This is a genomic window from Kribbella sp. NPDC004536, assembly GCF_042873835.1.
In the GTDB taxonomy this organism is placed as follows: Bacteria; Actinomycetota; Actinomycetes; order Propionibacteriales; family Kribbellaceae; genus Kribbella.
Genome location: NZ_JBIALY010000002.1, coordinates 1,011,043 through 1,066,506 on the forward strand (window position 1 = coordinate 1,011,043; position 55,464 = coordinate 1,066,506).

Sequence of the window (55,464 nt, forward strand, 5' to 3'; positions counted from 1 at the left end):
TCGAGTCCGAGGCGATGAACCTGTGGAGCCTCGGCATCGGCGAGCCGTTCCCGGTGTCGGCGATGCACGGCCGCGGCACCGGCGACATGCTGGACGCCGTACTGGCCGCTCTCCCGGAGGCGCCCGCGGAGCGCGACGGCGAGCTGGGCGGGCCGCGCCGGATCGCGATCGTCGGCAAGCCGAACGTGGGCAAGTCGTCGCTGCTGAACAAGGTCGCCAAGGAGGACCGTGTCGTCGTCAGCGACGTCGCCGGTACGACGGTCGACCCGGTCGACGAGCTGATCACGCTGAGCGGCAAGGAGTACCGGTTCATCGACACCGCCGGGATCCGGCGCAAGGTCAAGAACGCCTCCGGGCACGAGTACTACGCGTCCCTGCGGACCAACGCCGCGATCGAGCGGGCCGAGGTCGTGGTGGTGGTGATCGACTCGTCGGAGTCGATCACCGAGCAGGACCTGCGGATCATGAACGCGGTCGAGGAAGCCGGCAAGGCGCTGGTGATCGCGTACAACAAGTGGGACCTGATGGACGACGAGCGTCGCTACTACCTGGAGCGCGAGATCGACCGCGACCTGGTCCAGTTCCGCTGGGCGCCGCGGGTGAACATCAGCGCGCTCACCGGCTGGCACATGGACAAGCTCGTACCGGCCATCGAAGCCGCGCTCGAGGGCTGGCAGACCCGCGTCCCGACCGGCCAGCTGAACGCCTTCCTCGGCCGCCTGGTCGCCGCCCACCCGCACCCGGTCCGCTCCGGCAAGCAACCGAAGATCCTGTTCGGCACCCAGGCCACCACGATGCCGCCCACCTTCGCGATCTTCACCTCCGGCCAGATCGAACCCTCCTACCAACGCTTCATCGAACGCCGCCTCCGCGAAGACTTCGGCTTCGTAGGCAGCCCCGTCCACGTCCAAATCCGAGCCCGCCAAAAGAACAAGAAACGCTGACCGAACCCTGGTCGGTCGGGCTCTCCGGATGAGGTAAGGTAGTCCCGGGTTCGCTTACAGAGCGAGCTGGCGGGCTGTGGCCTAGCTTGGTTAAGGCGCCGGTCTGGGGGACCGGAGAGCCCGAGTTCAAATCTCGGCAGCCCGACCGCAAAGAGGGGCACCGATTTCTGTCGGTGCCCCTCTTTAGGTTTGTCCTCATGAATGCAATCGGAGATCGACGAGGCTGGAACGACGACGACCTGCGGCAGGCGGTGCAGAGCAGCGCGTCCTGGCGTGCGGTTGCCCGCGCTCTGGGCTTGAAGGACACCTCTGCGGCGACGCCTCGCCGGCATGCAGCCCGGCTGGAGTTGGACACATCACACTTCACTGGGCAGCGTCGCTGGTCCGATCAACAGTTGAGTGAAGCCGTAGCGGCGTCGAGTTGCTGGGCGGACGTCATTGCCGTGCTCGGCATTGTCGACAACGGAGCCGAACGACTTCGGATCAAGGGTCACGCCGTCAGACTGGGCTTGGACTGCAGCCATCTGCGGTCGCCGCACGCCAAGTCGACCCCGGACGAGGTGTTCGACGAGCCCGTCCGGCCGGAGATGCTCCGCTACTCCGCCGCTGCGATGGCGATGGCATGGTTCACCTTGCGCGGATGTGCGGTCGCGTTGCCGATCGAGCCGCAGGAGTACGACCTGTTGGTGACAACGTCCCAGGGCATTCAGCGGGTGCAGGTGAAGTCCTGCGCAGCTCGTACCGCGAAGGGGTATTGGCACGTCGGCATCGGTCGGCGGCCGTACGTGCTCGACAAGTCCGCGAGCAAGATGCCGTACGACCCCGACTCGATCGACCTGTTCTTCATCGTGCTCGGCGACGGCAGCATCTATGTCATTCCCAGTTCGGTCCTGGCCGGCCGGGTCGGCATCTCCGCCGAGAACTACAACGAGTACCGCGTGGGGGACGCGTCGAGTCTGTTGGGTGGAGCGCCAGCTGGTGCTGACGCCCCGCGGCGGGTGTCAAAGTACGCCAGTGAGTTCGTCGGTTCGGGGTTTCTCGGGGACCCGAAGATTTTCGCCTTCGATGTCTACGCGGGGGGTCAGGCGGTCTAGCCACTTCGGGAACCACCAGGCTCGGTTGCCGAGGAGGCTCAGGATGGCGGGGACGAGGGTCATGCGGACGACGAAGGCGTCGATCAGGACGCCGATGGTGAGGCCGAAGCCGATGGCCTTGATGATCGGGTCGTGGACGAGGATGAAGCCGGCGAAGACCGAGGCCATGATCAGGGCGGCGGCGGTGACGACGCGGGCGCCGTGACCGAGGCCCTGGACGGTGGCGTCGTTCGCTTGCTTTCCGTGCACGAACTCCTCGCGGACCCGCGACACGATGAACACCTCGTAGTCCATCGCCAGCCCGAACAGGATGCCCATCATGATGATCGGCAGGAAGCTGACCAGCGGGCCGGGGGAGTCGACCCCGACGAGCTTCGCCAGGTGCCCCTGCTGGAACACCGCGACCGTGATCCCGAACGTCGCACCGATCGTCAGTACGAAGCCGAGCGTCGCCTTCAACGGTACGAGCACGGACCGGAACGCCAGCAGGAGCAGCAGGAACGACAACCCGATGACGACGAACAGGTACGTCGGCAACGCGTCGGACAGCTTGTTCGACACGTCGACGCCGACGGCGGTGTTCCCGGTCACGGAGATCTCGGTGCCGCCGGTGGCGAGCGGCTTGATCGCGGACCGGAGGTTCTTGACCAGCTCAGCGGTCTGCTCGCTCGCCGGCCCGCTGCGCGGGATGACCTGCACCAACCGGGTCGTACCGTCCTGACTGGCCGCGGCCGGCTGTGCCGCCACCACGTCGGTCAGCCCCTGCGTCTTGCCCAGTACCTGCTGCGCCACGCCGTTGGCCGTCGCCGCATCGTTGCTCTTCACAACGACCACGAGCGGCCCGTTCGCGCCCGGCCCGAACGCGGCGGCGGTCAGGTCGTACGCGACCCGCTGGTTCGTACCGGCGGCCGCCGAGGCGCCGTCCGGCAGCGCCAGCTGCATGTCCTTCGCCGGAATCGCCAGCAGTCCGAGCCCGATGATGCCGACAGCAACGATCGGTACGCGCAGCCGGGTCACCAACCGGCCCCACCGGAAACCGAACCCTTCGACCGGTACGACAGCGGTCGGTGCCTTGCGCAACTTCCGCGGCAGCACCCGGTTCCCGACGAACCCGAGCAGCGCCGGCAGCAACGTCAACGCGACCAGTACGGCCGTAAGTACCGTTGCCGCCGCGGCCAGCCCCATCGCGGTCAGGAACGGTACGCCGACCACCGACAGGCCGGCCAGTGCGATCACCACGGTCGCTCCGGCGAACAACACGGCCGACCCGGCCGTCGCCGTAGCTCGTGCGACCGACTCCTCGGGATCCATCCCTTCGCCCAGCTGCGTCCGGTGTCGTGAACTGATGAACAGCGAATAGTCGATCCCGACCGCGAGCCCCAGCATCAACGCGAGGATCGGCGCCGTCGACGACACATCGGTGAACGCGGTCACGATGAACAACCCGGCCATGCCCGCGAGTACGCCGAGCAGCGCCGTCACCAGCGTCATCCCGGCCGCGACCAGCGACCCGAACGTGACCACCAGCACGACGGCCGCGACGGCGACCCCGATCACCTCGGTCGGACCGATCTCCGGGACGCCGGCCTTGATCTGCCCGCCCGGGACCACTTCGAGGTCGCCGTTGCTCAGCGCGCTGAGTCCGTCGTACCCGTTGCTGCTCGCGTGCGACAGTTCGTCGGCGGGCTTGTCGAACTGGACGCTGATCAGCCCGGTCCGGCCGTCCGGGCTGATCGCCTTGCTCATGAACGGGTCGATCGCCGCGATCACCTCGGGTACCTTCGCGACCTTGGCGACAGTGACGCCGACGGCGGCCTTCACCGTCGGGTCGGCGAGCGTCTTGCCTTCCGGCGCCTGTACGACGACCGTCGCGGAGGCGCCGCTGGCGGCCGGAAGCTCCTGCTTGAGAGCGTCGAGCGCGCGCTGCGACTCGGTACCCGGGATCGAGAACGTGTTCGCGGTCTTGCCGCCCAGCGTCAGCGCGCCGACCCCCAGCACCACGAGGAACAGCGCCCACAGCGCGGCGACGAGACGCCTGCGCTGGTAGGAGAACCGGCCGAGCCGGTAGAGCAGATTGGTCATCGGGAAGTGCTTCCGTTTCGGGTCGGTACGGGGTACGGGCAGAAGTGATCGCCCCGCGGCCGCGGGGTGGTCCGTGGTGTTGGTCAGGTGGGGAGCAGGAGTCTGCGCAGAGCGGTGTCGCAGAGTCTTCGGAGTTCGTCGTCGGTGCGATCGCCGGGGTAGCGGCACTCGCCGAGCAGACCGTTCACGGCGAACTTGGCGAGATCCTTCTCGAAGGTGTCGTCGGAGCCGGCCAGATAGCCGGTGAGCTGGATGCCGTCGGCCACCAGCCCACCGATCTCCGGCATGCTGTCGATCACGGGGATGACGTCCTGGATCACGTCCATCACCCCGCGATGCAGGACAGCCAGATCGGTGAACCGCCGGATCGCGACCTCCTGCGCCTCATGGCGTGGCAGCGCCGCCAGTTGCGCGACGAGTTCGGCCACATCGGCAGCGGCGGGTTCGAGGACAGCAGCGAGTACGGCCGGCTTGCCGCTGAAGTGGTAGAGCACCGTCGCCTTCGAGCAACCGGCCGCGGTCGCGATGTCCTGCAGCGACGTCGCGTTGTAGCCGGCTGTCTGGAACAGGTCCATCGCCTGGCGGACGATCTCGCGCCTGGTCCGCTCCCGGGCGGGGGTGGTGACTGCCATGACAGCATCTTGACTGACCGATCGGCCAGTTTTCAACCGATCGGTCAGGTTTGTGGTCCGCTTCACGTTGAATTTGCAGGGTAATCTTGTAATTCAGGAGGCGAGGCCGATGCCCGACGACGATGTACTGGACGCTTACTCCCGGGTCGTGTCGGGGGTGGCCGAACACCTGATCCCGCGGGTCGCGAGCCTGCGGATCCACAGCCGGCGCGGCGACTCGTCCGGTTCTGCGGTCGTCCTGACCGGCGATGGCCACCTGCTGACCAACGCCCACGTGGTCGGCGACGGCACCGAGGCGTCGGCGGAGTTCGCGGACGGTACGACCGCGCAAGCGCGGGTCGTCGGCGTCGACCGGCTGTCCGATCTCGCGGTCCTGCGGGCCGACCGGGCGATCCCCGATCCGCCGGAGTACGGGGACGCCGACCACCTCAAGGTGGGGAACCTGGTCGTTGCGGTGGGCAACCCGCTCGGCCTGGCCGGGAGCGTGACCGCGGGCGTGGTGAGCGCGCTCGGGCGATCGCTGCCGGTACGCAGCGGCTCGGGCAACCGGATCATCGAGGACGTGATCCAGACCGACGCCGCGCTGAACCCGGGCAACTCCGGCGGTGCGCTTGCCGACGGCAACGGGCGGGTGATCGGCATCAACACCGCGGTCGCCGGGATCGGGCTCGGCCTGGCGGTTCCGGTGAACCCGACGACCCGCCGGATCATCTACTCGCTGCTGCACGACGGCCGGGTGCGCCGCGCGTACCTGGGTCTGGTCAGCACACCCGCACCACTGCATCCGGCGCTGGCGGAGCGCTTCGGCCAACGTACGGCGCTGCGGGTGGTGGAGGTGATCCCGGCGAGCCCGGCCGCCGCCGCAGGACTCCGGCACGGCGACCTGGTGCTCGCAGTCGACGGCGTACCGCTGCGCGACGCGCAGTCGCTGCAGCGGCAACTGTTCGAGGACGCAATCGCCCGCCGCACCGAGATCACCGCAATCCGAAACAACGCCCTAGTCGACGTCATCGCCTACCCGGCCGAACTCACCGACTGAGGGGAGCCCGGAGGAGTACGCAAGTGCCGGGCTTGAGGGGAGCGTTGGGGAAGGTGAAGTTGCGGGTGATCTCGGTGAAACCGAACCTCTGGTGGAGGTCGAGGGTTGCGCCGTTCTGGAGGTTGGCGAAGTAGTAGACCTCGTCCGCGCGCTCGGCGACCCAGCGCATCCGCTCGATCGTCAGCAGGTCCCCGATCCCGTGCCGCCGCCACGCCGGCGCGACGATCAGCCCGATCAGGTAGTACCCGTCCGGCGCGGTGCCGGGCGGGTCGGTGGGGGAGATCTGATGCCCGAGTACGAGCGCGTACCCGGCGATCTCCCCGCCGGCCTCCGCGACCACCGTGTACTTGTCCGGATCCCGCAGATCCGCCTCGAGCCGAGCCCGCCGCGCCTCCACCGCCCCACCCGTCCGCGTCACGATCAACTCCGCACAGGTGGTGAGGTCGGCCACCACAGCAGGCCGTACGAGTACGTCGGCCTGCTGCCGGGCAACCCCGGGCTCGTACTCGGCGAAGCCTGTCACCAGCCGCGCTCGCGCCACTCGGGGAGGTGGGGGCGTTCGGTGCCGAGGGTGGTGTCGGAGCCGTGGCCGGGGTAGACCCAGGTTTCGTCGGGGAGCTCGCCGAAGAGCTTGGTCTCGACGTCGTTGATGAGCGACGTGAAGCGTTCCTGGTCGCCCTGGGTGTTGCCGACGCCGCCGGGGAAGAGCGAGTCGCCGGTGAACAGGTGCGGCGGGCCGTCCGGGTCGTCGTACACCAGTGCGATCGAACCGGGCGTGTGGCCGACCAGGTGGACGACGCGCAGGCTGGACCGGCCGACCGCGATGTGGTCGCCGTCGTCGGCGAGCTGGTCGGTCGGGACCGGGATGCCCTCGGCGTCGTACCGCCCGGCGACCGTGGTGGCACCGGTCCGGGCGACCACCTCGGCCAGCGCCTCCCAGTGGTCCTGGTGGCGGTGCGTGGTGATGACCCGGGCGAGACCGGCGTCGCCGATCAGGCGGAGCAGCGTGTCCGCCTCGTTCGCGGCGTCGATCAGCACCTGCTCGTCGGTCTGCCGGCAGCGCAGCAGGTACGCGTTGTTGTCCATCGGCCCGACCGCGACCTTGGTGATCATCAGCTGGGCCAGCTCGTGGGTCTGCGCCGGTCCGCCGACCTTGACGTTCCCGTGGTACTCCGGCATGCGCCTTCTCCCTGGATCTCGGTGACACAGCGATCCTTGCACTGTTCGCGGCGGGGTGCGCGGGCCACCCTCGGCGATCGAATATACTTTCGAAATGCTCGCCGGTTCCGGCGGCGGAAGTTTTTGTCGGTGGGCCTCGTTAGCATGACGGGGCATGCCCCGGATACCCCTCGAGAACGGCTGAGAGTGAGCTTGTGTCTGACCGTCTGATCGTGCGCGGAGCGCGTGAACACAACCTGAAGGACGTCTCGGTCGACCTGCCACGGGACGCCATGATCGTCTTCACCGGCCTGAGCGGGTCCGGCAAGTCCAGCCTGGCCTTCGACACGATCTTCGCCGAGGGCCAGCGGCGCTACGTCGAGTCGCTGTCGGCGTACGCGCGGCAGTTCCTCGGCCAGATGGACAAACCCGACGTCGACTTCATCGAGGGCCTGTCACCGGCGGTCTCGATCGACCAGAAGTCCACCTCGCGGAACCCGCGCTCCACGGTCGGCACGATCACCGAGGTGTACGACTACCTCCGGCTGCTGTTCGCTCGGGCCGGTCGCCCGCACTGTCCCGAGTGTGGCGAGCCGATCGCGCGACAGACCCCGCAGCAGATCGTCGACCGGGTGCTGGAGCTCGAGGAGGGCACCCGGTTCCAGGTGCTCGCCCCGGTGGTCCGCGGCCGCAAGGGTGAGTACGTCGACCTCTTCCGGCAGCTGACCGGTCAGGGTTTCTCGCGGGCCCGGGTGGACGGCGAGACGATCCAGCTGACCGAGCCGCCGAAGCTGGACAAGCAGAAGAAGCACAGCATCGACGTGGTGGTCGACCGGCTCGCGGTCAAGGGTTCGGCGAAGCAGCGGCTGACCGACTCGGTCGAGACCGCGCTCGGCCTGGCCAGCGGCCTGGTCGTGCTCGACTTCGTCGACCTGCCGGAGAACGACCCGCACCGCGAGCGCCGGTTCTCCGAGAAGCTCGCCTGCCCGAACGACCACCCGCTCGCGATCGACGAGCTCGAACCGCGCTCGTTCTCGTTCAACTCGCCGTACGGCGCCTGCCCGGTCTGCACCGGCCTGGGCACCCGGATGGAGGTCGACCCCGAGCTGCTGGTCCCGGACCCGTCGAAGTCGCTCGACGAGGGCGCGATCCAGCCCTGGTCCGGACAGAACGTCACGCAGTACTTCGAGCGCCTGCTCGAGGCGCTGGCGAGGGACCTGAAGTTCAAGACCAGCACCCCGTTCGGGGAGCTGCCCGCGAAGGCGAAGAAGGCGCTGCTCACCGGCCACGACAAGCAGGTCCACGTCTCGTACCAGAACCGCTACGGCCGCGAGCGGTCGTACTACACCAGCTTCGAGGGCGTGATCCCGTACGTCGAGCGCCGGCACGCGGAGGCGTCCAGCGACACCGGACGGGAGCGCTTCGAGGAGTACATGCGCGAGGTCCCGTGCCTGGCCTGCAACGGCGCGCGGCTGAAGCCGATCTCGCTCGCGGTCACCCTCGGCGGGAAGAACATCGCCGAGATCAGCGCGATGTCGATCGACGAGGTGCACGACTTCCTCGTCCAGATGGAGCTCACCCCGCGCGAGAAGCAGATCGCCGAGCGGGTGGTGAAGGAGATCGGCGAGCGGCTGCGGTTCCTGCTCGACGTCGGTCTGGACTACCTCGCGCTCAGCCGGCCGGCGGGATCGCTGTCCGGGGGGGAGGCGCAGCGGATCCGGCTCGCGACCCAGATCGGTTCCGGCCTGGTCGGCGTGCTGTACGTGCTGGACGAGCCGTCGATCGGCCTGCACCAGCGGGACAACCGGCGGCTCATCGACACCCTGGTCCGGCTCAAGGAGCTGGGCAACACGCTGATCGTCGTCGAGCACGACGAGGACACCATCGACCACGCGGACTGGGTCGTCGACATCGGCCCGGGCGCGGGCGAGCACGGTGGCCAGGTGGTCGTGTCGGGCACGGTCGAGGACCTGCGCAACCACCCGGACTCGATCACCGGTGCGTACGTGTCGGGCCGCAAGGAGATCCCGATCCCGGCGGTGCGCCGGCCGCTGACCGAGGGCCGCGAGCTGACCGTGTACGGAGCGCGTCAGAACAACCTCAAGGACCTCGACGTGACCATCCCGCTCGGGGTGTTCGTCGCGGTCACCGGAGTGTCCGGGTCGGGCAAGTCGACGCTGGTCAACGACATCCTTTACACCTCGCTGGCGCGGCAGATCTACGGCGCCCGCGCGGTGCCGGGGCGGCACACGAAGATCTCCGGCATGGAGCTGGTCGACAAGGTCATCCACGTCGACCAGTCGCCGATCGGCCGCACCCCGCGGTCCAACCCGGCGACGTACACCGGGGTCTGGGACCACGTCCGCAAGCTGTTCGCGGAGACCCCGGAGGCGAAGGTCCGTGGGTACCAGCAGGGTCGCTTCTCGTTCAACGTGAAGGGTGGGCGCTGCGAGGCCTGCTCGGGTGACGGCACGCTGAAGATCGAGATGAACTTCCTGCCGGACGTGTACGTCCCGTGCGAGGTGTGCCACGGAGCGCGGTACAACCGCGAGACGCTCGAGGTGCACTACAAGGGCAAGACCGTCGCGGACGTACTGGACATGCCGATCGAGGAGGCGGCGGAGTTCTTCCAGGCGATTCCGGCGATCTCGCGGCACCTGACGACGCTGGTCGAGGTCGGCCTCGGGTACGTACGGCTCGGTCAGCCGGCGCCGACGTTGTCGGGTGGTGAGGCGCAGCGGGTGAAGCTGGCGTCCGAGCTGCAGCGGCGTTCGACCGGCCGGACGGTGTACGTGCTGGACGAGCCGACGACGGGGCTGCACTTCGAGGACATCAGCAAGCTGCTCGGGGTGCTCAGTGGGTTGGTGGACAAGGGCAACTCGGTGCTGGTGATCGAGCACAACCTCGACGTGATCAAGACCGCCGACTGGCTGATCGACCTCGGTCCGGACGGTGGTCGCCGCGGCGGCACCCTCGTCGCCGAGGGCACCCCGGAGGAGGTCGCCGCCAACCCGGCCTCCTACACCGGCCAGTTCCTCGCCGAGATCCTCAAAGGCCGAGCCGCCAAGCCAAGCGCGAGAAAGTCAGCCACCAAGGCACTACCTCCGGCAAAGAAGGCCGCCGCGAAGACAACGGCCGCCAAGAAGACGGTGGCTAAGAAGGCAGTCGCGAAGAAGGCAGCCCCCGCAAAGAAGACGACAACCCGCAAACGGGTCGCCGGCTGACGGAGCGGGCGGGCGACGGCTCCTGCTGGGCGGGAAACGCTGCTGGGTGGGAGTCGGCTGCCGGGGTGCCGAACTGGTGGGATCGGGTTAGCGGCGGAAGAGTTGTTGCCAGAGGTGGCGGAGCCAGGTGCGGCGGGGGGTTGGTAGGAGGGCTGCTGGGAGGACTACGGCTGGGGGAGTGGCCAGGGTGATGGGGACCTGGACCATGCGGTCGCCCTGCAGCCAGTAGAGGTCGGGACTGCACTGGTCGGACGCATCCTTGTACTCGGCAGCCACGTACGCGGCCAGCCGATCCGCGACCTCCTGGCCGGCGTCGGCGGCGCTGAAGGCGACGGTGCTCAGCCGCGGTACGCCGACCAGTACGCCCATCCCGACGGACGCCTGCGGCAGGAGCTTCTCCCGGTCGACGATCGCCATCGACACCAGCGGATCGTCCGCGCGCGAAAGCACCGAGAACCCGTCGTGCTCGACCGGCCGCAGATCGGCGATCTGGTCGAGCGTCAACTGCACCGGCGACGGTACGTCGGGATCACCGAGCCCGAGCATCGACCGCCGTACCACGGTCAGCCGGCGGCAGTCGTTCCCCGTACCGATGAACACGACCACCTCGAAGTGGTCACCGAACGGGATCAGCGCGTCCGCGACCGGACCGGCCGTCCGCGCGGACCAACCACGCTGCAACAACATCGCCCGCTGCCGATCCGCGACGTCCCCGAAGCGGTGTTCCTCGGTGGCGAGCTCGCCCTCCGCGACGACCGCCCGCAGCCAGGCCTCGATCTGGTCGGCCCACAACTGCTGCGGCAACTGCAGGCAGCGGTCGATGATCTCGCCGAGCCCGACGACCGCGGACATCTGCAGCGCGCCACGTCCCCAGCCGACCTCGACGGTCCGCTCGGCGGTGTCGACGACACAGCCCGGCATCCACAGCGGCGCGAGGTCCGCGATCGCCTTCAGGACGGTCGAGTCGTTCGTCGTACCAGTCATCTCATGCCTCTCCCACCACCACAGTGTGCCGGGCCGGGTTCGCGGCGGGCCGGTCAGCGGGAGCAACCTTAGTTGCCGGCCGGTCGATCCGGGGCGGCGGCTCCCAGCCGATTCACAGCAAACCTTCAAACTGCGGTTCAAGGAGATTGTGGTGAACCGATCCGGTGACCGCGCCGTTTGAGTAGGTGGATAGCGTTCAACCACTTCGATCAGCAGGCTCTTGGAGGTCCAGTTTCATGAGCGATGACACGACGGCATCGGCCACCACTTCGGCTGCAGTCAGCAAGGCGGCAGCGGACGGCGGTCTGCGCGACCGCAGGACGGTGCTGCGTTGCGCCGCGATGGTCGCCCTGGCGGGTGCCGGCGCGCCGCTCCTCGCGGCCTGTGGCGGCAGCGACAACGCCAGCGGTGGTAGCACCGGGAGCACCGGCAGCGGTACGTCGCCTTCCGCGACCGCTTCGAGTTCCGCGCCGGCTTCCTCGGGCACACCGTCGGCCGGCGGTGGCGGCGGTGGCGGCGGTACCGTCATCGGCCCGGTGTCGGACGTACCGGTCGGTGGCGGGAAGGTGTTCGCCGACGCGAAGGTGGTCGTGACCCAGCCGACCGCTGGTACGTACAAGGGGTTCTCCGCGGTCTGCACGCACCAGGGGAACCCGATCGGCTCGGTAGAGGGCGGCCAGATCGTCTGCCCGTTCCACAACAGCCACTTCAGCATCAAGGACGGCAGCGTCGTCAGCGGACCGGCCCCGACCGCGCTCCCCGCGGTGAACGTGAAGGTCGTGGGCGGCAACATCGTCGAGTCCGCCTGACGCCTGGACCGGAGCGACCAGAGCGACCGGAGCGACCGGAGCAAGGAGAAGGCCCGGCCACGGGGTGGTGGCCGGGTCTTCGATCAGGATTTCAGGACTGGTCGGGAGCTCCGACGTACAGCAACTTGTTCGGCGAGCCGGTGCCCGGGTCGCCGACCTTGTCCGCGGTCGAGTTGCCGACCAGCGCCTTCGCGACGTCGGCCGGGGTGGCGTCCGGGTGGTCGGCGAGGTAGAGCGCGATCCCGCCCGCGACATGCGGTGTCGCCATCGACGTACCGCTCATCTTGGCGGTCGCGTCCGGGCCGGTGATGCCGACCGAGGTGATGTCGACGCCCGGCGCGAACAGGTCGACGCACTTGCCGTAGTTGGAGAACTCGGCGCGCTGGTCCTGGTCGTCGGTCGCGCCGACCGTGATCGCCGACGGCTCCTTGGCCGGCGAGCTCTGGCAGGCGTCCGCATTGTCGTTGCCGGCAGCAACGGCGTACGTGACGCCGGAGTCCACCGATGCCTTCACCGCGGCGTCGAGGGCGTCGTCGGCCCCGCCGCCGAGGCTCATGTTCGCGACCGCCGGCTTCTTCGCGTTCTTGGTCACCCATTCGATACCGGCCACCACGGACTCGGTCGACCCGGAGCCCTTGCAGTCCAGCACCCGGACCGCGATCAGCTTCGCCGCCTTGGCCAGGCCGTACGTCGTACCGCCGATGGTGCCGGCCACGTGGCTGCCGTGGCCCATGCAGTCGACGCCGTTCTGGCCGTCGCCGACGGTGTCGGTACCGACCGAGGCGCGGTCACCGAAGTCCTGGTGTTTGGCGTAGATGCCGGTGTCGATGATGTAGACGTTGACGTTCTTCGCGTCCGTCGACGGCTCGTACTTCTTGTCCAGCGGCAGGGCGCGCTGGTCGGCACGGTCCAGGCCCCAAGGCGGGTTGTCCTGGGTCGCGGTGATCTTCTGGTTCTGCTGGACGTACGCGACCCGCGAGTCGGTGGCGAGCTTCTTCGCCTGGTCCTCGGACATGTTCGCCGAGAAGCCCTTGATCGACGCGTCGTACTGGTCCTTGACCTTCACGTCGTAGCTCGCGGCGAGGCTCTGGGTGGCGACCCGGGTCTGGGCCTGCGAGCGCTGGCCGGCCAGGACGACGATGTAGCTGCCGGGGATCGCGTTCGGGTTGCCGGCGCCGCGGATCGTCACCGCCGCGGGTTCTCCGGAGGCGGCGTTGCTGCCGGCCGCGGTGGCGACGATTCCCGTCGCGGCCAGCGCGGCCGCGGCGACCGCACCGAACACGGCGCGTGGTCTGCTGAAGGAAGGGGACATGGGCGGAACTCCCTCGAGTAAGCGCAAGGCCTTGTTGCCTCACGCAAAGGACCTGCGCATCTACCCTTGTCCACAAGTAAGACAGCTCGCCCATCCCAGCCGGGGATAAATCTCGACTTATGAGCGAACCCGCAACAGGAACGCAATCTTCACCGTGTTTGCCTGGCTTCGTGGTTGGCGTACTTGCGGGCCGCGAACCGGTACGCCTCGTCGATCAACGGGAGCAGCTGGTCCAGGCCGGTCGGCTCGACGATCGCGACCCAGTACTGCGAGGCGTAGAACGGATGCGGCATCAGTACGTCGCGGGCGGCGTAGTCGTGGCCAGAGTCGAGCACCCAGTCGGCGTCGCGTCCGGTCGGCACCGGGCCGAGAAGTTCGCCGTACGTCGCCTTGGTCAGGCCGAGGTTCAGCCGCCAGGCGCCGGGCCGGTCGAGGTTCGACACGTTCTCGTAGTGGTCGCCGGTGACAATGGTGGCGAACGGCTGCTGCCGTTCCGGTGGCAGGTCGCCGGCGGGGTCGTACAGGTAGAAGAGATCGTCCTGGGCCTCGAGCACCCGGACGCCGTCGTAGGTACGGATCGTTCGATCGACTTCTTCGAATCTCATGCCTTCAAGTCTGTCATTGAAGTAGCAGTAGAGACTTTGTGCCGATTCCGGGTTTGTCGGTGGACCGAACTAGGGTGGTTGGGTGGCTGATCCGTCCTCCTACCGTCCCGCTCCGGGATCGATCCCCGACTCACCCGGCGTCTACCGCTTCAGCGACTCCGCCGGACGGGTGATCTATGTCGGCAAGGCGAAGAACCTCCGGGCCCGGTTGTCGTCGTACTTCCAGGACCTGGTGAACCTGCATCCGCGGACGCAGGCGATGGTGACGACGGCCTCGAAGGTCGAGTGGACCGTGGTCGCCACCGAGGTCGAGTCGCTGCAGCTGGAGTACTCCTGGATCAAGGAGTACGACCCGCGTTTCAACGTGAAGTACCGCGACGACAAGTCGTATCCGTGGCTCGCCATCACCCTCAACGAGGACTACCCGCGGGTGATGGTCGGCCGGGGGCAGAAGAAGAAGGGCGTGAAGTACTTCGGTCCGTACAGTCACGCCTGGGCGATCCGTGAGACCGTCGACCTGCTGCTCCGGGTGTTCCCGATGCGCTCGTGCAGCAAGGGCGTCTTCAACCGGCACCGCCAGATCGGCCGGCCCTGCCTGCTCGGCTACATCGGCAAGTGCGCCGCGCCCTGCACCGGCCAGGTGTCGCAGGACGAGCACCGCAAGATCGTCGAGGACTTCGCCGCGTTCCTGTCCGGCCAGACCGCGACGTACGTCCGCCGTCTGCAGAAGGAGATGCAGGCCGCGGCCGCCGAGCTGGAGTACGAGCGGGCCGCCAAGATCCGCGACGACCTGGCCGCACTGGAGAAGGCGCTGGCCAAGAATGCGGTGGTCCTCGGTGACGGCACCGACACTGACGTGATCGCGCTCAGCGAGGACCCGCTCGAGGTCGCGGTGCAGATCTTCTATGTCCGCGGCGGCCGGATCCGCGGTGAACGCGGCTGGATCGCCGACAAGGCGGACGGGACGGCAACGACCGCCGACCTGGTCTCGCAGTTCATCCAGCAGACGTACGCCGGCGACTCGGGCGACTCGATCCCGCGGGAGATCCTGGTCCCGACGATGCCCGAGGACGCGGACGCGCTGACCCAGTGGCTCGAGGAGTTGCGCGGTGCGCGGGTGTCGATCCGGGTGCCGCAGCGCGGCGACAAGAAGGCGCTGATGGAGACCGTCGAGCGGAACGCGCTGCAGACGCTGACCATGCACAAGACCAAGCGGGCCAGCGACCTGACCACGCGCAACCAGGCGCTGGAGGAGATCCAGGCCGCGCTCGACCTGCCCGAGGCGCCGCTGCGGCTGGAGTGCTACGACATCTCGAACCTGCAGGGCACCGAGGTGGTCGCGTCGATGGTCGTCTTCGAGGACGGCCTGCCGCGCAAGAGCGAGTACCGGCGGTTCGTGATCAGGGGCGTCGAGGGGCAGAACGACGTCGCCTCGATCGCCGAGGTCCTCACCCGCCGCTTCAAACGCCTCCTCGACGAACGCGCCGGCCAGACAGAAGAGGAAGACCCAACGGCCGCTCTCATCGATCCCGAGACTGGGAGAGCGAAGAAGTTCGCCTATGCGCCAGGACTCGTGGTCGTCGATGGTGGACCGCCTCAAGTAGCGGCAGCCCGCCAGGCGATGGATGAACTCGGCGTCGGCGACATCCCGGTGGTCGGCCTGGCCAAGCGGCTCGAAGAGGTGTGGGTGCCCGACGAGGAAGACCCGGTGATCTTCTCGCGGACCTCCGAAGGGCTCTACCTGCTCCAGCGTCTCCGCGACGAGGCGCACCGGTTCGCGATCACGCACCACCGGAACAGGCGGTCGAAGTCGATGGTCGAGAGCACCCTTGACGAGGTCCCAGGACTGGGTGAGGTGCGGCGTAAGACGTTGCTGCGGCACTTCGGCTCGCTCAAGAAGCTGCGCGGCGCCACGATCGACGAGGTGGCCGAGTTGCCAGGTTTCGGGCCGCGGCTGGCGGAGTCCGTCGTACTGGCGGTTAACGCTGCGGCAACGAAGGCGGAAACCGGCCGGGCTCCGTCGGTCAACACCGCGACAGGCGAGATACTGGGCGACGACGTCCCCGCGACTGCTGGGGCGCCCGACGGGGACCCAGGGAGAACAGAGAACTGATGGACGACACGGGCGGCAACCTGATCATCGTGTCCGGGATGTCCGGCGCGGGCCGCAGCTCGGTCGCGGACGTGCTGGAGGACCTCGGCTGGTTCGTGGTGGACAACCTGCCGCCGATGTTCCTGACCACGATCGTCGAGCAGGTGGTCGGTACGGGTGCGGCGCCGCGGCTCGCGGTCGTCGTCGACGTCCGGACCGGCCTGTTCTTCAGTGAGCTGAGCTCGGCGATCCACGACCTGCGGCTGAAGGGATACCGGCCGCTGACGCTGTTCCTGGAGGCGTCCGACGACGTGATCGTGCGCCGGCAGGAGGGCGTCCGCCGGCCGCATCCGCTGCAGGGCGAGGGCCGGCTGCTGGACGGCATCCAGCGCGAACGCGAACTGCTCGGCGACATCCGGGCCGGCGCCGACCTCGTGATCGACACCTCCAGCCTGAACATCCACCAGCTCGCCGCGAAGATCGTGAACGCGTTCGGCGACGAGGAGAACGCCGAGCTGCGCGCGACCGTGGTGTCGTTCGGGTTCAAGTACGGCATCCCGGTGGACGCCGACGTGGTCGCCGACATGCGCTTCATCCCGAACCCGTACTGGCAGCCGGACCTGCGCCCGATGACCGGGCAGGACAAGCCTGTGTCAGACTTCGTGCTCGGCCATCCGCTGGCCCAGCAGTTCCTCGAGAACTACGTGGACGTACTGGACACCCTGCGGACCGGCTACCTGAACGAGGGCAAGCGCTTCGTCACTGTCGCGATCGGCTGCACCGGGGGCAAGCACCGCAGCGTCGCGATGGCCGAGGAGATCGCCCGGAGGCTGCGCGAGAAGGGCTCACCGACGTTGGTAGTGCACCGGGATCTGGGGCGTGAGTGACGAGGGCTCCACGGGTCGTTGCGTTAGGTGGGGGACACGGTCTGGCCGCGTCCCTGTCCGCGTTGCGTCATGTCACCGATCAGCTGACGGCGGTCGTCACGGTCGCCGACAACGGCGGCTCGTCCGGCCGGCTGCGGCAGGAGCTCGGCGTACTGCCACCGGGCGATCTCCGGATGGCGCTGGCGGCGTTGTGCCGCGACGACGAGTGGGGCCGGACGTGGGCCGACGTACTGCAGCATCGCTTCCGCAGCAACGGTGAGCTGCACGACCACGCGGTCGGCAACCTGCTGATCGTGGCGTTGTGGGAGCTGCTCGGTGAGGCCGTCGACGGGCTCGACTGGGTCGCCCGGCTGCTCGGCGCGCAGGGCCGGGTGCTGCCGATGTCGGCCGTACCGCTGGACATCACCGCTCGGGTGCTCGGGCTCGATCCGGCTCGGCCGGAGGCGATCACCGAGATCCGCGGCCAGGCCGAGGTGGCGTCGACCGAAGGACATGTGGTCGACGTGGCGCTCGATCCGGCCGATCCGCCGGCGTGCCCGGAGGCGCTGGTGGCGGTCGCGGAAGCGGACTGGGTCGTCGTCGGTCCGGGTTCCTGGTTCACGTCGGTGATCCCCAACCTGCTCGTGCCGGAGCTGTGTCGCGGCCTCGAGCAGACCAGCGCCCGCCGGCTCCTGACGCTGAACCTGGGTGAGCAGAAGGGGGAGACCGACGGGTTCTCGCCCGAGACCCACCTGGAGGTGCTGGCCGGCCACGCCCCGGACCTGCGCATCGACGTCGTGCTCGCCGACGTAGGTCACGTGCCCGACCCCGAGTCACTCCGCCGGACCGCGGAGTCCCTCGGAGCCGAGCTCGTGATCGCCGACGTCGCCGACGACGATCGCGACCTGCACCACGCTCCGGACAAACTCGCCAAGGTCTACCGGGAGATCTTCAGCCGGCCGGCAGTCTGAGCTGCCGCTGCAGCACAAGCCGGCCTGCGTCGTCGTACCCGCGTACCGACGCGGCCGGTGCGGTCGTGTCGAAGCCTCCCCGGCCGAAGGCGAAGAATCCGTCTCGCCCGACCAGGCCGAGGCGCAGGTACTTGCCGTCAGGCGTGTCCGCGACTACCCGGGCGAGGTCCGCCGGGCCGCGGCCCTGGTTCGTCCAGAGCGGCAGTGGTTCCGTGCCGTTGCGGTTGTCGAGGTCGTGGCGCATCAGGGAGACGTGGCCGCCGCCTTCCTGCTCACAGCCGATGCCGACAGTACGGTCCGGTGACAGGAGAACGGCGTAGAAGCGCTCGCCCTGACCTGTCTTGAGCGGGACGCTCCAGGTGATGTCGATCGGTCCGGCCTTGTCCCATGACGCCGGCGGCTGGTCGACGCGTGCGCAGCGCTGGAGGATGTCGTCGTCCGTGAGCGGGCTGACCGGCGGCGCGGGCTGAATGATCCTGCCGGTCGTCGCGTCGATGGTCTGTACGGAGCCGGGAGTGCGCGCGGCTGGGGCCGGGTCGGCCCGGTGGACGGGCCATGCGGTCACGGCGCCGGCAGCTGCGGCGACCGCCACGGCGGTTGTGGCGAGGGTGGCGACGCGGCGCCGTCGTACCGACCTCCGGCCGCGTTGGACCAGGTCGCCGACGTGTGTCGTGAGCGGCTGGTCGGAGTCGTCCGCGGCGGTGGCCAGAAGGCGTTCGATGTCGATGGTCACGTGGCGCTCCTTTCGGTCTGGTCGAGGAGTTCGCGGAGGCGGGTGAGGCCGCGCGAGGTCTGGCTCTTCACGCCACCGGTGCCGATGCCGAGTACGTCGGCGGTCTGTTCGAGGCTGAGGTCGGCGTAGTGCCGCAGTACGACGCAGGCGCGCTGGCCCGGTGTGAGAGCGGCGAGCGCCTGAACGACGAGAAGCTTGTCGTCGACGGTGCCGCCGGGATCGGGGAGTGCCGCGACCTGGTCCTCGGCGTCGACGAGGCGTTCGCGGCGCCACGACCGGCGCGACTGGTCGAGTACGGCGGTGACCAGGCACTTGTGGGCATACCCGTTCAGGCCTTGCGTACGGTCGATCCGGTGCCAGCGCCGGTACACCTTCACCAATGCGTCCTGGGCAGCGTCCTCGGCCCGATGCCAGTCGCCGCACATCAGGTACGCCGTACTGCGCAGCCGCCGTATCGACGACGCTGCAAACTCGGTGAACTCGGCTTCGTCGGGTGCCTTCATACCCCTCCTGTCAGCTTGTCCCCGAAGTAACGCCCCCACCCACGAAGAAGGTTGCAACGTAACCACGGGACTCACAGGGCGTTCTCTCCTCCGAGGGTCTTTGACATGGGTGGGAGGATGCTTTCTATGGCGATGACAGCACAGGTGAAGTCCGAGCTGACCAGTATTCAGGTGACGAAACCGTGTTGCCGCAAGGCTGAGGTTTCGTCGATCCTGCGGTTTGCGGGCGGGCTGCATCTGGTGTCGGGGCGGATCGTCGTGGAGGCGGAGCTGGACAGTGGCGCCGCGGCCCGGCGGTTGCGCAAGGACATCGCCGAGATCTTCGGGCACCCGTCGGACGTGGTGGTGATCTCGCCGTCGGGCATTCGCAAGCAGACGAAGTACGTCGTCCGCGTGGTTCGCGACGGTGACGCGCTGGCTCGGCAGACCGGTCTCGTGGACAACCGTGGTCGTCCGGTACGTGGGCTGCCGCCGGCGGTCGTTTCGGGGGCGTCGTGTGATGCGGTGGCGGCCTGGCGTGGTGCGTTCCTGGCGCACGGTTCGCTGACCGAGCCCGGGCGGTCGTCCTCGCTCGAGGTGACGTGCCCCGGTCCGGAGGCGGCGCTGGCGCTGGTCGGTGCGGCGCGGCGGCTCGGAATCGGTTCGAAGGCGCGCGAGGTACGCAACGTGGACCGCGTGGTGATCCGCGACGGTGACGCGATCGGCGCGCTGCTGACCCGGCTCGGTGCGCACGAGTCGGTGCTCGCGTGGGAGGAACGCCGGATGCGCCGCGAGGTACGCGCCACCGCGAACCGGCTCGCGAACTTCGACGACGCCAACCTCCGCCGCTCGGCCCGCGCCGCGGTCGCCGCCGGCGCCCGGGTCGAACGCGCCCTGGAGATCCTCGGCGACGACGTACCGGACCACCTCCAGGTGGCGGGCAAACTGCGCCTCGAACACAAGCAGGCCAGCCTCGAGGAACTCGGCCAGCTGCACGAACCGGCCCTCACCAAGGACGCGGTCGCCGGCCGCATCCGCCGCCTCCTCGCGATGGCCGACAAACGAGCCTCCGACCTCGGCATCCCCAACACCGAAGCCAACCTCACCCCAGAAATGCTCGACCCAGCCTGACCGAATCGTTATCCAACGCCGGATGCACGGGACTTGCGCGCTCGGTTGGATTACCGCATGGGTGATGCAAACGAGGAAGAGCTGGAGCAGCGTCGGCAGGCGCTCATCGGCGAGCAGAACCGCCAACAGGCGGCTCAGCGGGCGAAGGAGCTGGAGGACTTCAGGAAGGCGGAGGAAGCCCGCAAAGCGGCCGAGGCCGCCAAGCAGGGAAAGATGGTCGCCGATCCCGAGGAGGCGGCGCCCAACTGGCCGGACGACGGCTTCCAGGCAGCGCAGCCGAGCCGCATGGACAAGGTCGCGGGGGCGCTCGGTGTCGGGCCCGCGGGTGATGTGGCGCTTGCACAGCGGCTGCTGAACGGCGGCCAGACACCACTCGGCAGCGTGAGTCCGTCGGCACAGCAGGCACAGTCGGCCGACGGCGCGAAGGAAAGCACCGCCGGCACCCACGCGGCGAAACCGGCCCTCGGCCTGGGCTGAACATCCGCCCAGGGCGCCACGGTGACCGGCATCGGGATGTCCAAGGCCGAGAAGATCTGGTACCGCGCGCTGACGACGTACATGACGTCGCGGACCGACTACCACGGCGCCCGGACCGCGGCGGTGAACGGTCTTCCCTGATCGGATGAACAGCAGTGCGAGCGGCGGTTTCCGGAGAGACTTTCCGGAAATCGCCGCTCGTCGTACCAGTCAGTGGTCTGGTCTGAAACGGTGAAAAACTACCGGTGGTCTTATCTGGACGCTACCAGTTGACCGAGTGGGCTGTTGGGCTAGTGTTCGGGCTGTAGCGGCAGTGTCAAAGCTAGATTCGAGGAGACGTAGTCCCGTGACCGTACGCGTAGGTATCAACGGCTTCGGCCGCATCGGCCGTAACTTCTTCCGCGCCGTGCAGGCGTCCGGTGCCGACATCGAGGTCGTCGCCGTCAACGACCTGACCGACAACCAGACTCTCGCTCACCTGCTGAAGTACGACTCGATCCTGGGCCGCTTCCCCGGCGAGGTCTCCGCCACCGACGACGACATCACCGTTGCCGGCAAGAGCATCAAGGCGTTCGCCGAGCGCGACCCCGCGAACCTCAAGTGGTCCGACGTCGGTGCCGACGTCGTGATCGAGTCCACCGGCTTCTTCACCGACGCCACCAAGGCGAAGACGCACGCCGACAACGGCGCCAAGAAGGTCATCATCTCCGCCCCGGCGAAGAACGAGGACCTGACCGTGGTGATGGGCGTGAACCACCAGTTGTACGACGCCGAGAAGCACACGATCATCTCGAACGCGTCCTGCACCACGAACTGCCTCGCCCCGCTGGCCAAGGTCCTGCACGACGCGTTCACGATCGAGAAGGGTCTGATGACCACGATCCACGCGTACACCCAGGACCAGAACCTGCAGGACGGCCCGCACAAGGACCTGCGTCGCGCCCGCGCCGCCGCGCTGAACGTGGTGCCGACATCCACCGGTGCCGCGAAGGCGATCGGCCTGGTGCTGCCGGAGCTGCAGGGCAAGCTGGACGGGTACTCGCTGCGCGTCCCGGTGCCGACGGGCTCGATCACCGACCTGACCGTGGACCTGTCCCGCGAGGTCAGCGTGGACGAGATCAACGCCGCCTACCGCGCCGCGGCCGACGGTCCGTTCAAGGGGATCCTGCGGTACAGCGAGGACCCGATCGTTTCCTCCGACATCGTCACCGACCCGGCGTCGTGCATCTACGACGCGCCGATCACCAAGGTCATCGGCAACCAGGTGAAGGTGTACGGCTGGTACGACAACGAGTGGGGCTACTCGAACCGCCTCGTCGACCTGGTCAACCACGTCGGCGCCTCGCTCTGACGCATTCCCTGCTCGCGTCCGGAGAGCTGGTGTCGTCTCCGGGCGCGAGCTCGTTCACCTGAGGAAGCCGATCGAGGAAGCTGAACTGTGAAGACCATCGAAGATCTCGGTGACCTGGCGGGCCGGCGGGTGCTGGTCCGGTCCGACCTGAACGTGCCGATCAAGAACGAGGTGATCGGCGACGACGGCCGGATCCGTGCCTCGCTGCCGACCCTGGTGAAGCTGGCCAAGGCCGGCGCGAAGGTGATCGTCACCGCGCACCTCGGCCGCCCGAAGGGCAAGCCGAACCCGGAGTTCACGCTGGCCCCGGTGGCCAAGCGGCTCGGCGAGCTGCTGCAGCCGGAGGGCATCACGGTGCGGTTCGCCACCGATGTCACCGGTGACGCGGCGCAGTCCGCCGTCCAGGACCTGGACGAGGGCGAGGTCCTGCTGCTGGAGAACGTCCGGTACGACCCGCGCGAGGAGAGCAAGGACGAGACCGAGCGCGACGCATTGGCCGACGAGCTGGCCGCACTCGCGGACGTGTTCGTCAGCGACGGCTTCGGTGTCGTGCACCGCAAGCAGGCCAGCGTGTACGACGTGGCCCGCAAGCTCCCGCATGCCGCCGGCGGCCTGGTGCTCGCCGAGGTCGACGTACTGAAGAAGCTCACCGAGGAGCCGGCCCGGCCGTACGTCGTCGTACTCGGCGGCGCGAAGGTGTCGGACAAGCTCGCGGTGATCGACAACCTGCTCGCGAAGGCGGACAAGCTGCTGATCGGTGGCGGCATGGTCTTCACGTTCCTGAAGGCGCAGGGCCACGAGGTCGGCAAGAGCCTGCTCGAGGAGGACCAGCTCGACGTGGTCCGCGGCTACCTGAAGGAGGCCGGCGACAAGATCGTGCTGCCGACCGACATCGTGGTCGCGCCCGAGTTCAAGGCCGAGTCCCCGACCACCGTGGTCGCGGCCGACGCGATCCCGGCCGACCAGCTCGGCCTGGACATCGGCCCGGACTCCGGCAAGGCCTTCGCGGCCGAGGTCGCGGACGCGAAGACCGTGTTCTGGAACGGCCCGATGGGCGTTTTCGAGATGGCGGCGTTCGCCGGCGGAACCAAGGCCGTCGCGCAGGCGTTGACCGAGGTGGACGGCCTGAGTGTCGTCGGCGGCGGTGACTCCGCGGCCGCCGTCCGGCAGCTAGGCTTCGCCGACGACGCGTTCGGCCACATCTCCACCGGTGGTGGCGCGTCGCTGGAATACCTGGAGGGCAAGGAGCTCCCGGGTCTCGCCGTACTCGAAGAGGACTGACGCAGATGGCAGACGCTGCCCGTACGCCGTTGATGGCGGGCAACTGGAAGATGAACCTCAACCATGTCGAGGCCGTGCACCTGCTGCAGAAGCTGAGCTGGACGCTGCAGGACAAGAAGCACGACTTCGACCGGGTCGAGGTGGCGGTGCTGCCGCCGTTCACCGACATCCGCAGCGTGCAGACGCTGGTCGACGGTGACCGGATGAAGATCAAGTACGGCGCCCAGGACGTGTCCACGCACGACTCCGGGGCGTACACCGGCGAGATCTCGGCGAGCATGCTCACCAAGCTCGGCTGCACGTACGTGCTGACCGGCCATTCCGAGCGCAGGCAGTACCACAACGAGACCGACGAGGTCGTCAACGCGAAGACCGCGAAGGCGATCGAGGCCGGCCTGACCCCGATCATGTGTGTCGGCGAGGGTCTGGAGATCCGCAAGGCCAACGGTCACGTCGAGCACTGCCTCGGGCAGGTCGACGCGGGCCTGGCCGGTCTGAAGCAGGACGACGTCCGCAAGGTCGTGATCGCGTACGAGCCGGTCTGGGCGATCGGTACCGGCGAGGTGGCCACGCCGGAGGACGCGCAGGAGGTGATCGCCGCGATCCGTGGCCGGCTCGAGGAGTCGATTTCACCCTCGGTGGCCGACTCGGTACGGATTCTTTACGGCGGATCGGTGAAGATGGCCAGTGCAGGTGGCATCATGGCCCAACCGGATGTCGACGGCTGCCTGGTCGGAGGTGCGAGCCTTCAGGTGGACGAGTTCGCCGGCATCTGCCGTTACCTGGACCTTCAGTTAGGCTACTCCTCGTGAAACTCGCTTTCTCGATCGTCGTGATCGTCTGCAGCCTCTTCCTGACGCTGCTGGTGTTGCTGCACAAGGGCCGCGGTGGCGGCCTGTCGGACCTGTTCGGTGGTGGTGTCTCGTCCAGCCTGGGCGGCTCGTCGGTCGCCGAGCGGAACCTGGACCGGATCACCATCGGTGTCGGTCTGGTGTGGTTCGCCGCCATCGTCGCGCTCGGCCTGCTCTACAAGCTCGGCTGAGGGGGAGTAGGTTCCCGTGGCTGGTGGTGGCAGTGCGATTCGTGGCAGCCGGGTCGGTGCCGGGCCGATGGGCGAGGCGGAGCGCGGCGACACCGCGCCCCGGCAGCGCATCGTGTTCTTCTGTGCGAACGGGCACGAGACCGCGACCTGGTTCGCGGTCGAGGCGGCCATCCCGGAGGAGTGGGACTGTCCACGGTGCGGTCTGCCGACCAGCACCGATGTGAACAACCCGCCTCCGCCGCCGAAGATCGAGCCCTACAAGACCCACCTGGCCTATGTGAAGGAGCGCCGCTCCGAGCAGGAGGCCCAGGAGATCCTCGACGAGGCCCTCGAGAAGCTGCGCGCCCGGCGCGCCCGCGGCGAGGTCATCTACTAGCAGCAACGGCTACAGCCCGGTCGGTTCGGCCGGGCTGTAGCCGTTTGTGGTTGTACCGGTGCAGCGCGCTAGGGTCTGGGCATGAAGACACCGATTGCGCCGGTTCGATGGACTCCGCCGCCTGCGCCGCCGGTGCGGCATCCGCAGAACGTCGACGTCGAGGTCGTCGAGCTGCCGGGTGCTGGGCCTGAGGACACGTTGATCGATGATGACGGCAGCGTTCTCACCGGGCTGTACGACGGGCGCATCCTGCGGGTCTCTGGCGACGGGAAGACCATCAGTACGCTGGCCGACACCGGCGGGCGTCCGCTCGGGCTGGAGTGGCTGCCCGACGGCAAGGTGCTGATCTGCGACGCGAACCGCGGCCTGCTGACGCTCGACAAGAACAACCGGGTCAGCACGCTGTTGTCCGAGATCGACGGCCGGCCGATGCGGTTCTGCAACAACGCCGACGTCACCGAGGACGGCACGATCTACTTCACCGACTCGTCCACGCGGTTCGGCATCGACGAGTGGATGGCGGACCTGCTCGAGCACTCCACCACGGGCAGCGTCTACCGCCGCACTCCGGACGGTGCGGTGACCCGGCTCGCGACCGGTCGTGGCTTCCCGAACGGCGTCGCACTGAGCGCGGACCGTACGGCGCTGTTCTGGGCCGAGACCGCGACGTACGGGCTGTACAAGCTCGACCTGACGGCCGACGGCGCGGAGCCTGTGCAGATCGCCACGATCCCAGGTCTGCCGGACAACATCGCCCGCGGCTCGGACGGCCTGATCTGGGTCGCGGTCGGTTCGCCGCGCAACGCCGTACTCGACCTGCTGCTGCCGAAGCACCCGGTGTTCCGCAAGCTCGTGTGGTCGTTGCCGGACGCGCTCAAGCCGAAGGCCGCCGACATCATCGAGATCCAGGCCTACGACGAGACCGGCAAACTCGTCCACGACCTCCGCGCCAAACACCCCCACTTCCACATGCCCACCGGCGTCCGCGAACGCAACGGCAAAGTCTGGCTCGGCAGCATCGGCACCACCTCCCTCGCCACCTTCCCGACGCCGTAGGCTCGCGGGCATGCGTTTCGGGATTGCGGTGCTGCCGGAGTATCGGTGGCGGGAGGCTGCGCGGCGGTGGCGGCGGGCTGAGGAGTACGGGTTCGATCATGCGTGGACGTACGACCACCTGACCTGGAGTGGTCTGCAGGATTCGCCGTGGTACGGGACGACGCCGACGCTGACGGCGGCCGCGACGGTGACGTCGACGATCAAGCTCGGTACGTTCGTCACCTCGCCGAACTTCCGCCACCCGCTGGCGTTGACCCGGGACATCCTGGCGATCGACGACGTTTCCGACGGCCGCTTCCTGTGCGGGATCGGCGCCGGCGGCAGCCTGGACGCGACCATCCAGGGCGGGCCGGACCTGACGCCGCGGCAGCGGCAGGACCGGTACGAGGAGTTCGTGAAGCTGCTCGACATCCTGCTCACCACCGACGGCGTGGACTTCAAGGGCGAGTACTACGAGACCCGCAACGCCCGCACGCTCCCGGGCTGCGTCCAGCAACCGCGCGTGCCGTTCATCCTGGCGGGCAACGGCCCGCGCTCGCTCCGGTTCGCCGCGAAGTACGGCGACGGCTGGATGACGACCGGGGGAGACAAGACCACGCTCGACACCTGGTTCGCGTCGCTAGCCGACCTGAGCCACCGCCTCGACGACCTTCTCGACGGCCGCCAGTTCGACCGCTACCTGTCGATGGACAACGCGGTCTACGCGCTGTCCAGCCCAGACGCCTTCGAAGAAATCACCGGCCGCGCGGCCGCGCTCGGCTTCACCGACCTGATCACCCACTGGCCCAGGTCGGAAGGCGTGTACGGCGGCTCCGAGGCGGTCCTGGAGCAGGTCGCCACCGAGCTGATCCCGCGACTGCGCCGAACGTGACTGTGCCGAACGTGACTGCGCCGAGCATGACTGTGCCGAGCATGACGAAGGGGCCGCACGCCGGTCGGTGTGCGGCCCCTTCGTTGTGTGCTGGAAGGGCGATCAGATCGCGCGGATGTTCTCCGCCTGCAGGCCCTTCTGGCCCTGGGTGATCTCGAACTCGACGCGCTGGTTCTCGTCCAGCGAGCGGAAGCCCGACATCTGGATGGCCGAGTAGTGCGCGAACACGTCCGCGCCACCGTCATCCGGGGTGATGAAGCCGAAGCCCTTGTCAGCGTTGAACCACTTGACAGTACCGACAGCCATTTGTCTATCTCCTCGATGGCTATTAACAATCCGTGGCCCACACCTCATGGACCACGCGTCGCCGAAAGGCCCCAGACGACAGACCGGCCATGCAGCACAGCAAAGTCAGGGAGTCCAAAACTGCAACGCCACAACTGTAGCCGTTCTGCGCCGCGATGGTAGGGGTGACCACAAACACGTGTCGCTGATTGTCGTCAATCGCTACCCTCCGTACACGGCTGTTCCGGGGCATCCTGGGCCTTGCCCGGAACCGGAAATCCGGCGCCTACCTGCTGTTTCGCGCGCGGCACCGGGTACGCGACATTGGCAACGAAGGACAATTGACCGGTACGCCGGGTGATGGGCGCACGATCCTGATCGAATTTCCCGGCGTGTCGCGCGGCTGTGGACAGTTGCGCGGGGTGCAACAGCAAGGAGACGGAAATGATCCTGACGGTGATCCGGACCGGTGGATTCGCGGGTCTGACCAAGCAGGGCGAGCTCGACACCGCCGAGCAGCCGGACGCGGACCGGCTGGAGGCGGCGGCCCATGCGCTGGCTACCAAGGACCTCGGTTCCGGCCGGCCGCAGCCCGACCGCTACGTGTACCGCCTCGAGGTGCGTGACGCCCGCGACGCGGACGCCACGCAGCACACCGTCGCCGAACAGGACGTCGACCCGACCACCGCGTGGCTGTTCGATCGGATCCTCAGTCGTTAACGCCAGTCGATCTCCGGCGCCCGGTAGAAGTTGACGCCGAGCACCTCCCACCGCGGCGCCTGCTCAGCCAGCCGGTCCTTGTACGCCGTCCAGTCGAGCGCGTCCTCCGCGGACCAGCCGAGCTCGGCGATCCCGGGCAGCCGCGGGAACACCATGAACTCGACCTTGGGCAGGTCGTCGAGGGTCTCGGTCCACAGCGGCGCCTCGACGCCGTCGATCGCACCGGCCGGCACGTTCGGGATGAGCGTGGCCGGGTTCCAGCTGTACGACTGCTCGACGCTGACCAGGCCGGCCCAGTCGAGTCCGAGCGGCGTCTCCGCGTCGTACTTCATGTCCAGGTACGCCCGGTTGGCGGGGGAGAGTACGAGCGTTGCGCCCTGCTCGACGGCCTTCACCGCGAGCGCCTGGGCCTTCTCGTTCTCAGTGCCCCAGTACTGCACGACGGTCCCGGCCGGCAGCGGCGCGTCGGCGATCTCGTGCCACCCCATTACTGTCTTGCCCTGCTTCACGACCAGCTCGGCCGCCTTCGGTACGAACGTCAGGTAGTCCGTGTGCGGCGTCGAGTGCGCCTCGTCCCCGCCGAGATGCACGACGTCGCCCGGCGTCTGCTCCGCGACCTCACGGAACACGTCGTCCAGGAACTCGTACGTACGGTCCAGGGCAACCGTCAGCGTGCTGAAGCCGACCTCGGTCTCGGTGTAGAGCTTCGGTGCGACACCGTCCGGTGTCAGTTCGGCGTACGACGCCAGCGCCGCGTTGGTGTGTCCAGGGGTGTCGATCTCGGGTACGACGGTGATGTAGCGCTCCGCGGCGTACCGGACAAGCTCGGCGTACTCGGCCTTCGTGTACGAGCCGCCCGTACCGCCCCCGACCTGCAGGCTGCCGCCGTACTCGGTCAGGTTCGGCCAGGAGTCCACCTGGATCCGCCAGCCCTGGTCGTCCGAGAGGTGCAGGTGCAGGCGGTTGATCTTGTAGAGCGAAACGAGGTCGATGAAGTGCTTGACCTGGTCGACGGTGAAGAAGTGCCGCGTCACGTCGAGCATCACGCCGCGGTACCCGTACCGCGGAGCGTCCGAGACCGTCGTACCGGCGACCTCCCACGGACCGTCCTGCTGGGTCGCGGCTTCGGCCTTCGCGGGCAGGAGCTGGCGGAACGACGTGACGCCGCGGAAGACACCCTCGCCGGTCCCGGCCGTGATCGTCACGCCGTCCGCGTCGACGCGGAGCTCGTACGCCTCGCCGTCCTGGGTGCCCTGGATGGACAGCGTGATGGTGCCGGCGCCGTCCTGCACCGGGAGCGCGTACCCGGTGGAGCGCCGGAGCTGTGCCGCGAGCTGGTCGGCGATCGTACGGGCCGCGGCGTCGGCGCCGATCGTGGCGTCGGGCTGCAGCGTGAAGGTCTGGTCGGGGAGCGCCTGCTGCGCCGTGGGCTGCGGAATCATGATCGAGAGTGTTCGCGGCCGCGGTGGTTACGTCAAGAGGCTTCAATATCTCCGGGCGACGTCGAGAGCTTGGGACACGTACCCGCCACCGAACAGCTCGGCGTGGACCAGCAACGGGTGCAGTTGGTGCAGCCCGATCCGGTCGCGCCAGCCGTCCGTGAGCGGGTGCACCTCGTCGTACGCCCGCAGTACTCGCTCCAGGTGTGGAAGCCCGAAGAGCGCAAGCATGGCAAGGTCTGTCTCCCTGTGGCCGCCGTGTGCCGCAGGGTCGATCAAGTGCACGCCGTCGGGTGTCCAGAGCACATTGCCGGACCACAGGTCCCCATGGATTCGGGCAGGAGCTTCGGACTGATCGTCGTACACCCCTGCTTCCAGTCGTTCGCAGAGACGTTCCACGCCAGGTAGGGCGTACGGACGGAGCCGCAGGTTCGCGTAGAACGTTCCCCACGAGCCTGTCGGCTCCACAGCGTGTGGCAGCGGCAGGGTGCCGATGTAGCCGTCCCCGTCCCATCCGTCCGGCGGCACGCCGAAGTAGCGAGCGCCGGCGTCATGCGTGACCGCCAGCCGCCGACCGAACTCCTCTGCAGCAGCCGCGGTCGGCGGGGCGAACTCCAGCCTGGCTGTCGTCAGCTGGACGGGGGACACGTCGAGCGGCTCAACCACCGGCACACCGCCCGGTACTGCGAGCCACCGCAGCCCGGCAGCTTCGACCTCGAAGAACCCGGCCGGTGCGTCAGGCCGGCTCTTCACAAAGGTCATGCTGCGACTCTTGCATGCCCGCACGGCGCCTGGTCAGCAGGGGCTCGCTCAAGATCACGAGAGCCGCAGCTGCGGTGAGCAACCCGCCCACGAGTGCCACAGCTCGTACGGATGTGTGGTCGATCAATGCGCCACCGACGAACGCTCCTGCCGCAATCCCGACGTTGAACGCCGAGCTGGTCCCGGCGGACGCGATGTCGGTGCTACCAGGAGCGACCTGCAGCGTCCGGCTCTGGGTGGCGACGGCGAGGCCGCTGAACGCCAGACCGATCACCGCGATCAGGGCGACGGTGACGACCTGCACCTGGCCGAGCGCGAACAACAGGAACAAGCAGGCGGTGAGCAGCCCCAAGGGGATCGCGACAGCACCCCACGGGTACCGATCGAGCACTCGCCCGACGATCAACGTTCCGGCCAGTCCACCCACGCCGCTCGCCATCAGCATCGGGCCGAGCGCGCCGCGTGTGAACCCGGTGATGTCCAACAGGAACGGTGTGACGTACGTGTTGAACGTCAGGAACCCGGTGACTCCGACAGCTGACGTGACGAGCAGTACGACGTACCGCCTGCGGTCAGGTGCGCTGCCCCGCCGCGACGGACTGTCGGCCACCTCGGTACGCGGCAGCAGGACGACGATTCCGACACAGGCAGCCGCGCCGAGCACAGTCATCACCACGAACGGCACTCGCCACCCCACCTGCTCGCCGAGCCAGGTGCCGAGCGGTATGCCGATGATCGGTGCGAGCGCTGTACCGATCGCGAGACGTGCGACCACCCGGCCGCGGAAGTCGGGTGGGAACAGACTGGTCGCGATCGGCGGCGCGATCGACCAGAACAGTGCTTGCGAGAGGGCGATCACCAGCCGCGCGACGAACAGCAGCCCGTACGACGGGGCCGCCGCCGAGAGCGCGGTGGCGACCGTGAGCACCCCGAGCGTGCCGGACAGCACGAGACGGCGGGGGAGGTGGTGGGTGAGACGGGCGAGCGGAAGGGACGCGAGGACGACGATCGCGGCGTACCCGGTGACGAGGAGGCCGACCTGCGAGCGGGTGCGGTGCAGATCGTCGGCGATGACAGTCAGCAGACCGATCGGGAGCACCTCGATGGTCACGAACGAGAACGTCGAGACGCCGAGGAACACCAGGGCTGCGGTGGCTCGACGAGACGAGAGGGGCATAGGTCACCAGATCCCAGCATGAGTAGGGTTACTGGTAGCGTCTCATCCATGGCCGACAGGTTTCACGGGGATTTCCGCATCGTGGGCGGTCACCCTGTTCTCGACCTGGCGAACACGGTCACCCCGCGGCTGCGGGGCGGTGCCGTCGAGCACGACTATCTGACGTCGCCCGCCGAGTTGGTCGCCTGGGCGCTGCGGATCGGGCTGATCGACCTGCGTGGCTACAGCTCGGTCGAGGGCACCTGGCGGTCGATGCCGGAGCTGGGCACGAAGGCACTGAACGCGACGCTCGAGATTCGCGAGGCGGCCTACGACGTGCTCGCGAAGCGGGCCGCCGGCGCCGTGGTCGCGCCGGACGGCGTCAAGCACAGCGTGGGATCGGCGTTCGAGCGCCTGATGTTGCGTTGGTCCGCGGCGGCCGCGCGGTCGATGCTGGTGCCGGACGCGGCCCGCAAGCGGGGGATCGCGGATCTGCTCGTCGGTACGTCGCCGGCGCAGTTGATCCCGGACCGCCTGGTGGTCGCGGCGGTCGAGCTGGTCCGGACCGTCGACCTGCGGCAGCTGAAGGCGTGCCCGGTCGCCGACGGCGGCTGCGGCTGGCTGTTCCTGGACCGCAGCCGGAACGGTTCACGGCGCTGGTGCGCAATGGAGGACTGCGGCACGCGGGCGAAGATCCGCAAGCTGGGTGAGCGCCGTCGCGCTACCACCGTACCCGAGGTTCAGTAGTTAGTATCACTGTCAGCGACCGGATCAGCACGCGAGATTGCGTGTCGAAAGGTGCGAATTGTCCCTGCGACCTGTCATCGTAGGCGGCCGGGCCTTCCGACGAAGTGGGCCTTGCCCCTACTTGCCCCTACCCGGAGCAGGTTGATGAAACAGAATGTGGAGGACAGATGACGCAGGTGGCAGAGCAGCCGGGCAGTACTGCCGGGCGGCTCGGCTCGGTGGTGCTGGACTGCCAGGACCCACTCGAGCTCGCCCAGTTCTACTCGGCGCTGCTGGGGCTGGACATCGACGAGAACGGTGACGAGGACTGGCGGAGCCTGACCGGCCCCGGTTCCTCGTTGGGCAGCTCGTCGTTGGCCTTCCGGCGCTCGGAGGAGTACGTGCCGGCCACGTGGCCCGGCACCGAAGCGCAGGACCTTCACCTCGACCTGATCGTCGAGGACCTGTCCAGTGGTCACGCGACCGTGGTCGCACTCGGGGCCGAGCCCCTCGACCCGCTGGACCCACCACCGGCGGAGAACGCGCGCGGCTGGCGGATCTACGCCGACCCCGCGGGGCATCCGTTCCGGATCTGCCTCGAGTAACACAGCGAAGGGCCCGCCAGAAGACGGGCCCTTCGTCATGTCAGGCCCCGGTGTAGTTGAAGTGCCGGGTGGCGTCGTAGCGCGGGACCGGCTGGTAGCTGTTCACTCCGCGCTCCCCGCGCAGGTGGAACGCGCTCGGGTACGGCGTCTCCGGGTCGGTGATCCGCGTCGAGGTCGGGATGTACCGGATCGTCAGCCCGCAGCGCCGGTGCGGCGAGGTGTTCGCGTTGCTGCCGTGCACGATGTTCGGGTGATGCACCTCGACGTCGCCGGGTGCGAGCACCATGTCGACGGCCTGCGCCTCGTCGACCTCGACCGCGATCTCCTTGCCGAGCACGCTCTCCACGTCGGTGTTGTCGCGCATGCCTTCGATCCCGGAGCGATGACTGCCTGGAATCACCCGCACGCAGCCGTTCTCCGGCGTCGAGTGGTCGACGGCAAGCCACAGCGTCACCACCTCCATCGGGTCGAGGGGCCAGAACGCGGCGTCCTGGTGCCACAGCACCGGCTGTCCGGAGTACGGCGGCTTGGAGATGTAGTGCGACGCGAACAGCGCGATGTCCGGCCCGACGAACTTCTCGGCGATGTCGACGAGCCGGTCGTCGCTCACCAGCCGGACCCAGAACGGGTCGTCGCGCAGGTAGACGTGGCCGAGCTGCTCGGGCCGTACGTCCGGATGCCGGGCCTGCAGCCATTCGACATGATCGTTCACTTCCTTGATCAGGTCCTGGTCGATGACGTTGCGGAAGATGACGTAGCCGTCGGTTTCGAACATGCCTCAAGCCTGTGCTTTCGGTGTGCTCGGGGCCTAGCACCGCCGCGACCGGAATTTGTACTCTCTTGATGTGGATCAGGTCCTGCGCTTCGAGGCGCACGCGTTCGGCCGGCCCTACCACGCGGCCCGCGTACGGATCCCAGCGCGCGCCCGTGACACCGAGCTGCATACGCACGCGGACTTCCACGAGTTCATGGGTGTGGTGTCAGGCAGCGGTGAACACCTGCTGACCACAGGCGTCGAGGAACTCCGTGCCGGTGACGTCGTACTGGTCCGGCCGAGCGACCGGCACGCCGTACGAGGGTCGGCACCGGACGGGCTGGAGTTCATCAACGTCGCGTTCCCGAGCTCGCTGTGGCAGGGCTTCCTCGACCTGACCCGCACACCCCGCGGCCGGATCAGCGTGCAGCGACTGCAGGCGATCCCGATCTTCGAGCAGGCACTCGACCGCTTCCAAACGAACCCGAGCACCTATGACCTGCTGCGCTTCTGGACCGATCTCCTCGAGCTGCTCACGCCGCGCGAGCCGGGTGCTCCCGGCGTACCTGACTGGCTGGCGAAGGCTTGTACGGCAATGCGCGCCGAGGAGAACCTTCGCGGGGGAGTACCGCGGCTGCTCGAACTCGCAGGCGTTAGCCCGGCGCACCTGTCCCGTACGATGCGAGCGGCGTACGGCGTGACCCCGACCGCGTTCATCGTCGACCTGCGCCTGGAGCACGCCGCATCCTTGCTCGCGGCAACCAACATGTCGATCGCGGGCATCGCGACGCGCTGCGGGTTCACCAGCCAGTCCTACTTCACGCGCTGCTTCACCACCGCCCACGCCCTCACCCCGACCGACTTCAGGCACCGCTCCCAGCGCGCGTTCGTGCCGTGAGGTACTCGGTGACAGCCGTCTGGCCGGACCAGGCGGCCCACCCGGCGACATCGGCGTCGAACTGGGTGTCCTTCAGCGAGAGGTCGGCGCCGCGGTCGACCAGGAACCGCAGGACGTCGAGCGAACCGGTGCCGGCTGCGAGATGTGCGGCGGTCGCGCCACCCGACGTGCGGGCGTCGACATCGAAGCCACGGTCGGCGAGTTCGCGCACCGTGTCCCACCGTTGTGCGGCGGCTGCTTCGGCGAGAAGTGCCGGCCGGTCGGCCGGCGTGTGGTCACCGGCGAACGGGTCCTCGGCGTGGAGACCTCGGTACAGGTCGCGGACGGTGCCCACCTCGGCGCCGTGGTGGATCAGCTCGTCGAGGATATGCAGCGCGAACGAGCTGCCCGCGTGCTCGGCGTACGGACCCGCCGGCGGGCCCATCGGCCGGGCGAGATCCTCGGGACTGAGCGCCGCGAGTCGCCGGCGCCACACGTCGTACGCGTGATCGAGGGCGGCCAGCGCCTCCGCGGCCGAACCCGGCACGGGTGGTTGGCCGTCTGCGGCGAGGGGCTGTGACCGAACCAGGTGGCCGTCCTGTCCTCCTGCAGAATGTCGACGATGTGCGTGATCCGCCACGCGAGTGTGGTGAACGGCTCCGGCTCGGGCGGGAGGTTCGTACGCTCGAGCACGAGGCCCGCGTCGGACTTCCGTACCGACCAGCAGCGGTCGAACGGTTCCCAGAGGTATTCCTCGTCGGTCATCCCTTCGACCCGGTTGCGCAACCGCTGCCAGGCGAAGTCGGACAGGTCCAGGAGATCCTGCGAAAGCGTCGTCATGAATGCACCGTAGGACGACCTGCGGACAGGATCGGTCCGCAGGTCGGGGATAATCGGGGACGAGATGGATACCGCGTCCCGATTGCTCCGGTTGTTGTCCTTGCTGCATTCGCGTCCGCAGTGGGACGGCGCCGAGCTGGCCACGAGGCTCGAGGTCACGCCGCGGACAGTACGGCGGGACGTCACGCGGCTGCGGGCGCTCGGGTACCCGATCGACGCGGAGGCCGGGATCGGCGGCGGGTACCGGCTCGGTCCGGGCGGACGGCTGCCGCCGCTGCTGCTCGAGGACGCCGAGGCGGTGGCGATCGCGGTCGGACTGCGGGTCGCGACGACCACGACCGTGTCCGGTGTCGAGGAGGCGGCGATCTCCGCGCTGGCCAAACTCCACCAGGTGCTGCCGGTCCGGCTACGCGAACAGGTCGACGCGATCGGCGCGCACACCACCCAACTGCCGCAGGGCGAACTGCCGCCGGTCGACGCCGGCGTCCTGGTCACTCTCGCCGCAGGCTGCCGGCACACCGAAGGCATCCGGTTCGGGTACCGCACCCACGACGGCACCGAGTCCGAGCGCAGCGTCGAACCCCTGCAGATCGTCCACACCGGCCGCCGGTGGTACCTCGTCGCCCGCGACCGCGACCGGCAGGCCTGGCGGACGTTCCGCGTCGACCGCATCACCCATCCCGTACTGACCGGCTCCCGCTACCGCTTCGACGACGCGCCGGATCCTGTCGCAATGGTTGCCGAGGGCGTACCGGCCGCCAGCCGCATCTCCGCGAGGAGCGCATACCAAGTGGCGACGCAGGATCGGATCGGGTTCGTCAGGTTGGCCACGATCAGCCGCTCGGCCGCGTCCGCCGCCGCGCTGGGATCCTGACCGGTCATCGCCAGCGCCCACCATCGCGCGAGGCGGAGATACGTGCCGAGAAAGACGAACGAGAACTGCGGATCCGCGGCGATCCCGAGATCCGCGACCCGCAGCGCCCACTCCGGGTCACCGACGACGGATGCGGACCGGGCCGCCATGCACGTCGCGACGGCGGTCGCATACACATCGTCCCCCGCGCCCGCGACGAGTTCGTCCAGGACCGCGCGTGCCTGAGCGGACTTCCCGTGGTACGCGGAGATCTCGGCCTGCGTCGCCACGATGAGCAGCCGCAGCCCGTCCCAGACCGGGTCGGTGTGGTGATCGCCAGGCGGCCCTTGGGACGCCGTCGCGGTCAGGTGGCGGTACGACTCTCCGAGACGCCCGAGGTGCCACTGCTGAATTGCCCACGCTGCGTCCCCGTACCCGCGGACGACCGGATCGCTGGAGGTCGCCCCCTGCTCCAGCAGGCGATCCGCGAGGATGCCACTGCGTTCGTGCTCGAGGCCTTGCACGTGCGCAGTCCACCGGGAGAAGAGGAAGCTCGCTGCCTGGCGCTCTCGGCCGAGTGTCTTCGCCACCGTCTCCGCTCGTTCGAGCAGGTCGACGGACGCGGTGCCGTACATCGAGCGCATCCCGGCGACCGCGATCAAGCGGGACAGCGCCTCCAGTTCGACCTCGAGCAGGGCTGCTCCTTGGGCGCGCTCGACGGCGCGGACCAGGTGACGCTCGGCGTCCCGGAGTGCGGTCTTCGCGGTCGCCCGCGCCCCGGCCCGGAGCAAGGCCGAGACCGTACGCGCCGGGTCGATGAGCGGACCGGCCTCCCACAGATGGTGCGCCGCCCGCTCGGCGAGCGAATCGTCCGTCGGGCCGACGGCCTCGATCGCGTCAGCGATCGCCCGATGCAGCGACGCTGCGCGTCCGGGCGGGACGGTCTCGCAGACGGCCTCGCGGACGAGATCGTGAGCGAAGCAGTACGTGAAGGGACCTCCCGGCGCGGGACCGGCGAGACCGAGCTCGCGGACCGGCTCGAGCTGATCCAGACAGGTCGCCACGTCCGCGGACGCGATCCGCGCGAGCAGCACCAGGTCGACACTCCTGCCCGCGAGCGCGGCCGCCTGCAGAAGCTCCTGAGTGCCGGGATCCAGGGCAGCCATGCGGTTGCGAACCACGTCCCGGACGGTCAGGGGGACGCCGCTGCGCAGCACAGACTCCTCGGTGAGAGTGCTGCCGTCGGCGAGCAGCCGTGCCACCTCCTGGACGAAGAACGGGTTGCCGGCGGTCCGCGCATGTACGGCACGGGAGACCTGCGCGGCGGGAAGGTCGCCCGTCTCGCGTCGCAGCAGCTCGGCGACCCCCGGCTCGGCGAGCGGTCCGACGAGCAGCCGGCGGTGATTGCGGATCCGGGTCGCAGCGGCGAGCGCCCGCGCCAGCTCGAGGCTGAGCGACGGGTCCCGGTTCCGTAGCGCCGCGACCACTGCGGTGCCGGCGGGAAGCCGGGCGACGACATGGTCGAACAGGTGCAACGAGGCGGGGTCCGCCCACTGGAGATCGTCGAGGACGATCACCAGGGGGTGCTCGACCGCCGATTCGGAGATCACCCCGACGACCTCTTCGAACAGCCTGAACCGGGCGCCGTCGTCGGGGACGGCCGGTGCCGGTCCGGCATCACGAGTCTCGGTGAGGCGGCTCAGATCGCCGGCGAGCCACTCGGCCCGCCGAGTCGTCGACCGGCTCTCGAGGAGACTCCGGACGACCTCCACCCACGGCCACATCGCGGGCGCGCCGCCGCCCTGGAGGCCATGCCCCCAGACCACGTGCGCGGCCCGAGCCTGGGCGTGACGGGCGATTTCCTGGAGCAGCCGGGTCTTGCCGATGCCGGGCTCGCCCTCAAGCAGGACAACAGCCGTCCCGGCCGCGAACGCCGGCTCGACCGCGCTGCGGAGCAGCTCACATTCCGCGGCTCGCCCGACCAGCTCACCATCCAGCTCACGATCCGGAGCGGCGGTCCGGATGGCAGCCGGCGCAGGCTCGGCGACCTGCTCGAGTACGTGCCGCTGGGCGGAACGCAACGCCGCGCCAGGGTCGATTCCGAGGTCGTCGGCGAGCCGGCGACGAATCACGTCGTACGCCGTCAGCGCCGCTGCCTGCTGCCCGGCGGCGCACAGCGAGCGGACCAGGGCGGCGTGCACCGGCTCGTGCAGGGGAGCCATGGTCGAGGCGAGGTGGAGAGCCGGCAGCACCCGGTGGGGCTGGTCCTGCGAGATCGCCAGCTCCGCCGCCTCCACACAGGCGCCGAAGAACTCGTCGTCCAGTCCTGCGAAGATCGGCACCGCGGCCGGGCTCTGCACGACGCCCCCTCCCGCCGGGCCGCTCCACAGCTCCAGCGCGGCGACGTACTGGTCGAGCGCGGCGGCGTCGCGGCTCTCGTCCCTGGCCGTGGCGACGCGTAGCCGGAAGCGTGCGAGGTCCAGGACGTCCGGGCCGGCGGTACACAGGTACCCGTTCGCGCTCCGCACGAGGTAGGCGCCCGGTTGCCGCGACGGCAGCGCAGGCTCGAGGAGCCGGCGGAGCGATCCGACGTACTTGTGGATCACGTTCAGCGCGCTGGCCGGCTCGTTCTGGCCCCAGATCAAGTCGATCAGTTCGCCGGCACCGACCGGTCTGCCGGCACGAGCCAGCAACAGTGCGAGCAGACAGGCCTGCTGGCGTGGACCGGGGTCGACCTCGACACCACCGTGCCAGACCCGCAGCGGACCCAGGACCTGCAGCCGCAGCGAACCGGCGTCGCCCAGCGGATGCGTGCCGGCGCTTCGGGGCATGAGCGTCTCCGTCATGTCCGGCCCCCTCTTCGACGGTCCGGCCTCCGCGGACTGCGGTCACGCACTTCGGTCAACTCGCACTCTAGAGGCTGGAGTCAGGCTCCAGCCAGCGATCCACTGCAAATCCACTGGCCGTCAACTGCGGGTCCCTACCGTCGACCGTGGCGTGCACGCTCTCGGCCCGGAGCGACGCCCGCCGACCACGTCGATCGAGAAGGCGAGCACACCATGGCAACGATCACGACCCCCGACGGGGTGGAGCTGTTCTACAAGGACTGGGGATCCGGCCGGCCGATCGTGTTCAGCCACGGCTGGCCGCTGTCGGCCGACGACTGGGACAACCAGATGCTGTTCTTCCTCGGCCAGGGCTTCCGGGTCATCGCGCACGACCGCCGCGGACACGGGCGGTCGGCCCAGGTCTCCGAAGGCCACGACATGAACCACTACGCCGATGACCTCGCTGCCCTGGTCGCCCACCTCGATCTTCGCGACGCCGTGCATGTCGGCCACTCGGCCGGCGGCGGCGAAGTGGTGCGCTACCTCGGGCGGCACGGCGAGAGCCGCGTGGCGAAGGCCGTACTGATCAGCTCCGTCGTACCGTCGCAACAGCTCACCGACGCGAACCCTGACGGCCAGCCGCCGGAGGTCTTCGCGGGCCTCAAGCAGGGCATCGCGACGAACCGGTCGGAGTTCTTCCGCGAGGTCGCCGCCGGGCCCTTCTACGGGTACAACCGGCCAGGTGCCGAACCGTCCGAGGCAGTCATCCAGAACTGGTGGCGCCAGGGCATGATGGGCTCGGCGAAGGCTCAGTACGACTGCGTCGACGCGTTCGCCCAGGAGGACTACACCGACGACCTGAAGAAGATCAGCGTGCCGGTCCTGGTCATGCAAGGCGACGACGACCAGATCGTTCCGTACCGCAGCACCGCGCCGCGGGCGGTCGAGATCCTCGCGAACGGCACGCTCAAGACCTACCCGGGCTGGCCGCACGGCATCCCGACCACGAACGCCGACGTGATCAACGCGGATGTCCTCGACTTCATCAAGTCCTGAGGGCAGCACGGCGCCGCCGGTCCCACTCGGATAGATTCGCCGCGGGACCGGCCGCGCTCGCGCGGCGCCGGGAGCGTCGGAGATCGAAGGTGGGTGCGGGTGCCAGAGCACGGACAGTCCCGGCGCGAGCTGTACGCGGACATGACCCGGCAAGAGGTCGTGCGCTCGGCACGGAAGTTGTTCGGCCAGTTCGGGTACTCGCAGACCATCGTCGAAAGCATCGCCCGGGACGCCGGGGTGTCCCCGGCGACCGTGTACGCGCAGTGCGGCGGAAAGGAGGGCCTCCTCCGAGCGCTGATGGACATGTGGACCACGAGCGACCTGGTGCCGAGCATCATTGCCGAATGCCTGGCCGCGGAGTCTGCGTACGCCAAACTGGACGCGCTGGCGAAGGGGTACGTCGCGATCTACGCCGACTTCGGCGACATCATCCGGATCGTGACCCGGGCCGCGGCCGCTTCGCCCGCGGCGGAGGCGTTCCTGAAAGTGGCCGACGAACGCCAGCAGAACGCGCTCCGGGACATCGTCACCGGTATGCGGGACGTCGGCGGCCTCACCGACGGGATCACGGTGGAGGAAGCCGTGCAGATCATCTTCTTCCACTTCCGGTACACCCAGTTCGCGCTCGCGGCGGACGAGTTCGGGTGGGGTGTCGAGCGCACGACCCGCTGGCTCACCGAGCGGGTCGAATCCGCGATCCTGAAGTAGACCTAGCTGTCGGCCAGCGCCTTGCGGATGCGCTTCTCGGAGACGGGGTACGGCGTGCCGAGGGTCTGGGCGAAGAGGCTGATGCGGAGTTCCTCGAGCATCCAGCGGACCTCGAGGAGCTCCGGGCTCGGGTATTTGCCGGTCGGCACCGCGCGGAGCTTCTTGCGGTACTCGTCGGTGAGCATGTCGACGACGGCCATGCCGGAGCGGTCCCGTGCCGCGTTCGCGCCGAGCTTGTCCAGTCGTTGCTCCATGCCGCGCAGATACCTCACCAGGTCGGGCAGTCGCTTGGCGCCGGCCTCGGTGATGAATCCGGGATGTACGAGACCTTCGAGCTGACCGCGCACGTCGGACAGCGCGGCCAGCAACGCCGGACTCGATGCACGGGAGATCTGCTTGTCCACGGTCCTGGCGTGTGCGAGTACCTGCTCGACCTGCTGCAGGATCGTCAGCACGGTGTCCGCGAGCTCGGACCGTACGGCGTCACGCAGGATCGAGAACGCGGTCAGGTTCCACGCCGGGCCGCCCGCCGAGGTCATCAGCTGATCCACGGCGGCACCGATCGCGTCGTCGAGCAGTTCGCCGACGTTGCGATGCGGACCTGCCATCAACGTCATCTTCTGCTGATTGCTCAGGTGACGCTGTACGACGTCGATCACCGACGGCATGGTCAGCAGCAGAAGCCGGCGGGTACCCGCCCACATCGCCGCGGCCTGGTCCCGCTCGGTCTCCTGCAGACGGATCGCCACGGTCTTGCCCTCGTCTACGAGGGCCGGATACCCGGCGACGGTGAGGCCGTTGCGGTGCTCGGAGAAGCTGCGGGGGAGATCGCCGAACGTCCAGTCCGTCAGGCCCGACTTCTCCAGCCCGCTGACCGCCTTCGACGCGACCTGCGAGATCGCGGCCGTCGTCTTCGGCTTCAGCTTCTCCTTCAGCTTCGCGAGGTCCTTGCCCTCGGCCACCGTCTTGCGCTTGTCGTCCTCGATCCGGAACGTCATCCGCAGATGCTCCGGCACCCGCGTCCAGTCCCAGTCGGCCGGCTCGATCACCACACCGCGGAGTTCCCGCAGGGCGCGGGCCATCGCGTCGGTGAGCGGCCCGGACGCCGGATCCAGCTCGGGCAGGATCTGCCGCGCGTGATCCGGCGCCGGCACGATGTTCCGCCGGATGTTCTTCGGCAACGACTTGATCAGCGTGGTGACAAGTTCCTCGCGGAACCCGGGTACGGTCCACTCGAAGCCGTCCGCGGTGACCTGGTTCAGCACCAGCAGCGGGATGTGTACGGTCACGCCGTCCGCGTCGGTGCCCGGCTCGAACGCGTACGTGAGGTCGAACGTCATCCCGTGCTGCGACCAGTGCAGCGGGAACTCCTCCTCGCGCACCTCGGCGCCCTCGCGGACGACCAGCGAACGCTCGAAGTCGAGCAGGTCGTGGTCGCGCTGGCGGGCCGTCTTCCACCAGGTGTCGAAGTGCCGGCCGGTGACCACCTCGGCGCCGATCCGCTCGTCGTAGAACGCGAACAGCGTCTCGTCGTCGACCAGCAGGTCGCGCCGCCGGGTCCGTTCCTCGAGCTCCTCGACCTCTTCGATCAGCTTGCGGTTCTCGTGGAAGAACTTGTGGTGCGTGTCCCAGTCGCCCTCGACCAGCGCGTGCCGGATGAACAGCTCGCGCGACACCTCCGGGTCGACCTTGCCGTAGTTCACCTTGCGCCGGGCGACGATCGGTACGCCGTACAGCGTGACCTTCTCGTACGCCATCACGGCGCCGGCCTTCCGCTCCCAGTGCGGTTCGGAGTACGACCGTTTGATCAGGTGCGGCGCGAGGTCCTCGGCCCACTCGGGCTCGATCTTCGCGTTCACCCGCGCCCACAGCTTCGACGTCTCGACCAGTTCGGCCGCCATCACGAACTGCGGCGGCTTCTTGAACAGCCCGGAGCCGGGGAAGATCGCGAACTTGGTCCCGCGGGCGCCGAGGTACTGGTGCTGGTTGGCCGGGTCCTTCATCCCCAGGTGGCTGAGCAGGCCGGACATCAGCGCGATGTGCACGCTCTGCGGGTCGGCGGGCTCGCCGCTGTTCAGTTGTACGCCGATCTGGGACGCGACCTGGCGGAGCTGCGCGAAGATGTCCTGCCACTCGCGGACGCGGAGATAGTTCAGGTACTCGCTGCGGCACATCCGGCGGAACTGGTTGCCGGACAGCTCCTTCTGTTGCTTCTTCAGGTAGCCCCACAGGTTCAGGTACCCGAGGAAGTCGCTGTTCGGGTCGCGGAACCGGGCGTGCGCCTGCTGCGCCTGCGCTTCCGCATCGGTCGGACGTTCGCGGGGGTCCTGGATCGACAGCGCCGCGGCGATCACCATCACCTCGCGGACGCAGGCGTGCTTGTCCGCCTCGACGATCATCCGGGCCAGCCGCGGGTCGAGCGGGATCTGCGCCAGCTGCCGGCCGATCGGGGTCAGCCGGCCGCCCTTCGGGTTCTCGATCGCGCCGAGCTCGGTGAGCAGCTGCAGGCCGTCGGTGATGCTGCGCTTGTCCGGTTCGTCGATGAACGGAAACGCGGCGATGTTGCCGAGCCCGATCGCGGTCATCTGCAGGATGACGCTCGCGAGGTTGGTCCGCAGGATCTCCGGGTCGGTGAACTCCGGGCGGTTCTCGAAGTCCTCCTCGGAGTACAGCCGGATGCAGATGCCGTCGCTGGTCCGGCCGCTGCGGCCCTTGCGCTGGTTCGCGCTGGCCTGCGAGACCGGCTCGATCGGGAGGTGCTGGACCTTGGTGCGGTGGCTGTAGCGCGAGATACGTGCCGTACCGGGGTCGATGACGTACTTGATGCCGGGGACGGTCAGCGAGGTCTCGGCGACGTTGGTGGCGAGGACGATCCGGCGGTTCGGGTGCGGTTGGAATACACGGTGCTGCTCGGCGTTCGAGAGCCGCGCGTACAGCGGGAGGATCTCCGTGGTCCGGCGTTCGCCGCGGAACTTGTCGTTGAGCGCGTCGGCGGTGTCGCGGATCTCGCGTTCGCCGGACAGGAAGACCAGGACGTCGCCGTCCGCCTCGTACTCGAGTTCGTCGACGGCGTCCAGGATCGCCTGCGTCTGGTCGCGGTCGATCGTGCTCGGGTCGTCCGGGTCGTTGACCGGCCGGTACCGTACCTCGACCGGGTACGTCCGGCCGGAGACCTCGACGATCGGCGCCGGATCGCCGTTGGCGTCCGCGAAGTGCGCGGCGAACCGCTCCGGGTCGATGGTCGCGGAGGTGATGATCACCTTGAGGTCCGGGCGGCGGGGGAGCAGCCGCTTCAGGTACCCGAGGATGAAGTCGATGTTGAGGCTGCGTTCGTGCGCCTCGTCGATGATGAGGGTGTCGTACCGGGTCAGGTCGCGGTCGCGCTGGAGTTCGTTCAGCAGGATGCCGTCGGTCATCAGCTTGACCAGCGAGCGTTCGCTGACCTTGTCGGTGAACCGGACGGCGAAACCGATCGTCTCGCCCAGCTCGGTGCCGAGCTCTTCCGCGATCCGCTCGGCCACGGTCCGCGCGGCCAGCCGGCGCGGCTGGGTGTGCCCGATCATGCCGTGGATGCCACGGCCGAGCTCGAGACAGATCTTCGGGATCTGCGTCGTCTTCCCGGACCCGGTCTCGCCCGCGACGACCACGACCTGGTGGTCGCGGATCGCCTGGGCGATCTCCTCCTTGAGCTGGCTGACCGGCAGTTCTTCCGGATACGAGATCTCCGGCACGGCGGCCCGCCGTACCTCGACCCGCCGCTCGGCCTGCTCGACGGCCGTCACCACGGTCCGCAGCTCACCGGCCCGCTTCTTCGCATCCGTAGTCCGCCGAACCCGCTCCAACCGCCGCCCGACCTGCTCCCGGTCGTACGCCGTCAAACCCTCCAGCCGCCCAACAACCTCCCCAAAACTCACCACCCCATCACCCGTGCCTGGGTCGGCGGGTGAATAGGGGGTGTCGGCGGTCCTGGTGGAGGGGGAGGAAGAAGGGGCGCGGGAGGACTGCTCCGTAGTGGCCGATTGCCGGCCTTTCCCGCCGCGGCGGCGCCGGCGGGGAGCCGGGGCCGGGGTGGGGGCTGGGGATGGACTCGGGGACTCGGTCCGGGCATCAGGCATAACCCGACCAGTTTAGGCCGCCGCCCCCAACCCATCACCCGGATTACCGAACGCCCAGGCCATCACAACCGCCCTGCCACGCGCTGCGCAGGCGGTACCTGCGTCGTCGACGCGGATTGTGGTGGCCTGGCGATCCGCGAGCCGCCCGCGAGGACCGCCGGAACGCGCTCAGTCGTGAGGCAAGCCGACCTCGACGGCGAGGACCGGGAACTCGAGCAGCACGCGTTCAGTCGTGGGTGGGGTGGCCTTGGCGGCTAGGGCGGGGCGGGGGACTCCAGCAGCGCGTGTTCAGTCGTGGGGGGAGGGGACTTTGACGGCGAGGACTGGGACGGGGGATTCGAGGAGGACGCGTTGGGCGGTGCTGCCGAGGATGAGTTTGCCGACGGGGCTGCGGCGGCGGAGGCCGAGGACGATCAGGCCGACGTCGTCGGCGGCGGCCGCCTTCAGCAGGGCGCCGGCCACGTCGCCCTCGGTCAGCGCCTGCTGGATCGTCACCTCGACGCCCGCCTCGCGGAGCTTGGTCTCGGCGGCTGCCAACTCGTCGGTGTTGGCGTAGCGGGCGTCGATGTAGGAGTCGCCGCGGCTGGTGTTCAGCAGCAGGATCGAGGCTCCACGCAACGTGGCCTCGGCCGCCGCCGCGGTCAGCGCCGCCTCACCTTCGGGCGTTGGTACGTATCCGACGAGAATCTTCACGACCCCCACTCTCCCACGGGCGGACCTGCACCACTCACCAACCGGGCCGACCTCGTCGAACCCACGCTGGACGAGAGTGCAGGACGCGCCCGCACGCCTCCTTGGTGAGTGGCTGGCGTTCGCGCACTAGGGTCGTGTGCATGGTCGAACTGCAGGTGGTCCTCCCGGACGAGTCCGCGGCGATGGCGCCGGAACGCCTGGTCGAGCTCGCGGTCGCCGCGGAGGAGCTGGGCTACGGAACGGCGTGGTTGCCGGACCACCTGTTGCCGCCGGGGGAGTTCGGCGCGACGTACGGCGGTGTGTACGAGCCGCTGGTGACGATCGGCTACCTGGCCGCGCGGACGACCCGGATCCGGTTCGGTACGTCGGTGCTGGTGCTGCCGTTGCGCAGCCCGTACGTGGTGGCGAAACAGGCCGCGACGCTGCACCGGCTGTCGGGCGAACGGATCGTCCTCGGCCTTGGCGCCGGCTGGGCCGTTGAGGAGTTCGCGGCGGTCGGTGCGGTCTTCGAGGAACGAGGCCGCCGTACCGACGAATCGCTCGCGATCATCCGCGACCTGTTCGAGGGGCGTGACAGCGGCGGTGTCTTCGAACCTGCGCTCCGCGCCCCGCTCCCGCTGATGATCGGCGGGACGACGGCTCCCGCGCTACGTCGGGCGGCGCGTTTCGGGGACGAGTGGCAGGGCCTCGGCCTCGACGGTCCCGCGTTCGCGACCGCGGTCGCGAAGCTGCGCGCGCAGACCGATCGACCGATCCGGGTCGGCACCCGCCTCGACTGGTCCACCGGCGATCCCGGTCCTGTACTGGCAGCGGCTCACCAACTGGCCGGTGCGGGCGCGGAAACCCTCGCGGTCTCCTTCGGCGACGAGCGCGATGCGCTGGACCGCATGACGCGCTTCTACAAGCTGTTCACGGCGGGGTGAGCTTGCTCCGCAGGACCTTGCCGGTGGCGTTTCGCGGGAACTCGTCCAGGACGACCACCTGGCGCGGGGTCTTGTAGCGCGCCAGGTTCGCCTTCACGTGCGCGATGAGGTCGTCCTCGGTGGCGGGCTCGTCAAGTACGACGTACGCGATCAGACGCTGGCCGAACTCCTCGTCCGGGACGCCGGTGACGACCGCTTCCGCGACGGCGGGATGGGCCGCGAGGCATTGCTCGACCTCGACCGGGTACACGTTCTCACCGCCGGACACGATCATGTCGTCCTCGCGGCCGTCGACGAACAGCCGGCCAGCCGCGTCGAGATGGCCGAGGTCGCCGGTGTTCATCCGTCCGTCGACGACGGTCTTGCTCGAACCGTCCGAGTACCCGCCGAACACCAGGCCGCCGCCGGCGAAGATCCGCCCGGTCGTGCCGGCCGGCACCGGACGGTCCTGGTCGTCGAGGATGCGGATCGAGCTGCCGAGGCACGGCCGTCCGACTGTTCCCGGCGCGGCGAGCAGGTCCGCGGACGTGGCGATCGTGGCGATCCCGACCTCGCTCGAGCCGTACGCGTCGCAGAGCACCGGCCCGAACCGCTCGACGAACCGCTCGGCCAACGGCGCACCGAGTTGCGAGGCGCCGGAGATCACCGCGCGCAACGAGCGCAGGTCGTACCGCGCGGTTTCGGCCGGTCCGAGCTCCAGCAACCGCCGGAGCATCACCGGTACCGCGACCACCGACCCGGCTCGCGTCGCCTCGACGTCCGCGAGCAAGGTCGCGGCATCGAACCGCGGCCGCAACACCAACGGCGACCCGAGGAACAACGCGAGCATCGACGTCAACAACCCGACCCCATGGAACAAGGGCGGCGCGATCACCATCGGCTCACCGGCCCGAACCCCGAACCGCTGCAACGCACTCCCCGTCAACCCCGCCAAACCCAAAGCAGTAGGCACCCGCGGAGCCCCCTTAGGCGCCCCAGTAGTCCCCGACGTAAGCAGCGTGATATGCCCCACCCGCCCGGGCGCCGGCGCTCTGTTGCCCATTGGAAGATCGGAGGAAAGTACTGAGCGAATGCCGGGCGGTGGGGTGAATTCGGGGTCGTGGATCAGGAGGTTCGGTTGGTGTTGGGTGAGGACTGTTGCGAGTTGGGGTGGGGCGAACTCTGTGTTCAGGAAGAGGACATCTGCGCCTAGGCGGGAGGCGGAGAGGGTGGCTTCGAGGAAGCCGGCGTGGTTTCGGCACAGGACGGCTACCTTGCTGCCGGCAACTATTTCGTACTGCTCGTGCAGGCCGGCCGCGATCCGCTCACACCGCGCGTCAAGCTCCGCATAGGTGAGCTGCTCGTCCCCGCAGATGACCGCCGCGCGGTCCGGGTAGCGGATCGCCGCGACCGTCGCGAGCGTCGCCATCGACTGGCCCCAGGTGCGGAACGCGCGCTCGATCCGGAGCAGCTGGGACGGTCCGGCCGACCGCCACACCCCGGACCTGATCAGCGCGACCGGCAACGCGCCGATCTCCGCCGCGCCGTGCAGCAGCCACTCCGGCGGCCGGATCGGCGGGATCGGCCGGATCATCGCTTCCGCCCGCCGCCGGTACGCCGGAAGTACTGCTCCAGCAACCGGTCCGTCGGCACCCGCAGAAGGTTGCCCAAGGCATCGGCCGGCCGGACGAACGGCGGCGTGATGTTGTGCGGCCGCCCCGCCACCGCCGTACACACCTGGTCCGCCGCCTGCTCCGGCGACAACCCTGGCAGCTTGTTGAGCAGCGGCGTCGGCTCGCTCATCCGCGTGTGCACCAACCCCATGTACACCGTCGATGTCGTCACCCCGTCCCCGCGCACCTCCTGCGCCACACACCGCAGCCACACGTCGAACGCGCTCTTCGACGCGAGGTACGCCGACCACCGCGCCATCGGCGGCGTCCGTACCCCGGCGGTCGACACGTTCACGATGTGCCCGGACCGCCGCTCGCGCATCGACGGCAGCAGATCGAGCACGAGCTTGGCCGGGCCGAGGTAGTTCACCGCGTTGGTCCGCTCGATGTCGTGGAACCGCTGGTACGTGTCTGCGATCGACCGGCGGATCGACTTGCCCGCGTTGTTCACGAGTACGTCGACGTGCCCGTGCTCGGCCAGCACGGTCCGCACGAGCTCCTCGATCGCTGCCGGATCCGCCAGGTTCGCCGGGTACACGTACGCGGACCCGCCGCCGGTCCGGATCTCGTCGGCCACGACCTGCAACTGGTCCTCGGTCCGTGCGACGAGCAGCACTGTCGCACCGGCCGCAGCCAGCCGCCGGGCGGTCGCCTCGCCGATCCCGTACGACGAGCCGGTCACCAGGACGACCTTCCCGCGGACCGCCGCCGCGAGCCGTTCGTCGGAGATCCCGCTCCGCCCGTTGGTCAGCGCGACCAGCAACGACCACCCGATCGGACGCTCAGCAGTCACCATGTCGCCGACATTACCCGCTGGTAGCCATCTGCGGGAGACCCTCAGCCCACTCTGAGCAACCACTCCTTCACGAAGGCGCGCAGCAACTCCGGCTGCTCGATCTGCAGGTTGTGCCCGGCCACGTCGAGCACGGCGTACGTCGCCCGCGGGTAGTGGGGGAGCAGCGGGAACAGGTCCTCGTACCCGGTCACTGCGTCCTGCCGGCCGCACAGGATCAGCGACGGGCCGACGTACGGCGGGCCGCTCTCGGGCGCGATCGTCAGCGCCCAGTTCTTCTGGATGCGTTCCATCGCGGCCTCGTCGGCGAGCGCCAGGCCAGGCGCCACGTCCGACCGGTACGCCGCCAGTGCCGCGGCCGTCTGCACCACCGCGAGGTCGGTGAAGTCCTCGCCCTCCTCGAGGGACTCGAGCACCCCGGGCTCGGTCCGCAGCACGACGTGCTCGGGCAGCTTCCGGTCCTTGTGCCAGAGCTCGCCGGTCGGGCAGATCATCGCCAGACCGCGGATCTGCTCCGGCCGCTCCGCGACCAGCCCGCGCGCGAGGTAGCCGCCGTACGACTCGCCGAGCAGCAGGAACGGTTCGTCGCCGATCTGCTCGTCGATGAACTCCCGGAGCGCGGCCATGATGCCGTCCGAGCTGTCGATGTCGCCGGCCGGACTCTTGCCCATCGCGGGCAGATCCGGATAGAGCCGGCGGTAGCCGGAGAGTTCACCGAAGATTGGTTCCAGGCAGCCGGTCATCAGCCGGTGGTCGGGCGACCAGCCGTGCAACGCGAGAACCGGTGTGCCGTCACCGTGGGACACGAAGTGCAGTGCCATCGAAAAGCCTTTCGCCGAGCAGGGGTTGAAGCGAAACCCAGTTGTAGCAAGCCCTTCCGACAGTTTTAGAGTCTGCGTATGGCCCGTCGCTCAGCACTTCCACCTTTCCCTGATGCCGCCGTACTTCGAGCCCGTCTGGACCGTGCCCGCGAGGTCGCGGCCGGGGCCGGTCTGGTGATCGCGCCGGGCTCCGACCTGCGCTACCTCATCGGTCAGCCTGGTGGCTCGTTCGAACGCCTGACCGCCCTGGTGATCCCCGCCGACGGTGCCCCGGCGCTCGTCGTACCGAAGCTCGAAGCGCCTGGGTACGGTGCCCTCCCGCTGGACGAGCTCGGGGTCGAGGTCGTCACCTGGGTGGACGGCGTCGACCCGTACGGTCTGGCCGCGGACCGGCTGCGCGGCGCTGACCGGGTCGCGGTCAGCGACTTCACCCCGGCGCTGCACGTGCTCGGTCTCCGCGACGCACTCCCGAAGGCCGAGCAGGTAGTGGCCGGACCGATCGTCCGCGAACTTCGGATGCGCAAGGACGCCGCCGAGCTCGATGCCCTCCGCAAGGCCGGCGCAGCAATCGACCGCGTTCACGCCCGCGTCGGCGAATGGCTGCGCCCGGGCCGGACCGAGGCCGAGGTCGGCGAGGACATCGCCGCAGCGATCGTCGAGGAGGGCCACACCGAGGCGGACTTCGTCATCGTCGGCAGCGGCCCGAACGGCGCCAGCCCGCACCACGCGCTGTCCGACCGGGTGGTCGAGGTCGGCGACGTGGTTGTCGTCGACATCGGCGGACCCGTTGCCGAGGGCTACAACTCGGACTCCACCCGGACGTACGCCGTCGGCACGCCGCGGGACGCTGACGTCGCCGCAACGTATGCCGTACTACAGGAGGCGCAGCAGGCCGCTGTGGACGCAGTACGTCCTGGCGTGACTGCGGAGACGATCGACGCGGCGGCTCGGGACGTGATTGCGGCGGCCGGACTCGGTGACTTCTTCATCCACCGCACTGGTCACGGGATCGGGCTGGACGTCCACGAGGACCCGTACATCGTCGCGGGTAACACCGTTCTGCTGGAGCCCGGCATGGCGTTCAGCGTGGAGCCAGGCATCTACCAGGCCGGTCGCTGGGGCGCGCGCATCGAGGACATCGTGGTGGTTACCGCGGACGGTGTGGAGTCGATGAACAACCGGCCGCACGACCTGGTGATCCTCTAGCCGGCCCGGAACGTCTTGCGGTACGCCAGTGGCGACACGCCCAGTTCCGACCGCAAGTGGTGCCGCAGGGAGGCCGCCGTACCCAGGCCGGCCTCCTCGGCAACCCTGTCGACGGAGAGGTCGGTCGTCTCCAACAGGTGGCAGGCGTGCCGCACACGCTGCTGCAGCAACCACGTGCCCGGCGACTGACCGGTCTCGGCCTTGAACCGACGGCTGAACGTCCGCACGCTCATCCGCGCGTGCTCCGCCATCGCGGCCAGGCTGATCTCCTGGTCGAGCTGCCGCAGCGCCCACGCCCGCGTCGGCGCCGTACCCTCACTGGCTTCTTCGGGTACGGCGCGTTCGATGAACTGCGACTGGCCGCCGTCCCGCCACGGTGCGACGACGCAGTACCGCGCCGCACGGTTCGCCACCTCACTGCCGAAGTCCCGCCGGATCAGGTGCAGGCAGAGGTCGATACCGGCCGCGAGCCCGGCGGAACTGAGGACGTCGCCGTCGTCGATGAACAGCCGGTCCTCCTCGAGCTTCACCTGGGGATAGACGCTGCGAAACAGCTCCGCCCGCCGCCAGTGCGTGGTCGCGGGATGGTTGTCGAAGTACCCGGCGGCGCCGAGCACGAACGCGCCGGTGCAGATCGACGCCACCCGGGTGCCGGGCCGGATGGTCGCGAGCGCGGCGGCGAGGTCGTCGGGCAGGGTGCCTTCGTGCCGCGGCTGGGGGATGTAGGTGCCGGGGACGATCACGGTGTCCGCCTCGGAGAGGGCCTCGGGGCCGTGGTCCGGCGTGAGCGTGAAACCGGCGCCCGTGCGGACCGGTCCGCCGAGGCCGCAGACGCGGACGTCGTACAGCTTCGTACCGTCGGCCTTGGTCGCGGCACCGAGCACGGTCGGCGGGATGGTCAGGTCGAAGCCGACGACCGGTTCCAGCGCGAGCACGGCGACCACGTGCGGTCCGACGACAGTCAGATGTCGACTCATGGCCATATCTTGACACATGTTGTCTGTCTGGCCACTAGTTCGATGAGCGTCGAACCGGCACCCTGGTCCGGTGACGCAGATTGTGGAGACGAAGAAGGCTCCCCGGGTGCATCTGGCCTGGGCGGTCGCGGTGGTCGGGTTCGTGACGCTGATCGGAGCGGCCGGCTTCCGGTCGGTACCGAGTGTGCTGCTCGATCCGTTGCACGAGGAGTTCGGGTGGTCGCACGCGACGATCTCGACGGCGGTGTCGATCAACCTGCTGCTGTTCGGCGGCATCTCGCCGTTCGCGGCCGCGCTGATGGACCGGTTGGGGCTGCGGAAGGTGGTCAGCGGGGCGCTGGTGCTGATCGCGCTCGGCAGCGGGCTGACGGTGTTCATGACCTCGTCGTGGCAGTTGCTGCTCTGCTGGGGGCTCCTGGTCGGAGTTGGTACCGGGTCGATGTCGATGACGTTCGTCGCGACCATCACCGGCCGCTGGTTCGTACACCGCCGCGGTCTGGTGACAGGGATCCTCACCGCGGCAGGCGCGACCGGTCAGCTGATCTTCTTGCCGCTCATCGCGTCGCTGGCTTCCAAGTACGGCTGGCGCGTCCCTGCACTCGTGGCAGCCGGCGCTGCGCTGGCCGTCGTACCGCTGGTGTTGCTCTTCCTGCGGGACTACCCGAGTGACGTCGGGCTGCGTGCGTACGGTGCTCCGGAGGGCAGTACCGCAGGGCAGCGCGTGGAAACGACCGGGAGTAGCGCCAAGCGGGCCCTGAACGCTCTGACGATGGCAGCGCGACGACCGGCGTTCTGGTTGCTGGCGGGGGGCTTCGCGATCTGTGGCGCGTCGACCAACGGTCTTGTCGGTACGCATTTCGTGACGGCTGCTCATGACCATGGCATGCCTGCGACGACCGCGGCGTCACTGCTGGCGCTGGTCGGGGTGTTCGACGTCGGCGGGACGATCTTCTCCGGGTATCTGACCGACCGGTGGGACCCGCGGTATCTGTTGATCGCGTACTACACGCTGCGCGGCCTGTCGCTGCTGGTGCTGCCTTCGCTGCTCGGTCCGACCGCTGCGCCCAGCACGTGGGTGTTCATCATCTTCTACGGGCTCGACTGGGTCGCTACGGTCCCGCCGACGGTCGCGCTGTGCCGGGAGTGGTTCGGGCAGGACGGGCCGATCGTGTTCGGCTGGGTGTTCGCGTCGCACCAGGTCGGTGCCGCGCTCGCCGCGACCGGCGCCGGTGCGATCCGGGATGCTCAGGGCAGCTACAACCTGGCGTGGTACCTGGCCGGCGGGTTGTGCGCCGCGGCCGCGTTGATGTCCGCGAGCATCGGACGCCGGCTCGTGCCTGCGTGACCTCGTCCGCTAGCCTCGATTTAAGTTGAGGTTGGAAGGACAGGGCGATGGAGATCGAGCCGGGTGAGTTGACGGTCGGGCAGCTGTCGCAGCGCAGTGGCGTCGCGATCTCGGCCCTGCACTTCTACGAGCGGCAGGGGTTGATCCTGAGCCGCCGTACGTCCGGGAACCAGCGCCGCTACAAGCGCGACACGTTGCGGCGGGTGGCGCTGGTACGGATCGCGCAACGGGTCGGCATCCCGCTCGCCGAGGTCGCCGCGATCCTCAAGCTGCTGCCCGAGAACCGGACGCCGACGCGCACGGACTGGGAGCGCATCTCGGAGTGCTGGCAGGCCGAGCTCGACCGGCGGATCGTCCACCTCGAACAACTCCGCGACGACTTCAAGGACTGCGTCGGCTGCGGCTGCCTGTCCATCGACCGCTGCGCTCTGGCCAACCCGCACGACACCCTCGCCGCGGCCGGCCCCGGTCCGCGCCGCCTGGTCGCGGCGACCGGCGAACCCTGCCACCCCGGCAAGTGCGCCTGACCGGTTATCCACAGGGAGCCTCCGGCGGCGAGCGCGTTGGGGGTGGTGGCGTCTAGGGTCTTGGGCATGGGTGAGACCGACTCGATGGTGACGCTGACCGATGACCGCGCGAAGGTCGCGGCGGACGTGATCCGCGCGATCGCGGGCGATGACGCGCGGTTGCGGGCAGATCAGGAGACCGCGGTCGCGGCGCTGTGCGAGGCGGCCGCGCGTGTGCTCGTCGTGCAGGCGACCGGCTGGGGCAAGTCCGCGGTGTACTGGGCGGCCACGGCGATCCGCCGCGCGGAAGGGTTCGGTCCGACGCTTGTCGTCTCGCCCCTGTTGTCGTTGATGAGAGATCAGGTCGCGGCCGCGAGCCGGGCGGGGCTGCGTGCCGCGACGTTGAACTCGAACAACGTCGACGCGTGGTCGAGCATCGAGCACGACCTCAGGTCCGGTGCGATCGACGTACTGCTGGTGTCGCCCGAGCGGCTCGCCAACCCGGGGTTCGGGCGGCGGGTGCTGGACGGACTCGCGGGAAACATCGGGCTGCTTGTGATCGACGAGGCGCACGCGGTGTCGGACTGGGGGCACGACTTCCGGCCGGACTACCGGCGTGTGTCGGACGTACTGCAGAAGCTCAACCCGGACACCCCGGTGCTCGCCACGACGGCGACGGCTAACTCGCGGGTGACAGACGACGTCGCGAAACAGCTAGGGGCCTCGACGCTCGTACTGCGCGGCCCGTTGGCGCGGTCCAGCCTGCAGCTTGCGGTGGTGGACGCGCTGTCGCCGCTGGATCGGTTCGCGTGGGTGGTCGACGTCCTGCCGCGGCTCCCGGGGTCGGGCATCGTGTACGCGTTGACCGTTGCGGATGCGCAGCGGCTGGCCGCGTTGGTGCAGGAGGTGCACGGCCGCGACGTGCCCGTGGCGGCGTACACCGGGCAGTTGGAGGCGGGGGAGCGGGAGAGCCTCGAGGACGCGCTGCGGGACAACCGGTTGAAGGCGCTGATCGCGACGTCCGCACTGGGGATGGGGTACGACAAACCGGACCTGGGGTTCGTGGTGCACGTCGGCTCACCGCCGTCGCCGGTGTCGTACTACCAGCAGGTCGGACGCGCCGGGCGTGGGATCGACCATGCCGTGGTCGCGTTGCTGCCGTCGGATGCGGACTCGGGCGTGTGGGACTACTTCGCGACCGCGACCATCCCCGTACCGGAGAACGTGCAGCGCTTGCTGCGGGCGCTGGACGGGTACGGGCCGGACGAGCCGGCGTCGGTTCCCGCGCTGGAGGCCGAGACCGGGCTGCGCCGGACGCGGGTCGAGCTGATGCTGAAGCAGCTTGCGGTCGACGGCGCGGTCGAGCGGGTCGAGCGTGGCTGGTTGCGGATGGGCGCCGAGTGGACGTTCGACGCCGCGCACTACGACGGCATCGTGTCGGTACGGCGGCGCGAGGCGGACATCATGCGCGCCTACACCCGCGGCGAACGTTGCCTGATGCAACTGCTGCAGGAGTCGCTGGACGACCCGTCGGCGGAACCGTGCGGCCGCTGCTCGGTGTGCCTGGGGGCGTTGCCCGACCCGCTGGTGGCGGAGCCCGATCCGGAGACGGTCGCGACGATCACCCGCCTGCTGCGCGGCGAAGTCCACGTCCTCGAGCCGCGCAAGATGTGGCCGGGCGGAGCGTTCGGTCCGCGCGGGAAGATCCCAGTCGGGCTGGCCGCCGAGACCGGGCGGATCGTGGTGTACGCGGACGCGCCCGAGTGGCGTGAGGTGCTGGCGGGAGCGTTCAACGGTACGCCGGTACCTGACGCGGTCGAGGCGCTGAAGGCCGGCGCCGTCGCGGCCTTGTCGCGCTGGCGGGGGTCGTGGTCGGCCCGCCCCGACGTCGTCGTTCCACTGGCAGCCGGCGGCCACTCCGACCTGACGTCGGTGGTCGCCGACCACGTCGCTGGCGTCGGCCGGCTGGACCGCGCCGAGCTGTCGGTCAACCGGACGGGCTACACCGACGACCTCTCGTCAGCCGAGGAGGCCAAGGTCTGGCGAGACGGCATCGTCGTGGACAACACCACAGCCCAGGCCGTCACCGCGCGCACAGTCCTGCTCCTGGTCGACGCCACGTCGTCCCAGTGGCCGGTGACAGTCGCCGCGGCCAAACTCCGCGAAGCCGGCGCGGCGGCAGTTCTCCCACTACTGATTCACAAGCGCCCCT

52 protein-coding genes, 1 tRNA gene and 2 pseudogenes (3 of these 55 running past the window's edge) are annotated in these 55,464 nt (G+C 69.0%); 31 read left to right on the plus strand and 24 right to left on the minus strand.

What is annotated here, in order from left to right:
- The 3 genes from der to ACFYRU_RS19625 all read left to right on the plus strand — a co-directional run.
- Positions 1-944, plus strand: partial view of a ribosome biogenesis GTPase Der gene (der, locus tag ACFYRU_RS19615; protein ID WP_387660663.1) — the 3' portion only. Its footprint begins 424 nt before the window's first position; 944 of the gene's 1,368 nt are visible here — the last part of the coding sequence; the start codon falls outside the window, past its left edge; the stop codon is at positions 942-944.
- Positions 945-1,014: 70 nt separating this feature from the next.
- Positions 1,015-1,089: transfer RNA gene (locus tag ACFYRU_RS19620), tRNA-Pro, on the plus strand.
- A gap of 52 nt (positions 1,090-1,141) precedes the next feature.
- Positions 1,142-2,038: a group I intron-associated PD-(D/E)XK endonuclease gene (locus ACFYRU_RS19625; protein WP_387660666.1), complete on the plus strand. Its 897-nt coding sequence runs from the start codon at positions 1,142-1,144 to the stop codon at positions 2,036-2,038.
- Here the strand turns inward: ACFYRU_RS19625 and ACFYRU_RS19630 are convergent.
- The gene (locus tag ACFYRU_RS19630) at positions 1,946-4,120 is read right to left on the minus strand and encodes an MMPL family transporter (RefSeq protein WP_387660669.1); all 2,175 of its coding nucleotides are present in this window, start codon (positions 4,118-4,120) and stop codon (positions 1,946-1,948) included. The genes ACFYRU_RS19625 and ACFYRU_RS19630 overlap by 93 nt on opposite strands.
- An 83-nt stretch (positions 4,121-4,203) precedes the next feature.
- Positions 4,204-4,752, minus strand: coding sequence for a TetR/AcrR family transcriptional regulator (locus tag ACFYRU_RS19635; RefSeq protein ID WP_387660672.1), 549 nt, complete (start codon positions 4,750-4,752; stop codon positions 4,204-4,206).
- A 109-nt stretch (positions 4,753-4,861) separates the two neighbouring features.
- Here ACFYRU_RS19635 and ACFYRU_RS19640 point away from each other — a divergent pair, with 109 nt between their 5' ends.
- Positions 4,862-5,791: a S1C family serine protease gene (locus ACFYRU_RS19640; RefSeq protein ID WP_387660674.1), complete on the plus strand. Its 930-nt coding sequence runs from the start codon at positions 4,862-4,864 to the stop codon at positions 5,789-5,791.
- Here ACFYRU_RS19640 and ACFYRU_RS19645 read toward each other — a convergent pair.
- A complete protein-coding gene (locus ACFYRU_RS19645; RefSeq protein WP_387660678.1) occupies positions 5,781-6,332 on the minus strand; it encodes a GNAT family N-acetyltransferase in 552 nt (183 codons plus the stop codon). The two genes, ACFYRU_RS19640 and ACFYRU_RS19645, sit on opposite strands and share 11 nt — an antisense overlap.
- Entirely contained in the window at positions 6,311-6,970 is a 660-nt protein-coding gene (locus ACFYRU_RS19650; RefSeq protein WP_387660681.1) for an MBL fold metallo-hydrolase, read from the minus strand. The genes ACFYRU_RS19645 and ACFYRU_RS19650 overlap by 22 nt, the downstream gene beginning before the upstream one ends.
- Before the next feature lie 194 nt (positions 6,971-7,164).
- Between ACFYRU_RS19650 and uvrA the strand changes: the two genes are divergently transcribed.
- Positions 7,165-10,173: an excinuclease ABC subunit UvrA gene (gene uvrA / locus ACFYRU_RS19655; RefSeq protein ID WP_387660684.1), complete on the plus strand. Its 3,009-nt coding sequence runs from the start codon at positions 7,165-7,167 to the stop codon at positions 10,171-10,173.
- Between the two features lie 87 nt (positions 10,174-10,260).
- Here uvrA and ACFYRU_RS19660 read toward each other — a convergent pair whose 3' ends face one another.
- Positions 10,261-11,157: a hypothetical protein gene (locus ACFYRU_RS19660; RefSeq protein WP_387660688.1), complete on the minus strand. Its 897-nt coding sequence runs from the start codon at positions 11,155-11,157 to the stop codon at positions 10,261-10,263.
- 236 nt (positions 11,158-11,393) lie between these two features.
- Here ACFYRU_RS19660 and ACFYRU_RS19665 point away from each other — a divergent pair, with 236 nt between their 5' ends.
- A complete protein-coding gene (locus ACFYRU_RS19665) occupies positions 11,394-11,966 on the plus strand; it encodes a Rieske (2Fe-2S) protein (protein WP_387660690.1) in 573 nt (190 codons plus the stop codon).
- Positions 11,967-12,057: 91 nt separating this feature from the next.
- Here the strand turns inward: ACFYRU_RS19665 and ACFYRU_RS19670 are convergent, their stop codons facing one another.
- Both ACFYRU_RS19670 and ACFYRU_RS19675 read right to left on the minus strand, forming a co-directional pair.
- Complete coding sequence (locus ACFYRU_RS19670; protein ID WP_387660692.1) at positions 12,058-13,278, minus strand: S8 family peptidase; 1,221 nt, start codon at positions 13,276-13,278, stop codon at positions 12,058-12,060.
- Positions 13,279-13,427: 149 nt separating this feature from the next.
- Complete coding sequence (locus tag ACFYRU_RS19675; protein ID WP_387660695.1) at positions 13,428-13,883, minus strand: DUF6194 family protein; 456 nt, start codon at positions 13,881-13,883, stop codon at positions 13,428-13,430.
- Positions 13,884-13,965: 82 nt separating this feature from the next.
- Between ACFYRU_RS19675 and uvrC the strand changes: the two genes are divergently transcribed.
- From uvrC to yvcK, 3 genes are read left to right on the plus strand one after another with little or no spacing between them, the layout of a single operon-like run.
- Positions 13,966-15,996, plus strand: coding sequence for an excinuclease ABC subunit UvrC (uvrC, locus tag ACFYRU_RS19680; RefSeq protein ID WP_387660698.1), 2,031 nt, complete (start codon positions 13,966-13,968; stop codon positions 15,994-15,996).
- The gene (gene rapZ / locus ACFYRU_RS19685; RefSeq protein ID WP_387660701.1) at positions 15,996-16,862 is read left to right on the plus strand and encodes an RNase adapter RapZ; all 867 of its coding nucleotides are present in this window, start codon (positions 15,996-15,998) and stop codon (positions 16,860-16,862) included. Before uvrC ends, rapZ begins: the two co-directional genes overlap by 1 nt.
- Positions 16,859-17,812, plus strand: a complete 954-nt coding sequence (gene yvcK, locus ACFYRU_RS19690; RefSeq protein WP_387660703.1) for a uridine diphosphate-N-acetylglucosamine-binding protein YvcK — start codon at positions 16,859-16,861, stop codon at positions 17,810-17,812. Before rapZ ends, yvcK begins: the two co-directional genes overlap by 4 nt.
- Here yvcK and ACFYRU_RS19695 read toward each other — a convergent pair.
- Both ACFYRU_RS19695 and ACFYRU_RS19700 read right to left on the minus strand, forming a co-directional pair.
- Positions 17,793-18,545: a hypothetical protein gene (locus ACFYRU_RS19695; protein WP_387660706.1), complete on the minus strand. Its 753-nt coding sequence runs from the start codon at positions 18,543-18,545 to the stop codon at positions 17,793-17,795. The two genes, yvcK and ACFYRU_RS19695, sit on opposite strands and share 20 nt — an antisense overlap.
- Entirely contained in the window at positions 18,542-19,048 is a 507-nt protein-coding gene (locus ACFYRU_RS19700) for a SigE family RNA polymerase sigma factor (RefSeq protein WP_387660709.1), read from the minus strand. The genes ACFYRU_RS19695 and ACFYRU_RS19700 overlap by 4 nt, the downstream gene beginning before the upstream one ends.
- Positions 19,049-19,174: 126 nt before the next feature.
- Between ACFYRU_RS19700 and whiA the strand changes: the two genes are divergently transcribed.
- The 10 genes from whiA to ACFYRU_RS19750 all read left to right on the plus strand — a co-directional run bounded on the left by whiA (position 19,175) and on the right by ACFYRU_RS19750 (position 26,612).
- Complete coding sequence (gene whiA, locus ACFYRU_RS19705; protein WP_141860534.1) at positions 19,175-20,158, plus strand: DNA-binding protein WhiA; 984 nt, start codon at positions 19,175-19,177, stop codon at positions 20,156-20,158.
- Positions 20,159-20,215: 57 nt separating this feature from the next.
- Positions 20,216-20,635 (plus strand): hypothetical protein, encoded by a 420-nt coding sequence (locus ACFYRU_RS19710; protein ID WP_387660713.1) that lies wholly within the window; start codon positions 20,216-20,218, stop codon positions 20,633-20,635.
- Between the two features lie 21 nt (positions 20,636-20,656).
- Entirely contained in the window at positions 20,657-20,776 is a 120-nt protein-coding gene (locus tag ACFYRU_RS19715) for a M4 family metallopeptidase (RefSeq protein ID WP_387660715.1), read from the plus strand.
- Between the two features lie 205 nt (positions 20,777-20,981).
- Entirely contained in the window at positions 20,982-21,986 is a 1,005-nt protein-coding gene (gap, locus tag ACFYRU_RS19720; protein ID WP_387660718.1) for a type I glyceraldehyde-3-phosphate dehydrogenase, read from the plus strand.
- An 87-nt stretch (positions 21,987-22,073) separates the two neighbouring features.
- Positions 22,074-23,267 (plus strand): phosphoglycerate kinase, encoded by a 1,194-nt coding sequence (locus tag ACFYRU_RS19725; RefSeq protein WP_387660721.1) that lies wholly within the window; start codon positions 22,074-22,076, stop codon positions 23,265-23,267.
- A 5-nt stretch (positions 23,268-23,272) separates the two neighbouring features.
- Positions 23,273-24,079 carry a triose-phosphate isomerase gene (gene tpiA, locus ACFYRU_RS19730; RefSeq protein WP_387660724.1) on the plus strand — a complete coding sequence of 269 codons (807 nt, stop codon included), beginning with the start codon at positions 23,273-23,275 and terminating at the stop codon, positions 24,077-24,079.
- Positions 24,076-24,309 carry a preprotein translocase subunit SecG gene (secG, locus tag ACFYRU_RS19735; protein WP_387660727.1) on the plus strand — a complete coding sequence of 78 codons (234 nt, stop codon included), beginning with the start codon at positions 24,076-24,078 and terminating at the stop codon, positions 24,307-24,309. The genes tpiA and secG overlap by 4 nt, the downstream gene beginning before the upstream one ends.
- 16 nt (positions 24,310-24,325) lie before the next feature.
- Complete coding sequence (locus tag ACFYRU_RS19740; RefSeq protein WP_141860545.1) at positions 24,326-24,685, plus strand: RNA polymerase-binding protein RbpA; 360 nt, start codon at positions 24,326-24,328, stop codon at positions 24,683-24,685.
- Positions 24,686-24,766: 81 nt separating this feature from the next.
- Positions 24,767-25,741 carry an SMP-30/gluconolactonase/LRE family protein gene (locus tag ACFYRU_RS19745; protein WP_387660730.1) on the plus strand — a complete coding sequence of 325 codons (975 nt, stop codon included), beginning with the start codon at positions 24,767-24,769 and terminating at the stop codon, positions 25,739-25,741.
- Between the two features lie 10 nt (positions 25,742-25,751).
- Positions 25,752-26,612 carry an LLM class flavin-dependent oxidoreductase gene (locus ACFYRU_RS19750; protein WP_387660732.1) on the plus strand — a complete coding sequence of 287 codons (861 nt, stop codon included), beginning with the start codon at positions 25,752-25,754 and terminating at the stop codon, positions 26,610-26,612.
- Positions 26,613-26,714: 102 nt separating this feature from the next.
- Here the strand turns inward: ACFYRU_RS19750 and ACFYRU_RS19755 are convergent, their stop codons facing one another.
- The gene (locus ACFYRU_RS19755) at positions 26,715-26,918 is read right to left on the minus strand and encodes a cold-shock protein (protein ID WP_134100749.1); all 204 of its coding nucleotides are present in this window, start codon (positions 26,916-26,918) and stop codon (positions 26,715-26,717) included.
- Positions 26,919-27,341: 423 nt separating this feature from the next.
- On the opposite strand from ACFYRU_RS19755, the gene ACFYRU_RS19760 reads away from it, so the two are divergent.
- Positions 27,342-27,617, plus strand: a complete 276-nt coding sequence (locus ACFYRU_RS19760; RefSeq protein WP_387660735.1) for a protealysin inhibitor emfourin — start codon at positions 27,342-27,344, stop codon at positions 27,615-27,617.
- Here the strand turns inward: ACFYRU_RS19760 and ACFYRU_RS19765 are convergent.
- The 3 genes from ACFYRU_RS19765 to ACFYRU_RS19775 are packed head-to-tail and all read right to left on the minus strand — an operon-like array spanning position 27,614 to position 30,995.
- On the minus strand, positions 27,614-29,059 hold the full coding sequence (locus ACFYRU_RS19765) for a beta-N-acetylhexosaminidase (protein WP_387660738.1): 1,446 nt from the start codon (positions 29,057-29,059) through the stop codon (positions 27,614-27,616). The two genes, ACFYRU_RS19760 and ACFYRU_RS19765, sit on opposite strands and share 4 nt — an antisense overlap.
- Positions 29,060-29,101: 42 nt before the next feature.
- Positions 29,102-29,818 (minus strand): fructosamine kinase family protein, encoded by a 717-nt coding sequence (locus ACFYRU_RS19770; RefSeq protein ID WP_387660741.1) that lies wholly within the window; start codon positions 29,816-29,818, stop codon positions 29,102-29,104.
- Positions 29,793-30,995, minus strand: a complete 1,203-nt coding sequence (locus ACFYRU_RS19775) for an MFS transporter (protein WP_387660743.1) — start codon at positions 30,993-30,995, stop codon at positions 29,793-29,795. Before ACFYRU_RS19775 ends, ACFYRU_RS19770 begins: the two co-directional genes overlap by 26 nt.
- Before the next feature lie 48 nt (positions 30,996-31,043).
- Here ACFYRU_RS19775 and ACFYRU_RS19780 point away from each other — a divergent pair, with 48 nt between their 5' ends.
- Together ACFYRU_RS19780 and ACFYRU_RS19785 are read left to right on the plus strand one after the other, a co-directional pair.
- Positions 31,044-31,721 (plus strand): CGNR zinc finger domain-containing protein, encoded by a 678-nt coding sequence (locus ACFYRU_RS19780; RefSeq protein WP_387660746.1) that lies wholly within the window; start codon positions 31,044-31,046, stop codon positions 31,719-31,721.
- A gap of 167 nt (positions 31,722-31,888) precedes the next feature.
- Positions 31,889-32,305 (plus strand): VOC family protein, encoded by a 417-nt coding sequence (locus tag ACFYRU_RS19785; protein WP_387660748.1) that lies wholly within the window; start codon positions 31,889-31,891, stop codon positions 32,303-32,305.
- A gap of 40 nt (positions 32,306-32,345) precedes the next feature.
- Here ACFYRU_RS19785 and ACFYRU_RS19790 read toward each other — a convergent pair whose 3' ends face one another.
- The gene (locus ACFYRU_RS19790; protein WP_387660751.1) at positions 32,346-33,080 is read right to left on the minus strand and encodes a phytanoyl-CoA dioxygenase family protein; all 735 of its coding nucleotides are present in this window, start codon (positions 33,078-33,080) and stop codon (positions 32,346-32,348) included.
- 70 nt (positions 33,081-33,150) lie between these two features.
- On the opposite strand from ACFYRU_RS19790, the gene ACFYRU_RS19795 reads away from it, so the two are divergent.
- A complete protein-coding gene (locus ACFYRU_RS19795; protein ID WP_387660754.1) occupies positions 33,151-33,957 on the plus strand; it encodes an AraC family transcriptional regulator in 807 nt (268 codons plus the stop codon).
- On the opposite strand, the gene ACFYRU_RS19800 is transcribed toward ACFYRU_RS19795, so the two are convergent.
- Complete coding sequence (locus ACFYRU_RS19800) at positions 33,923-34,291, minus strand: ankyrin repeat domain-containing protein (RefSeq protein ID WP_387662912.1); 369 nt, start codon at positions 34,289-34,291, stop codon at positions 33,923-33,925. The two genes, ACFYRU_RS19795 and ACFYRU_RS19800, sit on opposite strands and share 35 nt — an antisense overlap.
- A 60-nt stretch (positions 34,292-34,351) precedes the next feature.
- Positions 34,352-34,776 (minus strand): annotated as a pseudogene (locus ACFYRU_RS19805) (DinB family protein); the annotation flags it as partial.
- 64 nt (positions 34,777-34,840) lie between these two features.
- Here ACFYRU_RS19805 and ACFYRU_RS19810 point away from each other — a divergent pair.
- Complete coding sequence (locus tag ACFYRU_RS19810; protein WP_387660757.1) at positions 34,841-35,650, plus strand: helix-turn-helix transcriptional regulator; 810 nt, start codon at positions 34,841-34,843, stop codon at positions 35,648-35,650.
- A 1,487-nt stretch (positions 35,651-37,137) separates the two neighbouring features.
- Here the strand turns inward: ACFYRU_RS19810 and ACFYRU_RS19815 are convergent.
- A pseudogene (locus ACFYRU_RS19815) lies at positions 37,138-38,475 on the minus strand (BTAD domain-containing putative transcriptional regulator); the annotation flags it as partial.
- Between the two features lie 213 nt (positions 38,476-38,688).
- Between ACFYRU_RS19815 and ACFYRU_RS19820 the strand changes: the two are divergent.
- Together ACFYRU_RS19820 and ACFYRU_RS19825 are read left to right on the plus strand one after the other, a co-directional pair.
- Complete coding sequence (locus ACFYRU_RS19820) at positions 38,689-39,513, plus strand: alpha/beta fold hydrolase (RefSeq protein ID WP_387660759.1); 825 nt, start codon at positions 38,689-38,691, stop codon at positions 39,511-39,513.
- Positions 39,514-39,612: 99 nt separating this feature from the next.
- Positions 39,613-40,221 carry a TetR/AcrR family transcriptional regulator gene (locus ACFYRU_RS19825; RefSeq protein WP_387660762.1) on the plus strand — a complete coding sequence of 203 codons (609 nt, stop codon included), beginning with the start codon at positions 39,613-39,615 and terminating at the stop codon, positions 40,219-40,221.
- 2 nt (positions 40,222-40,223) lie between these two features.
- Here ACFYRU_RS19825 and hrpA read toward each other — a convergent pair whose 3' ends face one another.
- Positions 40,224-44,135: an ATP-dependent RNA helicase HrpA gene (hrpA, locus tag ACFYRU_RS19830; protein WP_387660764.1), complete on the minus strand. Its 3,912-nt coding sequence runs from the start codon at positions 44,133-44,135 to the stop codon at positions 40,224-40,226.
- Positions 44,136-44,624: 489 nt separating this feature from the next.
- The gene (locus ACFYRU_RS19835) at positions 44,625-45,029 is read right to left on the minus strand and encodes a universal stress protein (RefSeq protein ID WP_387660767.1); all 405 of its coding nucleotides are present in this window, start codon (positions 45,027-45,029) and stop codon (positions 44,625-44,627) included.
- A gap of 140 nt (positions 45,030-45,169) precedes the next feature.
- Between ACFYRU_RS19835 and ACFYRU_RS19840 the strand changes: the two genes are divergently transcribed.
- Positions 45,170-45,952: an LLM class flavin-dependent oxidoreductase gene (locus ACFYRU_RS19840; protein WP_387660770.1), complete on the plus strand. Its 783-nt coding sequence runs from the start codon at positions 45,170-45,172 to the stop codon at positions 45,950-45,952.
- Here ACFYRU_RS19840 and ACFYRU_RS19845 read toward each other — a convergent pair.
- Genes ACFYRU_RS19845 through ACFYRU_RS19855 form a run of 3 tightly spaced genes read right to left on the minus strand, consistent with a single transcriptional unit; the run spans position 45,939 to position 49,218 of the window.
- Entirely contained in the window at positions 45,939-47,525 is a 1,587-nt protein-coding gene (locus tag ACFYRU_RS19845; protein WP_387660772.1) for an AMP-binding protein, read from the minus strand. The two genes, ACFYRU_RS19840 and ACFYRU_RS19845, sit on opposite strands and share 14 nt — an antisense overlap.
- The gene (locus ACFYRU_RS19850) at positions 47,522-48,400 is read right to left on the minus strand and encodes an SDR family NAD(P)-dependent oxidoreductase (protein ID WP_387660775.1); all 879 of its coding nucleotides are present in this window, start codon (positions 48,398-48,400) and stop codon (positions 47,522-47,524) included. The genes ACFYRU_RS19845 and ACFYRU_RS19850 overlap by 4 nt, the downstream gene beginning before the upstream one ends.
- 41 nt (positions 48,401-48,441) lie before the next feature.
- Entirely contained in the window at positions 48,442-49,218 is a 777-nt protein-coding gene (locus ACFYRU_RS19855; RefSeq protein WP_387660778.1) for an alpha/beta fold hydrolase, read from the minus strand.
- 78 nt (positions 49,219-49,296) lie between these two features.
- On the opposite strand from ACFYRU_RS19855, the gene ACFYRU_RS19860 reads away from it, so the two are divergent.
- Complete coding sequence (locus ACFYRU_RS19860; RefSeq protein ID WP_387660781.1) at positions 49,297-50,424, plus strand: M24 family metallopeptidase; 1,128 nt, start codon at positions 49,297-49,299, stop codon at positions 50,422-50,424.
- Here the strand turns inward: ACFYRU_RS19860 and ACFYRU_RS19865 are convergent.
- On the minus strand, positions 50,421-51,401 hold the full coding sequence (locus tag ACFYRU_RS19865; RefSeq protein WP_387660783.1) for a GlxA family transcriptional regulator: 981 nt from the start codon (positions 51,399-51,401) through the stop codon (positions 50,421-50,423). The two genes, ACFYRU_RS19860 and ACFYRU_RS19865, sit on opposite strands and share 4 nt — an antisense overlap.
- A gap of 70 nt (positions 51,402-51,471) precedes the next feature.
- Between ACFYRU_RS19865 and ACFYRU_RS19870 the strand changes: the two genes are divergently transcribed.
- From ACFYRU_RS19870 to ACFYRU_RS19880, 3 genes are all read left to right on the plus strand, one after another.
- Positions 51,472-52,746 carry an MFS transporter gene (locus ACFYRU_RS19870; RefSeq protein WP_387660787.1) on the plus strand — a complete coding sequence of 425 codons (1,275 nt, stop codon included), beginning with the start codon at positions 51,472-51,474 and terminating at the stop codon, positions 52,744-52,746.
- Between the two features lie 47 nt (positions 52,747-52,793).
- Positions 52,794-53,273 (plus strand): redox-sensitive transcriptional activator SoxR, encoded by a 480-nt coding sequence (soxR, locus tag ACFYRU_RS19875; RefSeq protein ID WP_387660790.1) that lies wholly within the window; start codon positions 52,794-52,796, stop codon positions 53,271-53,273.
- Positions 53,274-53,339: 66 nt separating this feature from the next.
- Positions 53,340-55,464 carry the 5' portion of a RecQ family ATP-dependent DNA helicase gene (locus ACFYRU_RS19880; RefSeq protein ID WP_387660792.1) on the plus strand. It continues 2 nt past the right edge of the window, so 2,125 of the gene's 2,127 nt are visible here — the first part of the coding sequence; the start codon lies at positions 53,340-53,342; its stop codon straddles the right edge of the window (only 1 of its three bases is visible, at position 55,464).
- Positions 55,443-55,464: the 3' end of an ArsR/SmtB family transcription factor gene (locus tag ACFYRU_RS19885; protein WP_387660795.1), read on the minus strand. The gene runs 779 nt beyond the window's last position; the window shows 22 of its 801 coding nt (coding positions 780-801); the start codon falls outside the window, past its right edge; it ends in the stop codon at positions 55,443-55,445. The genes ACFYRU_RS19880 and ACFYRU_RS19885 overlap by 24 nt on opposite strands.

What these genes read in the sequence shown, in the direction of transcription:
- ACFYRU_RS19625 (WP_387660666.1), top strand. Translation starts at nt 1,142, where the DNA reads ATGAATGCAATCGGAGATCGACGAGGCTGGAACGACGACGACCTGCGG.
- ACFYRU_RS19630 (WP_387660669.1), bottom strand. Translation starts at nt 4,120, where the DNA reads ATGACCAATCTGCTCTACCGGCTCGGCCGGTTCTCCTACCAGCGCAGG.
- ACFYRU_RS19635 (WP_387660672.1), bottom strand. Translation starts at nt 4,752, where the DNA reads ATGGCAGTCACCACCCCCGCCCGGGAGCGGACCAGGCGCGAGATCGTC.
- ACFYRU_RS19640 (WP_387660674.1), top strand. Translation starts at nt 4,862, where the DNA reads ATGCCCGACGACGATGTACTGGACGCTTACTCCCGGGTCGTGTCGGGG.
- ACFYRU_RS19650 (WP_387660681.1), bottom strand. Translation starts at nt 6,970, where the DNA reads ATGCCGGAGTACCACGGGAACGTCAAGGTCGGCGGACCGGCGCAGACC.
- ACFYRU_RS19660 (WP_387660688.1), bottom strand. Translation starts at nt 11,157, where the DNA reads ATGACTGGTACGACGAACGACTCGACCGTCCTGAAGGCGATCGCGGAC.
- ACFYRU_RS19665 (WP_387660690.1), top strand. Translation starts at nt 11,394, where the DNA reads ATGAGCGATGACACGACGGCATCGGCCACCACTTCGGCTGCAGTCAGC.
- ACFYRU_RS19670 (WP_387660692.1), bottom strand. Translation starts at nt 13,278, where the DNA reads ATGTCCCCTTCCTTCAGCAGACCACGCGCCGTGTTCGGTGCGGTCGCC.
- ACFYRU_RS19675 (WP_387660695.1), bottom strand. Translation starts at nt 13,883, where the DNA reads ATGAGATTCGAAGAAGTCGATCGAACGATCCGTACCTACGACGGCGTC.
- rapZ (WP_387660701.1), top strand. Translation starts at nt 15,996, where the DNA reads ATGGACGACACGGGCGGCAACCTGATCATCGTGTCCGGGATGTCCGGC.
- ACFYRU_RS19700 (WP_387660709.1), bottom strand. Translation starts at nt 19,048, where the DNA reads ATGAAGGCACCCGACGAAGCCGAGTTCACCGAGTTTGCAGCGTCGTCG.
- whiA (WP_141860534.1), top strand. Translation starts at nt 19,175, where the DNA reads ATGGCGATGACAGCACAGGTGAAGTCCGAGCTGACCAGTATTCAGGTG.
- ACFYRU_RS19710 (WP_387660713.1), top strand. Translation starts at nt 20,216, where the DNA reads ATGGGTGATGCAAACGAGGAAGAGCTGGAGCAGCGTCGGCAGGCGCTC.
- tpiA (WP_387660724.1), top strand. Translation starts at nt 23,273, where the DNA reads ATGGCAGACGCTGCCCGTACGCCGTTGATGGCGGGCAACTGGAAGATG.
- ACFYRU_RS19745 (WP_387660730.1), top strand. Translation starts at nt 24,767, where the DNA reads ATGAAGACACCGATTGCGCCGGTTCGATGGACTCCGCCGCCTGCGCCG.
- ACFYRU_RS19750 (WP_387660732.1), top strand. Translation starts at nt 25,752, where the DNA reads ATGCGTTTCGGGATTGCGGTGCTGCCGGAGTATCGGTGGCGGGAGGCT.
- ACFYRU_RS19755 (WP_134100749.1), bottom strand. Translation starts at nt 26,918, where the DNA reads ATGGCTGTCGGTACTGTCAAGTGGTTCAACGCTGACAAGGGCTTCGGC.
- ACFYRU_RS19760 (WP_387660735.1), top strand. Translation starts at nt 27,342, where the DNA reads ATGATCCTGACGGTGATCCGGACCGGTGGATTCGCGGGTCTGACCAAG.
- ACFYRU_RS19765 (WP_387660738.1), bottom strand. Translation starts at nt 29,059, where the DNA reads ATGATTCCGCAGCCCACGGCGCAGCAGGCGCTCCCCGACCAGACCTTC.
- ACFYRU_RS19770 (WP_387660741.1), bottom strand. Translation starts at nt 29,818, where the DNA reads ATGACCTTTGTGAAGAGCCGGCCTGACGCACCGGCCGGGTTCTTCGAG.
- ACFYRU_RS19775 (WP_387660743.1), bottom strand. Translation starts at nt 30,995, where the DNA reads ATGCCCCTCTCGTCTCGTCGAGCCACCGCAGCCCTGGTGTTCCTCGGC.
- ACFYRU_RS19780 (WP_387660746.1), top strand. Translation starts at nt 31,044, where the DNA reads ATGGCCGACAGGTTTCACGGGGATTTCCGCATCGTGGGCGGTCACCCT.
- ACFYRU_RS19785 (WP_387660748.1), top strand. Translation starts at nt 31,889, where the DNA reads ATGACGCAGGTGGCAGAGCAGCCGGGCAGTACTGCCGGGCGGCTCGGC.
- ACFYRU_RS19790 (WP_387660751.1), bottom strand. Translation starts at nt 33,080, where the DNA reads ATGTTCGAAACCGACGGCTACGTCATCTTCCGCAACGTCATCGACCAG.
- ACFYRU_RS19810 (WP_387660757.1), top strand. Translation starts at nt 34,841, where the DNA reads ATGGATACCGCGTCCCGATTGCTCCGGTTGTTGTCCTTGCTGCATTCG.
- ACFYRU_RS19820 (WP_387660759.1), top strand. Translation starts at nt 38,689, where the DNA reads ATGGCAACGATCACGACCCCCGACGGGGTGGAGCTGTTCTACAAGGAC.
- ACFYRU_RS19840 (WP_387660770.1), top strand. Translation starts at nt 45,170, where the DNA reads ATGGTCGAACTGCAGGTGGTCCTCCCGGACGAGTCCGCGGCGATGGCG.
- ACFYRU_RS19845 (WP_387660772.1), bottom strand. Translation starts at nt 47,525, where the DNA reads ATGATCCGGCCGATCCCGCCGATCCGGCCGCCGGAGTGGCTGCTGCAC.
- ACFYRU_RS19850 (WP_387660775.1), bottom strand. Translation starts at nt 48,400, where the DNA reads ATGGTGACTGCTGAGCGTCCGATCGGGTGGTCGTTGCTGGTCGCGCTG.
- ACFYRU_RS19855 (WP_387660778.1), bottom strand. Translation starts at nt 49,218, where the DNA reads ATGGCACTGCACTTCGTGTCCCACGGTGACGGCACACCGGTTCTCGCG.
- ACFYRU_RS19860 (WP_387660781.1), top strand. Translation starts at nt 49,297, where the DNA reads ATGGCCCGTCGCTCAGCACTTCCACCTTTCCCTGATGCCGCCGTACTT.
- ACFYRU_RS19865 (WP_387660783.1), bottom strand. Translation starts at nt 51,401, where the DNA reads ATGAGTCGACATCTGACTGTCGTCGGACCGCACGTGGTCGCCGTGCTC.
- soxR (WP_387660790.1), top strand. Translation starts at nt 52,794, where the DNA reads ATGGAGATCGAGCCGGGTGAGTTGACGGTCGGGCAGCTGTCGCAGCGC.